The sequence below is a fragment of the Gordonia sp. HS-NH1 genome (genome assembly GCF_001418765.1).
GTDB lineage: Bacteria > Actinomycetota > Actinomycetes > Mycobacteriales > Mycobacteriaceae > Gordonia.
This window is the reverse complement of record NZ_LIYC01000017.1, coordinates 18,492-76,162: the sequence shown is the minus strand read 5'-3', so window position 1 is coordinate 76,162 and position 57,671 is coordinate 18,492. Positions and strand designations below refer to the sequence as shown.

Annotated in this window: 49 protein-coding genes and 1 pseudogene (1 of these 50 only partly in view); 26 read left to right on the top strand and 24 right to left on the bottom strand. The window is 67.9% G+C overall.

Going from position 1 to position 57,671, the window contains the following annotated elements; genetic code table 11:
- On the bottom strand, positions 1–796 hold the 5' portion of the coding sequence (locus AMD30_RS13575) for an Rv2629 family ribosome hibernation factor (protein ID WP_055475965.1). It extends 338 nt beyond the left edge of the window; the window shows 796 of its 1,134 coding nt (coding positions 1–796); it begins with the start codon at positions 794–796; the stop codon falls past the left edge of the window.
- Positions 797–883: 87 nt separating this feature from the next.
- Entirely contained in the window at positions 884–1,927 is a 1,044-nt protein-coding gene (locus tag AMD30_RS13570; RefSeq protein ID WP_010843178.1) for an NAD(P)-dependent alcohol dehydrogenase, read from the bottom strand.
- Positions 1,928–2,144: 217 nt separating this feature from the next.
- Between AMD30_RS13570 and AMD30_RS13565 the strand changes: the two genes are divergently transcribed.
- Positions 2,145–3,512 carry an ABC1 kinase family protein gene (locus tag AMD30_RS13565; RefSeq protein ID WP_014928539.1) on the top strand — a complete coding sequence of 456 codons (1,368 nt, stop codon included), beginning with the start codon at positions 2,145–2,147 and terminating at the stop codon, positions 3,510–3,512.
- 99 nt (positions 3,513–3,611) lie between these two features.
- Positions 3,612–4,964, top strand: a complete 1,353-nt coding sequence (locus tag AMD30_RS13560) for a DUF3068 domain-containing protein (protein ID WP_035717572.1) — start codon at positions 3,612–3,614, stop codon at positions 4,962–4,964.
- 432 nt (positions 4,965–5,396) lie between these two features.
- Here AMD30_RS13560 and AMD30_RS13555 read toward each other — a convergent pair whose 3' ends face one another.
- Positions 5,397–6,362 (bottom strand): alpha/beta hydrolase, encoded by a 966-nt coding sequence (locus AMD30_RS13555; RefSeq protein WP_010843181.1) that lies wholly within the window; start codon positions 6,360–6,362, stop codon positions 5,397–5,399.
- A gap of 437 nt (positions 6,363–6,799) precedes the next feature.
- Here AMD30_RS13555 and AMD30_RS13550 point away from each other — a divergent pair, with 437 nt between their 5' ends.
- The 6 genes from AMD30_RS13550 to AMD30_RS13525 all read left to right on the top strand — a co-directional run bounded on the left by AMD30_RS13550 (position 6,800) and on the right by AMD30_RS13525 (position 15,787).
- The gene (locus AMD30_RS13550) at positions 6,800–8,278 is read left to right on the top strand and encodes an amidase (protein WP_055475964.1); all 1,479 of its coding nucleotides are present in this window, start codon (positions 6,800–6,802) and stop codon (positions 8,276–8,278) included.
- Positions 8,279–8,351: 73 nt separating this feature from the next.
- The gene (locus AMD30_RS13545; RefSeq protein ID WP_055475963.1) at positions 8,352–10,025 is read left to right on the top strand and encodes an FAD-binding dehydrogenase; all 1,674 of its coding nucleotides are present in this window, start codon (positions 8,352–8,354) and stop codon (positions 10,023–10,025) included.
- A 105-nt stretch (positions 10,026–10,130) separates the two neighbouring features.
- Positions 10,131–11,135 (top strand): Dyp-type peroxidase, encoded by a 1,005-nt coding sequence (locus tag AMD30_RS13540; RefSeq protein ID WP_010843184.1) that lies wholly within the window; start codon positions 10,131–10,133, stop codon positions 11,133–11,135.
- A 60-nt stretch (positions 11,136–11,195) separates the two neighbouring features.
- Positions 11,196–12,005, top strand: coding sequence for a family 1 encapsulin nanocompartment shell protein (locus AMD30_RS13535; RefSeq protein ID WP_010843185.1), 810 nt, complete (start codon positions 11,196–11,198; stop codon positions 12,003–12,005).
- A 132-nt stretch (positions 12,006–12,137) separates the two neighbouring features.
- The gene (locus tag AMD30_RS13530; protein WP_010843186.1) at positions 12,138–13,871 is read left to right on the top strand and encodes an ABC transporter ATP-binding protein; all 1,734 of its coding nucleotides are present in this window, start codon (positions 12,138–12,140) and stop codon (positions 13,869–13,871) included.
- Positions 13,868–15,787, top strand: a complete 1,920-nt coding sequence (locus AMD30_RS13525; protein ID WP_010843187.1) for an ABC transporter ATP-binding protein — start codon at positions 13,868–13,870, stop codon at positions 15,785–15,787. The genes AMD30_RS13530 and AMD30_RS13525 overlap by 4 nt, the downstream gene beginning before the upstream one ends.
- A 377-nt stretch (positions 15,788–16,164) precedes the next feature.
- Here AMD30_RS13525 and AMD30_RS13520 read toward each other — a convergent pair whose 3' ends face one another.
- Complete coding sequence (locus AMD30_RS13520) at positions 16,165–16,737, bottom strand: YdeI/OmpD-associated family protein (RefSeq protein ID WP_014928548.1); 573 nt, start codon at positions 16,735–16,737, stop codon at positions 16,165–16,167.
- A 46-nt stretch (positions 16,738–16,783) separates the two neighbouring features.
- Between AMD30_RS13520 and AMD30_RS13515 the strand changes: the two genes are divergently transcribed.
- Positions 16,784–17,482: a hypothetical protein gene (locus AMD30_RS13515; RefSeq protein WP_035718154.1), complete on the top strand. Its 699-nt coding sequence runs from the start codon at positions 16,784–16,786 to the stop codon at positions 17,480–17,482.
- Here the strand turns inward: AMD30_RS13515 and AMD30_RS13510 are convergent, their stop codons facing one another.
- The 3 genes from AMD30_RS13510 to rnhA all read right to left on the bottom strand — a co-directional run bounded on the left by AMD30_RS13510 (position 17,483) and on the right by rnhA (position 19,753).
- Positions 17,483–18,274, bottom strand: coding sequence for an SDR family oxidoreductase (locus AMD30_RS13510; protein WP_010844453.1), 792 nt, complete (start codon positions 18,272–18,274; stop codon positions 17,483–17,485). It lies immediately after the preceding gene.
- Positions 18,275–18,350: 76 nt separating this feature from the next.
- Entirely contained in the window at positions 18,351–19,262 is a 912-nt protein-coding gene (locus tag AMD30_RS13505; RefSeq protein WP_010844454.1) for a D-isomer specific 2-hydroxyacid dehydrogenase family protein, read from the bottom strand.
- Entirely contained in the window at positions 19,259–19,753 is a 495-nt protein-coding gene (gene rnhA, locus AMD30_RS13500) for a ribonuclease HI (RefSeq protein WP_010844455.1), read from the bottom strand. The genes AMD30_RS13505 and rnhA overlap by 4 nt, the downstream gene beginning before the upstream one ends.
- Positions 19,754–19,867: 114 nt before the next feature.
- On the opposite strand from rnhA, the gene AMD30_RS13495 reads away from it, so the two are divergent.
- The 3 genes from AMD30_RS13495 (at position 19,868) to AMD30_RS13485 (ending at position 22,704) form a co-directional block, all read left to right on the top strand.
- Entirely contained in the window at positions 19,868–20,635 is a 768-nt protein-coding gene (locus tag AMD30_RS13495; protein ID WP_010844456.1) for a methyltransferase domain-containing protein, read from the top strand.
- A gap of 243 nt (positions 20,636–20,878) precedes the next feature.
- Positions 20,879–22,180, top strand: coding sequence for a DUF4185 domain-containing protein (locus AMD30_RS13490; protein ID WP_035718155.1), 1,302 nt, complete (start codon positions 20,879–20,881; stop codon positions 22,178–22,180).
- Entirely contained in the window at positions 22,177–22,704 is a 528-nt protein-coding gene (locus AMD30_RS13485; protein WP_010844458.1) for a DUF1697 domain-containing protein, read from the top strand. Before AMD30_RS13490 ends, AMD30_RS13485 begins: the two co-directional genes overlap by 4 nt.
- A 280-nt stretch (positions 22,705–22,984) precedes the next feature.
- Here AMD30_RS13485 and AMD30_RS13480 read toward each other — a convergent pair whose 3' ends face one another.
- The 4 genes from AMD30_RS13480 to AMD30_RS13465 form a co-directional block, all read right to left on the bottom strand.
- A complete protein-coding gene (locus AMD30_RS13480) occupies positions 22,985–23,461 on the bottom strand; it encodes a hypothetical protein (RefSeq protein WP_010844459.1) in 477 nt (158 codons plus the stop codon).
- Positions 23,462–23,474: 13 nt separating this feature from the next.
- Positions 23,475–24,746, bottom strand: a complete 1,272-nt coding sequence (locus tag AMD30_RS13475; protein ID WP_010844460.1) for an acyl-CoA dehydrogenase family protein — start codon at positions 24,744–24,746, stop codon at positions 23,475–23,477.
- Between the two features lie 37 nt (positions 24,747–24,783).
- On the bottom strand, positions 24,784–26,184 hold the full coding sequence (locus AMD30_RS13470) for a phosphotransferase family protein (RefSeq protein ID WP_010844461.1): 1,401 nt from the start codon (positions 26,182–26,184) through the stop codon (positions 24,784–24,786).
- A 104-nt stretch (positions 26,185–26,288) separates the two neighbouring features.
- Positions 26,289–26,657, bottom strand: coding sequence for a YybH family protein (locus AMD30_RS13465; RefSeq protein ID WP_010844462.1), 369 nt, complete (start codon positions 26,655–26,657; stop codon positions 26,289–26,291).
- A gap of 88 nt (positions 26,658–26,745) precedes the next feature.
- Between AMD30_RS13465 and AMD30_RS13460 the strand changes: the two are divergent.
- Positions 26,746–27,619: pseudogene (locus AMD30_RS13460) on the top strand (LysR family transcriptional regulator).
- 162 nt (positions 27,620–27,781) lie between these two features.
- Here AMD30_RS13460 and AMD30_RS13455 read toward each other — a convergent pair.
- From AMD30_RS13455 to AMD30_RS13440, 4 genes are read right to left on the bottom strand one after another with little or no spacing between them, the layout of a single operon-like run.
- Positions 27,782–28,330, bottom strand: a complete 549-nt coding sequence (locus AMD30_RS13455; RefSeq protein ID WP_197282779.1) for a molybdenum cofactor biosysynthesis protein — start codon at positions 28,328–28,330, stop codon at positions 27,782–27,784.
- Between the two features lie 16 nt (positions 28,331–28,346).
- Complete coding sequence (locus AMD30_RS13450; protein WP_010844465.1) at positions 28,347–29,129, bottom strand: hypothetical protein; 783 nt, start codon at positions 29,127–29,129, stop codon at positions 28,347–28,349.
- Positions 29,130–29,145: 16 nt separating this feature from the next.
- Entirely contained in the window at positions 29,146–29,574 is a 429-nt protein-coding gene (locus tag AMD30_RS13445; RefSeq protein ID WP_193748629.1) for a CoA-binding protein, read from the bottom strand.
- Positions 29,575–29,602: 28 nt separating this feature from the next.
- A complete protein-coding gene (locus tag AMD30_RS13440; protein ID WP_035718157.1) occupies positions 29,603–30,190 on the bottom strand; it encodes a TetR/AcrR family transcriptional regulator in 588 nt (195 codons plus the stop codon).
- Positions 30,191–30,304: 114 nt separating this feature from the next.
- Here AMD30_RS13440 and AMD30_RS13435 point away from each other — a divergent pair, with 114 nt between their 5' ends.
- From AMD30_RS13435 to AMD30_RS13425, 3 genes are read left to right on the top strand one after another with little or no spacing between them, the layout of a single operon-like run.
- Positions 30,305–31,438 carry a phosphotransferase family protein gene (locus AMD30_RS13435; RefSeq protein WP_010844468.1) on the top strand — a complete coding sequence of 378 codons (1,134 nt, stop codon included), beginning with the start codon at positions 30,305–30,307 and terminating at the stop codon, positions 31,436–31,438.
- A 4-nt stretch (positions 31,439–31,442) separates the two neighbouring features.
- Positions 31,443–32,591, top strand: coding sequence for a hypothetical protein (locus tag AMD30_RS13430; protein ID WP_010844469.1), 1,149 nt, complete (start codon positions 31,443–31,445; stop codon positions 32,589–32,591).
- A gap of 20 nt (positions 32,592–32,611) precedes the next feature.
- The gene (locus AMD30_RS13425; protein WP_010844470.1) at positions 32,612–33,187 is read left to right on the top strand and encodes a class I SAM-dependent methyltransferase; all 576 of its coding nucleotides are present in this window, start codon (positions 32,612–32,614) and stop codon (positions 33,185–33,187) included.
- 34 nt (positions 33,188–33,221) lie between these two features.
- On the opposite strand, the gene AMD30_RS13420 is transcribed toward AMD30_RS13425, so the two are convergent.
- The 4 genes from AMD30_RS13420 to AMD30_RS13405 form a co-directional block, all read right to left on the bottom strand.
- Positions 33,222–33,902 carry a response regulator transcription factor gene (locus AMD30_RS13420; RefSeq protein ID WP_010844471.1) on the bottom strand — a complete coding sequence of 227 codons (681 nt, stop codon included), beginning with the start codon at positions 33,900–33,902 and terminating at the stop codon, positions 33,222–33,224.
- Positions 33,899–35,338 (bottom strand): ATP-binding protein, encoded by a 1,440-nt coding sequence (locus AMD30_RS13415; protein WP_051129857.1) that lies wholly within the window; start codon positions 35,336–35,338, stop codon positions 33,899–33,901. Before AMD30_RS13415 ends, AMD30_RS13420 begins: the two co-directional genes overlap by 4 nt.
- Before the next feature lie 664 nt (positions 35,339–36,002).
- Positions 36,003–36,410 (bottom strand): hypothetical protein, encoded by a 408-nt coding sequence (locus AMD30_RS13410; protein ID WP_152467828.1) that lies wholly within the window; start codon positions 36,408–36,410, stop codon positions 36,003–36,005.
- Between the two features lie 61 nt (positions 36,411–36,471).
- The gene (locus AMD30_RS13405; protein WP_010844474.1) at positions 36,472–37,575 is read right to left on the bottom strand and encodes an alpha/beta hydrolase; all 1,104 of its coding nucleotides are present in this window, start codon (positions 37,573–37,575) and stop codon (positions 36,472–36,474) included.
- Positions 37,576–37,727: 152 nt separating this feature from the next.
- Between AMD30_RS13405 and AMD30_RS13400 the strand changes: the two genes are divergently transcribed.
- Complete coding sequence (locus AMD30_RS13400) at positions 37,728–38,297, top strand: type 1 glutamine amidotransferase domain-containing protein (RefSeq protein ID WP_010844475.1); 570 nt, start codon at positions 37,728–37,730, stop codon at positions 38,295–38,297.
- 19 nt (positions 38,298–38,316) lie between these two features.
- On the opposite strand, the gene AMD30_RS13395 is transcribed toward AMD30_RS13400, so the two are convergent.
- Together AMD30_RS13395 and AMD30_RS13390 are read right to left on the bottom strand one after the other, a co-directional pair.
- The gene (locus tag AMD30_RS13395) at positions 38,317–38,928 is read right to left on the bottom strand and encodes a maleylpyruvate isomerase family mycothiol-dependent enzyme (RefSeq protein WP_010844476.1); all 612 of its coding nucleotides are present in this window, start codon (positions 38,926–38,928) and stop codon (positions 38,317–38,319) included.
- Positions 38,929–38,931: 3 nt separating this feature from the next.
- Positions 38,932–40,926: an OPT family oligopeptide transporter gene (locus tag AMD30_RS13390; protein WP_035718162.1), complete on the bottom strand. Its 1,995-nt coding sequence runs from the start codon at positions 40,924–40,926 to the stop codon at positions 38,932–38,934.
- A gap of 253 nt (positions 40,927–41,179) precedes the next feature.
- Between AMD30_RS13390 and AMD30_RS13385 the strand changes: the two genes are divergently transcribed.
- On the top strand, positions 41,180–41,896 hold the full coding sequence (locus AMD30_RS13385) for a TetR/AcrR family transcriptional regulator (protein WP_055475962.1): 717 nt from the start codon (positions 41,180–41,182) through the stop codon (positions 41,894–41,896).
- Between the two features lie 34 nt (positions 41,897–41,930).
- Here the strand turns inward: AMD30_RS13385 and AMD30_RS13380 are convergent, their stop codons facing one another.
- On the bottom strand, positions 41,931–43,532 hold the full coding sequence (locus AMD30_RS13380; protein WP_055475961.1) for a GMC oxidoreductase: 1,602 nt from the start codon (positions 43,530–43,532) through the stop codon (positions 41,931–41,933).
- A 445-nt stretch (positions 43,533–43,977) separates the two neighbouring features.
- Between AMD30_RS13380 and AMD30_RS13370 the strand changes: the two genes are divergently transcribed.
- On the top strand, positions 43,978–44,814 hold the full coding sequence (locus tag AMD30_RS13370) for an SDR family oxidoreductase (RefSeq protein ID WP_055475960.1): 837 nt from the start codon (positions 43,978–43,980) through the stop codon (positions 44,812–44,814).
- Positions 44,815–44,835: 21 nt separating this feature from the next.
- Here AMD30_RS13370 and AMD30_RS13365 read toward each other — a convergent pair whose 3' ends face one another.
- Positions 44,836–45,264 (bottom strand): DUF5313 domain-containing protein, encoded by a 429-nt coding sequence (locus AMD30_RS13365; RefSeq protein ID WP_010844482.1) that lies wholly within the window; start codon positions 45,262–45,264, stop codon positions 44,836–44,838.
- A 55-nt stretch (positions 45,265–45,319) separates the two neighbouring features.
- Between AMD30_RS13365 and AMD30_RS13360 the strand changes: the two genes are divergently transcribed.
- From AMD30_RS13360 to AMD30_RS13335, 6 genes are all read left to right on the top strand, one after another.
- Positions 45,320–45,844: a MarR family winged helix-turn-helix transcriptional regulator gene (locus tag AMD30_RS13360; RefSeq protein ID WP_010844483.1), complete on the top strand. Its 525-nt coding sequence runs from the start codon at positions 45,320–45,322 to the stop codon at positions 45,842–45,844.
- Between the two features lie 31 nt (positions 45,845–45,875).
- Entirely contained in the window at positions 45,876–47,054 is a 1,179-nt protein-coding gene (locus AMD30_RS13355) for a CaiB/BaiF CoA transferase family protein (RefSeq protein WP_055475959.1), read from the top strand.
- 73 nt (positions 47,055–47,127) lie between these two features.
- Positions 47,128–48,660, top strand: coding sequence for a catalase (locus tag AMD30_RS13350; RefSeq protein WP_010844485.1), 1,533 nt, complete (start codon positions 47,128–47,130; stop codon positions 48,658–48,660).
- 96 nt (positions 48,661–48,756) lie between these two features.
- A complete protein-coding gene (locus AMD30_RS13345; RefSeq protein WP_010844486.1) occupies positions 48,757–50,046 on the top strand; it encodes a competence/damage-inducible protein A in 1,290 nt (429 codons plus the stop codon).
- Between the two features lie 681 nt (positions 50,047–50,727).
- On the top strand, positions 50,728–52,140 hold the full coding sequence (locus AMD30_RS13340; protein WP_055475958.1) for a 3' terminal RNA ribose 2'-O-methyltransferase Hen1: 1,413 nt from the start codon (positions 50,728–50,730) through the stop codon (positions 52,138–52,140).
- Entirely contained in the window at positions 52,137–54,629 is a 2,493-nt protein-coding gene (locus AMD30_RS13335) for a polynucleotide kinase-phosphatase (protein ID WP_055475957.1), read from the top strand. Before AMD30_RS13340 ends, AMD30_RS13335 begins: the two co-directional genes overlap by 4 nt.
- Position 54,630: 1 nt before the next feature.
- Here the strand turns inward: AMD30_RS13335 and AMD30_RS13330 are convergent, their stop codons facing one another.
- Positions 54,631–56,277: an acyl-CoA synthetase gene (locus AMD30_RS13330; RefSeq protein ID WP_055475972.1), complete on the bottom strand. Its 1,647-nt coding sequence runs from the start codon at positions 56,275–56,277 to the stop codon at positions 54,631–54,633.
- A gap of 435 nt (positions 56,278–56,712) precedes the next feature.
- On the opposite strand from AMD30_RS13330, the gene AMD30_RS13325 reads away from it, so the two are divergent.
- Positions 56,713–57,663: a DUF808 domain-containing protein gene (locus AMD30_RS13325; protein WP_010844927.1), complete on the top strand. Its 951-nt coding sequence runs from the start codon at positions 56,713–56,715 to the stop codon at positions 57,661–57,663.
- The last annotated feature ends 8 nt before the right edge of the window (positions 57,664–57,671 follow it).

Genomic DNA, 57,671 nt, shown 5'->3' with positions numbered 1-57,671 from the left:
GCCCCGCCTGCAGGCTCTCCGCCGCGTCGGCCATCGTGCGGTTCTGGCGGAGTTCGAGTTCGGAGGTCACCGCCTTGCGGATGTCCTCGTCGGCGATGCCGCTGTCCCGGGCTCCCAGTTGAAGATCGACCAACCGTTCGGCGAGCCGCTCGGGAGCCGCCGCCCGCAGGTCCGACAACGACGAGAGCTCGCCGATGACGAAGACGATCTCGGGTGTGTCCGCGTCGACGATCGCGGTCAGGCGATCGGCGATCTGCCGGATGTTCTTGCGGTTCTGTTCGTCGCTGCGCTGCTGCGGATCACCGTACCCCGGCGACTCGGCACCAGCCGCGTGGTGGATCGGATAACCCTCTCCCTCAACGCTTTCGCGCCTCATCGACGACCCGCCGGCCTCGAAGAGCTCGATGTCGGCGCCGGCGTGGTCGACCGCGGCGATCACATGCCGCGGGGCGCTCGTACCGTGTTCGATCAGCGGAACCAGGTACGGCACCGGCGAATACCGCGCCACGGGTGTGACCGGCGGACGGCTGAGGTGTTCGTCGAGCAGCACGCCGCCGGGACCCGCGATCAGCGCACGACCGCTGGGCCCGACCGCCGGAGTCCCGTCCAGCAGGGTGGTGCCGATCGACTCCACCACGGCGGGATCGGCACCCGCCGACTCCAGTTCCGCACGGAGAGCCCGCCAGCGGAGTTCCACCGTGTGGGCGGCGTCTTCGGTGTTGTGGGAGTCGTCGATGTAGATGGTCGCGAACGGACCGGTGGCGGTCGCCAGCTCGCGGAATCGGGTCGAATTCATGCGCGGCCTCCTTGCCTGATGTCGGGGCAGTCGACTCTCACGAGGGTGCCCACCGATTTCAGGCGGCAAACATGCCGAGATTCACCACTAGAGCGTCGACGTGTCGATCACGAAGCGGTAGCGCACATCCGAGGCCACGACGCGGTCGTAGGCCTCGTTGATCCGATCCGCGGAGATCACCTCGATCTCGGCGCCGATGCCGTGCTCCGCGCAGAAGTCGAGCATCTCCTGGGTCTGCGCTATACCGCCGATCATCGAACCGGCGAAGCTGCGCCGTTTTCCGACCAGCGCGCCCGCGGGGACGTCGATCGGATGTTCGGGGAGCCCGAGTTCCACCATCGTGCCGTCGAGGGCGAGCATGCCGAGGTACTTGGCGATCGGGAGATTGGCCGACACGGTGTTCAGGATGAGGTCGAAGGTGTTGCGCAGCTCCCGGAACGTCTGCGGGTCGCTGGTCGCGTGGTAGTGGTCGGCTCCGAGGCGCAGACCGTCCTCCATCTTCTTCAGCGACTGCGACAGCACCGTCACCTCCGCACCGAGCGCGTGCGCGATCTTCACCCCGACATGCCCGAGACCGCCGAGGCCGACGATCGCGACCTTCTTCCCGGGCCCGGCACCCCAGTGCCGCAGCGGTGAATAGAGCGTGATCCCGGCGCACAGCAGCGGGGCCGCCTCGTCGAGTGCGATGCCGTCGGGAATCCGGAGTACGTAGTTCTCGTCGACGACGATCGACGTGCTGTATCCGCCCTGTGTGGGTGTCCCATCGCGTCCGACGGCGTTGTAGGTGCCCACGTTGCCCCGCTCGCAGTACTGCTCCTCGCCGAGTCGGCACGGCTCGCACTCACGGCACGAGTCGACGAAGCAGCCCACGCCCACCCGGTCTCCCACGGCGTATCGGGTGACCTCGTCGCCGACGGCGGCGACCGTCCCGGCGATCTCGTGGCCGGGTACCACCGGGAACCTCGTCCCACCCCATTCGTCGCGTGCGGTGTGGATGTCGGAATGACAGATCCCGGCGAACGCGATGTCGATCGACACGTCGTTCGGGCCGAGGTCACGTCGTTCGATGGTGGTGGGTTCGAGCGGACGATCGGCTGCCGGGGCGGTGTAGGCGTTGACCGTGGTGGGCATGCGGACTCCTCGATGCACATTTCGGAGGTGGCAGATGTGGTGGTGCGCGACGCACCGACGACGCGAACAGATGCGGGCTGGTGCATGTGTCCGACGCTGCCAGTGTGCCCCGAGGCCGGCTTCATTGCCATAACGGCACGTCGCGGCGTCGCGGTCACCCTCCGCCGATGCGCTCCGACACTGGATTCGCCGTCGATGATCGTTACAATGACCGACGGTGACGATCAACAGCTCAGTCGACGACGGTCAGCGCACGCAGTTGCACCCGGTGTCCCCCATCGCCGAGCTCAGCCGATTCGGGACGACCACCGCCCATGCGGCCGCGGGCGTCGGACGCTTCGTCCTCCACACGGCAGGCGACGCCCTCCGGGGCCGCGCGCCGGGTTCGGCGAGGGTCGCCCACGAGATCCGCACGACCTTCGAACACCTCGGACCGACTTATGTGAAACTCGGTCAGCTCATCGCCTCGAGTCCCGGCGTGTTCTCCGAGTCCATGTCCGCCGAGTTCGAATCGCTGCTCGACCGGGTGAAGCCGGCCGACCCGGCACTCATGCGCGAACAGTTCATCGCCGAACTGGGTCGGGCTCCCGAAGAGGTGTTCGCGACCTTCGATCCGGTGCCGATCGCGTCGGCGTCGATCGCCCAGGTGCACACCGCCACCCTCCCCGGCGGCGAGGAGGTGGTGGTCAAGATCCAGCGCCCGGGCATCGCCGACCGGCTGGCCCCCGATGTCGCGATCCTCGAACGCCTCGCCGGCCTCGCCGAGATCTCCGAGTACGGGCGGATGCTCAGCGCACGCCACGTGGTCGAGGACTTCGCGGCCGGCCTCGACGCCGAACTGGACTTCCGCATCGAAGCCGACACCATGCGCGAGTGGTTCGCCTGTCTCCAGCCCGGGCCGTTCGGCGACCGCGTCCGCGTCCCGCACGTCTACGACGACTACACGACCCAGCGCGTGCTGACGATGGAGCGAATCCACGCGACCCGCATCGACGACGCCGCGGCCGTACGTGCCGCAGGCCACGACGGTGTCGCGCTCTGCCGCAACCTGCTGCTGTCCCTTCTCGAATCGGCGTTCCACGGCGGGCTGTTCCACGGCGACCTGCACGCCGGGAACGTCCTCGTCGACGACGCGGGCAAGCTGGTCCTCCTCGACTTCGGCATCGTCGGACGGTTCACCCCCCGCACCCGGCGCATCCTCCGCCAGCTCGTCGTCGATCTCGTGGTGCGCGGGGACTACGAGTCCGCGGGCCGTGCCATCTTCCTTCTCGGCGCCGTGCACAAGCCGGGGTCGACGTCCCAGGGTGCCGAGGACATCAAGAAGGTGACGACTCCGCTGTCGACCACCGACCTCGGTTCGATGTCCTACACCGACCTCGGGCGGCAACTCGCCGCGGTCGCCAAGGCCCACGATGCGCGACTGCCCCGGGAACTCGTCCTCGTCGGAAAGCAGCTGCTGTACGTCGAGAAGTACACCAAGCTTCTCGCACCCCGATGGAAGGCCATGTCCGACAAGGAGATCTACGGATACATGGCCGGCATCCTGAAGGAGGCCGAACGCGACCGGCGAGCCGACCGGCGCTGACCGGGCGCCGCGTATCCCGGCATGTCGGACCCACTGTGCCCTTCTGTGGCAAACGCGACAGTTAGGGTGGGAGCGATCAGCTGATTCCAGGAGTCACACATGAGACGTTTTGTGCCGGCAGTGCTGGCCTTCTTCGGCGCTGCGTGCATCGCGGCGGCCATCGCCATACCGCTTTATCTCGTGCCGCAGTTGAAGGTGGTTCCGCTCGATCTGGACATCACGTCCGACGCCACCACTGTCGCCGCGGACGGTTCGACCGGAGAACGCTTTCCAGCGGTGATCTTCGATCGTTGCTCGGTGTCGGAGAATCGTGCCCGCACTCTCGAGGCGCACCTCACGCAGCAGCGACGTTCGATCATCATCGAACCGTCGGACAGCCGCCAGGCCAGCCTGCAGTCGGCGCAGACCGTGCGCATCGACCGCCTGCGCGATGCCGAGGGAACCGAGACCGAACCCACCGTCGCCGCCGAGGGTGAGACCCGTACGTGCGAGGACGGTCTGCTGACCGCGACCATCGACCGGGTGTCGGTGAATCGCAAGACCTCGGCACCCAACGGTGCGGTCAGCTCGCTGCAACTCGAGGCGGTTCCCGAGGGCGGCAACGTCAACGACGTGTCGGTCGCCATCGACAACCGCACCGGCTACCAGTACAAGTTCGGTTTCGACGTGCAGCAGCGCGACTACCCGTACTACGACCTCAACACCCGCCAGGACTGCGCGGCGAAGTTCGAGGGCGAGGAGACCATCGACGGGGTGAACACGTACCACTTCGTGTGTGACGTCCCGGAGACCGACCTCTCCAACCTCCCGAACGCGCAGGGCGAGGCGGCACTCGGCACGATGCTGACGATGCCCGCCCGCTGGTGGGGCATCACCGGGCGCGGGGTGCGGGCGAACGATCCCATCACCATGCACCGGTACGCCGCCGCGACCCGCCACGTCTGGGTGGAGCCGGAGACCGGGACCATCGTCGACGGTCGTGAGGACCAGCACCAGTACTTCAAGTCCCCCGACCAGAGCGACGCCACGCCGGAAGCGGTGCGCGAGTTCCGCATGGACGCCCTGAAGGGCACGTTCAAGTGGACCGACGACACCGTCTCCAACCAGGCGGGCAAGGCCAGCGGTTACGTCGACCAGCTGAAGGTCGGCGGAGTGTGGGTGCCGATCATCCTCGGCATCGTGGGAGCGATCCTGTTGATCGCCGCCCTGCTCCTGTTCTTCCGCGGACGCCGTGACGACACCCGGGTCGACGACACCCCGCCGCCCACGACTCCCCCCGCCGACGAGCGCGACACCACGCTGATCAAGCGCGACGCTCCGCCGGCCGGAGCAGCTCCGGCGGGCGCGAATCCGTGGGAGCGACCGACCGAGCAGATCCCCAAGGTCGGCGACACACCGCCGGCCGACGACTCGGCCACGCGCACCTTCCGCAAGCAGCCCCCGCCCGAGTAGCGAGCGGCAGAGCACACACCGCGGGCGCATCCGGTATCCACCGGATGCGCCCGCGGTGTTTTTCGGTCCGGCACTTCTGCGGGTTGAGCCGCACCCCGCGGGTTGAGCCGCACCCCGCGGGTTGAGCCGCACCCCCGCGCGCTGAGCCGGGCCACACCCCCGCGGGTTGAGCCGGCCCCGAGCGGAGCGAGGCGCCGAGTCGAAGCCCCCTCCGCAACCAGCCCCCACAAGTGACCTCGACGGACGCGCGGGCACGCTACGCGTGCTCGAGCTGCTCGGCCAGCAGGGGCGCGCGGGCACGCTACGCGTGTACGAGCTGCTCACCCAGCAGTCGTGCACGAGCTGCTCACCCAGCAGATACAACAGGGGCCGGTGACCCGAAGGTCACCGGCCCTTGCCGACTGTCTTACGTGCGCGAGACCACCGCGGCCCTCAGAAGAAGGCGGGGCGGAAGGTCTTGGCCCACGACTCCTTGAAGGTGCTCTGCCAGTAGTCCCACCAGTGCGCACCGTCCGGGGTGATCCGGGTGGTGAGCTTGACGCCCGGCACGAGCGCGAGGCGACCGATGTAGAGCTGGCTGCTGGTCGACGCGGCGACCTCGAGCGGGATCATCTGCGCGAACTTGACGGGGTCGAAGTTGCTGCTGGCCGGGTTGACCGACGAGTCGTACTTGCTACCGACACCGCTACCGGACGAGACGTAGACGTTCTTGCCGGCGAGGTTGCCCGCGCTCAGGAACGGGTCGTTCTGGAACCAGGTCCCGGCGGGGAAGAAGCCCCACATGTTGAACGGGTTGCCACCGACCTCCGCGACCGAGGCCATGATGCCCTGGGTGAAGCCCGGCAGGGTGACCGTCGGGTAGCCGCTGTACGAGGCGACGGCCTTGTAGAAGTTCGGGTGACGCGACGCAAGGTTCAGCGCCGAGGTGCCCGACATGGACAGACCGGCGATGCCGTTGCGACGGTTGTCGCTGCCGTGACGCGCGGCCATGTAGCCCGGCAGTTCGCGGGTCAGGAACGTCTCCCACTTGTTGACGCCCAGCTTGGGATCGCGGGTCTGCCAGTCGGTGTAGAAACTGCCGGCACCGCCGAACGGGATGGCGACGTTGGTGCCCTTGCCGGCCATGTAGCGCGCGACGTCGGTGTTGATCAGCCAGCCGCTGTTGTTGTTGGGGGCACGGAGGCCGTCGAGCAGGTACAACGTCGGCTTCGGTCCGCCACCGCCGGCCGAGACGATGCACACGGGCACGGTCCGGTTCATGGCGTTCGAGCGGACGTACTCGACATTGCAGCCGTTGGCCGCGGAGGCCTCCGGCGGAGCTGCGACCAGCGTCGCACCCGACACGGCCACGAGAGCCACGAGTCCGGCGACGAGGCGCTTACGGGCGCGTGTCAGCATTCGTCAGTTTTCCTTTGGATCACCACGGCCGGAACCGGCCGCTTGCGGGTCTTGCCTACCGGGTACTGCTGCGGGCTTGTGTACGAAGTCGTACGAGGAGGGATTGTATTGGTCCCCCCGGGCAGTGGTACCCGTCCCGCTGAAGTGTAACGGCACGATAACGCCACGGCAAAGGTGAGAGCGGGTCTTGTGATGCCCATCGGTGGTGGTTCATGTCACACCCGCCGCGGCTGAACAGCCCATTTGGTACATAGACGACGCGTCGGCCGATATCTTCGTCTGTTCGGTCCACATGCCCGCGATGCGCCCGTTACCGGTTTGGGTGGGCAACGGTGACCGTGGTTTTCGGGACAGCGGGCCATGCCGGCCGCCTGTCCGGCGATCACCGCCAAGTCCGCTCGACCCGCCCCCGGAACCACTAGTGTCGGGACGTGCACATGGGCGAATACCTGTCCTGCGACGCGACCACCCTGGCCGGTCTCGTCGCCTCCGGCGAGGTGACGGCAGCCGAACTCCTCGACCTCGCGCGAACACGTGCGGACGCCGTCGATCCCTCCCTCAACGCCATCGTGATCCGCATGGACGCCGAAGCCGATGCGCGCGTCCGGGGAGACCTCACCGGGCCGTTCGCCGGCGTCCCGTTCCTCATCAAAGACCTCGCGCAGGACTACCGCGGGTACCCGACGACACGCGGCTCTCGCGCCCTCGCCTCGCACATCGCCCGCGAACACTCCTTCGGCGTCAGGCGTTTTCTCGACGCCGGCCTGGTGATCTTCGGCAAGACGAACACCCCGGAATTCGGCGCGAAGGCGATCACCGAGCCCACGTTCTGGGGTCCGGCGCGCAATCCCTGGGACCTGGATGCGACCCCGGGCGGGTCGTCGGGCGGCAGCGCCGCCGCGGTGGCTGCCGGGATCGTGCCGGCGGCCGGGGCCAGCGACGGCGGAGGTTCCATCCGCATCCCCGCCGCATGCACCGGATTGTTCGGGCTCAAGAGCTCTCGTGGCCTGATGCCGTTCGGTCCGCAGACCGGCGAGCCGCTCTTCGGGATGGGCGTCGAGGGCGTGGTGACCCGGACCGTCCGCGACGCCGCGGCCCTCTACGACGCGCTCATCGGGCCGACGCCGTCGTCGACCTACCCGACGCCCCTGCACACCGAGAGCTACACCGCCCGGATCGCCACCCCGCCCCGGTTGCTGCGGATCGGCTATACGACGACGTCGGCGATCAACGGGAACCCGCATCCAGAAGCCGTGGCCGCGGTCGAACACGCCGCGTCGGTGCTGACCGACCTCGGCCACAACGTCGAGGAGGTGGACCCGCCGCACGACGACGCCGCCCTCGCACGCGACTTCCTCGACATCTGGTTCGCCAAGTGCGCCGCGCAGGTCGACGAGGTCCGACGCCTCACCGGAGCTCCCGACTCGCATTTCGAAGCCGACACCCTGACCCTCGCCGAGCTTGGCCGAGCAGCCGGGGTCGTCCCGTTGTTCAGCGCGCTCGACCGGATCAACGACCACGTCCTGGCCCTCGACCGGTTCCATCAGACCCACGACCTGCTGCTCACGCCCACGCTCGCCGTGCCACCACCGCGGGTCGGTTCGATGACCACGCCGCCTGCCCTCCAGCGGGCGGCGCGGCTCGCTTCGCGCGCACGGTCAGGCCGCGCGATCTCCCGTCTCGGGATCATCGACAAACTCGTCTACGAGAGCCTCGGCTGGGTGCCGTACACCCAGCTCGCCAACCTCACCGGGCGGCCGGCCATGAGCGTGCCGCTGCACTGGACTGCGGCCGGCCTCCCCCTCGGCGTGCAGTTCGTCGGCCGTCTCGGTGCCGACGGCGATCTCCTCGCGCTCGCGGCCGGCCTCGAGGCGGCCGCACCGTGGTTCCACCGGTACGCCGACATCGTGCTCTAGTGCGGGGCTAGTCTCTTCTGCGAGTGCACATGCTCCGGAGCAACCCGGCATGGCTGCGGCGGGAGGAGATGCGGTGGCGGAGAACGAGGCCGACGCGGTGGTCGTCGGTGCGGGCCTGGCGGGACTCGTCGCGACATACGAGCTCACCAAGGCCGGGCGTCGCGTCGTCGTGGTCGATCAGGAGAACCGCAACAACCTTGGTGCGCAGGCATTCTGGTCCCTGGGCGGGTTGTTCATGGTGGACACACCCGAGCAGCGCCGCCTCGGCATCTCCGACTCCGCCGACCTCGCGCTGCAGGACTGGATGGGCTCGGCGGGTTTCGATCGTGAGGACGAGGACTACTGGCCACGCCAGTGGGCTCGCGCCTATGTGGACTTCGCCGCCACCGAGAAGCGGCAGTATCTGCACGACCTCGGGCTGCGTATCACCCCGATCGTCGGCTGGGCCGAACGCGGCGGCGGATTCGCCGACGGCCACGGCAACTCCGTGCCCCGCTTCCACCTCACGTGGGGAACCGGACCGGAGGTGGTCCGGGTCTTCGCCGAGCCGGTCCTGGATGCGGAGAAGCGCGGGCTCGTCGAGTTCCGGTTCCGGCATCGCGTCGACGAACTCGTCGTCGACGACGGCACCGCCGTGGGCGTGCGGGGTGTGACACTCGCCCCGACCGACGCCGAACGCGGCCGGGCGTCGAACCGGGATGTCGTGGGCGACTTCGAGATCCGTGCCGGATCGGTCATCGTCACCTCCGGCGGCATCGGGCACAACCACGATCTGATTCGCAAGAACTGGCCGGTCGATCGTCTCGGCCCCGCTCCGCAGACGATGATCTCCGGCGTCCCCGCGCACGTCGACGGCCGGATGCTGGAGATCACCGAGAGCGCCGGCGCCAACATCGTCAACCGCGACCGGATGTGGCACTACACCGAGGGCATCCACAACTGGGACCCGATCTGGCCCGATCACGCGATCCGGATCATCCCCGGCCCGTCGTCACTCTGGCTCGACGCCAACGGCAATCGTCTCGCACCGCCGAACTTCCCCGGCTTCGACACCAATTCGACGATGAAGGCGATCCTGTCGGCGGGCCACGACTACTCGTGGTTCATCCTCACGCAGACGATCGTGGAGAAGGAGTTCATGCTGTCGGGGTCGGAGCAGAACCCCGACATCACCGAGAAGGACCTCAAGCTCACCGCGAAGAGCCGGCTGGCGAAGGGTGCCTCGGGACCGGTGGACGCCTTCGTGCGCAACGGCGTCGACTTCGTGGTCGCCGACAACCTGCCCGAGCTGGTGGCCGGGATGAACAAGATCGCTCGCGGCCCCGAACTCGACCTCGCGGAGATCGAGCGCATCATCTCCGCGCGCGACGCCGAGATCGGCAACAAGTTCTCCAAGGACGCCCAGCTGATGGCCGTCACCAATGCGCGACAGTATCTCGGCGACAAGATCGTTCGCGTCGCCAAGCCCCACCGGCTGCTCGACCCGGAGCACGGCCCGCTGATCGCGGTCCGGCTCAACGTCCTCACCCGCAAGACCCTGGGCGGTCTCGAGACCAACCTCGACTCCCAGGTGCTGCGGCCGGACGGCAGCGCCTTCGACGGCCTGTTCGCCGCCGGTGAGGTCGCGGGCTTCGGCGGTGGCGGCGTACACGGGTACAACGCCCTGGAGGGGACGTTCCTCGGCGGATGCATCTTCTCGGGCCGCGCCGCCGGCCGCGCGGTGGCACGGGCCACACCGCGGAGCTGACTCCAGCTCGATCGCACCTCGTCGTCGAAAAGGGTTGCCTGCCCTATACATTCGCAGCATGATCTGCCACCCCACGCCGGGTGACGATCGGCTAGGGTGTTGGGCGTGCCGGTGCCCCAGACGATCCTGACCCGGAAGACGAAGTCGGCGATCTTCCTCGTCTTCACCATCGACGACGGCGGTGAAGACGCGGTTCGCGATGCGCTGGAGGAAATTCCCGGGCTGAACAACGCGGTGTCCTCGCGGGCACCGGAGGCCGCACTGGCCGGCATCGTGTCGATCGGGTCTGCGGCGTGGGACCGCCTGTTCGCCGGCCCGCGGCCCCGTTCGTTGCGTCCGTTCGTTCCCTACGAGGGCGAGGTCCACACCGCCCCGGCGACGCCCGGGGACCTGCTCGTGCACATCAAGTCCGACGACATGGGCCTGTGCTACGAACTCGGCGCCAAGATCACCGAGTCCTTCGGGGACGCGGTCACCGTGGTCGACGAGGTGCACGGCTTCCGCTACTTCGACCTACGCGACCTCATCGGGTTCGTCGACGGCACCGAGAACCCGACCGGACAGGCCGCGATCGACGCCATCACGGTCGGTGCGGAGGACCCGGACTTCGCGGGCGGCAGCTACGTCGCGATCCAGCGGTACGTGCACGACCTGTCGTCGTGGAACGGCCTGAGCACCGAGGAGCAAGAAGCCGCGATCGGACGCACCAAGCTCGACAACGTGGAGATGTCCGACGAGGTGAAGCCACCGAACTCCCACATCGCGCTGAACGTCGTCGAGGACGAGAACGGCGAGGAGATCGACGTGGTCCGCGACAACATGCCCTACGGCGACGTCTCCGGCACGGGCGTGAACGGCACCTTCTACATCGCCTACTCGGCAGCGCCCGACGTCACCGAGGAGATGCTGCGCAAGATGTTCATCGGCGACCCGCCCGGCACCTACGACCGCCTCCTCGACTTCACCACCGCGGTGACCGGGTCGCAGTTCTTCACCCCGACCCTCGACTTCCTCGAAGAGCTGCCGCCCGCGCCCGACGCCGCACCCGCCGCTCCCCCGTCCCCGACGACCCGTTCCGACGGTTCGCTGGGCATCGGGTCACTGCACTGACGACACGACACCCGACCACCGCACCCGGAAACCCCATCCCGGCCGCACCAGGAGGACACCATGAACAACCTGCATCGCGAACTCGCGCCGATCTCCGACGCGGCGTGGGCGGAGATCGAGGAGGAGGCCACCCGCTCGTTCAAGCGCAACGTCGCGGGCCGGCGCCTCGTCGACGTCACCGGGCCGCTCGGCTCCGACACCGCGTCGGTGACCCTGGGACATCGCACCAAGATCGACTCGCCCGCCCAGGGCATCACCGCGTTCCAGCGTCGCACCCAGTCGCTGGTCGAACTCAAAGTCCCGTTCACCGTGTCCCGGGAGGCCATCGACGACGTCGATCGCGGCGCGAAGGACTCCGACTGGGATCCGGTCGTGGACGCCGCGCGCGAACTCGCGCTCGCCGAGGACCGGGCCATCTTCGAGGGCTACACCGCGGCGTCGATCAGCGGGATCCGCGCCGAGGCCTCCGCCTCCCCGATCCCGCTGCCCACCGACGTCCGCGACTACCCGGAGGCGGTCAGTCAGGCGCTGAGCACACTACGACTCGCGTCGGTCGACGGTCCGTACGCGGTGGCCCTGTCGGCCGAGGCCTACACCCAGGTCAACGAGACGTCGAACCACGGCTACCCGATCCTCGAACACATCCAGCGGCTGTTCACCGGCGACATCGTGTGGGCGCCGGCGATCAGCGGCGCGTTCGTCATGAGCACCCGCGGCGGCGACTTCGAGCTGACCATCGGCCAGGACGTGTCGATCGGTTACGACTCACACGACGGCGATGTGGTGAACCTCTACTTCCAGGAGTCGTTCACCTTCCTCACCCACACCGCGGAGGCGGCCGTCGCGCTGACCGAACCGCCGACCGTCTGAGCGGCAGACCGTCGCCCTCGCCGGCCCCGCACACCGCCCGGGCGATACTCAGAGGCGTCCGTTGCGAGCGGCAACTAGTCTTGCGCAGGTGATCGCAGTAGAACACGGCCCGCTCTCGCTCCCGGCGGTCAGATGCTGACCCGCCTCATCCGCACGTACCTGGCGCGGTACCGGATCAACGTCGTACTCGTCATCGTGCTGCAGCTGCTCGCGACCACCGCGATGCTGTTCCTGCCGAGCCTGAACGCCGACATCATCGACAACGGCGTGGCCCGCGGTGACACCGGCTACATCCTGCGCATCGGCGGATGGATGCTGCTGGTGAGCGTCGCGCAGATCATCGTCACGGTCGCCGCCCAGTTCTTCGGGTCCCGCGCCGCGCTGGGGGTCGGGCGCGACATCCGCGGCGACCTGCTGCACCGGGTGAACTCCTTCTCCGCACGCGAGGTCGGCACCTTCGGTGCTCCGTCGCTGATCACCCGCACCACCAACGACGTCCAGCAGGTGCAGATGCTCATCGTCATGAGCAGCGCGATCCTGGTGATGGCTCCGATCATGTGCATCGGCGGCATCATCATGGGAGTCCGCGAGGCGCCCGCGTTGTCGTGGGTCATCGCCATCGCGGTACCCGTACTCGGGGTCTCGATGGGGGCCATCATCGCGAAGATGATCCCCGGCTTCCGCGCCATGCAGGAACGGATCGACAACGTCAACCGCGTCCTGCGCGAGCAGATCACCGGCATCCGGGTCGTCCGGGCGTTCGTGCGGGAGGACTACGAGCGCAAGCGGTTCGCCGTCGCCAACGACGATCTCGCCGATGCGACCCTGCACGTCGGACGGCTGATGGCCCTGATGTTCCCGGTCGTCATGGTGATCACCAATGTCACCATCGTCGCGGTCATCTGGTTCGGCGGTCACGCGGTCTCCGACGGTTCGCTCGAGATCGGCGCGCTGACCGCCGTGATGAGCTACGTCATGCAGATCCTGATGTCGGTGATGATGGCGTCGTTCCTGGCGATGATGGCACCGCGCGCGGCGGTCTGCGCCGAGCGCATCTCCGAGGTCCTGGCCACCGACACCTCGGTCCATCCGCCCAGTGAGCCGATCGGATTCGCCACCCATCCGGGCATGGTGGAGTTCGACGCCGCCGAGTTCCGCTACCCCGGCGCCGACGACCCGGTGTTGAGCGGCATCGACTTCCGCGTCGAGCCGGGCACGACGACCGCGATCGTCGGATCGACCGGCTCGGGCAAGACGACACTCGTCGGGCTGGTCCCGCGACTGATCGACACGACGTCCGGCGCGGTCCGGGTCGGCGGTACGGACGTGAAGCGGCTCGACCCCGATGAACTGCGATCGGTCGTCGGTCTGGTTCCGCAGCGGCCGTACCTCTTCTCGGGAACCGTCCGCTCGAACCTGCTGCACGGCAAGGCCGACGCGACCGACGACGAGATCTGGGAGGCCCTGCGGATCGCGCAGGCCGAGGACTTCGTGTCGGCGATGCCCGACGGGCTCGACACCAAGGTGTCCCAGGGCGGCACGACCGTCTCCGGCGGACAGCGCCAGCGCCTGGCGATCGCTCGGGCACTCATCCGCCGACCGGCCATCTACCTGTTCGACGACTCGTTCTCCGCGCTCGACCTCACCACGGATGCACGGTTGCGCGCCGCACTGCGTCCGGCCACACGCGAAGCGGCAGTGATCGTGGTGGCCCAACGTATCTCGACCATCATCGACGCCGAGCAGATCGTCGTCCTAGATCGCGGACGGATCGTCGGTCTCGGTACGCACGACGACCTGCGCCAGTCGTGTCCCACCTATGCCGAGATCGTCGAATCACAGATGGCGATGGAGGAGCGCGCATGACCCGGCCCGCAGGTTCGCCGATGGCGGCCGGACCCGAATCCAAACCCCGCTCGTTCTGGCCTTCGGTCAAACGCGTTGTCGCACAACTGGCCTCTTATCGCATGCTGATGACCGTGACGCTGGCCTCGCTGGTGGGCTCGGTCGTGCTGATCGCGATCGCGCCCCGCGTGCTCGGTTACGCCACCGACCTCGTCTTCGACGGCGTCATCGGACGCACCCTGCCCGAGGGGCTCACCAAGGAACAGGCGGTCGCCGGTCTCCGCGAGAGCGGGGACGACACCTTCGCCGACATGGTCTCCTCGATGGACGTGACACCCGGCGTCGGAGTGGATTTCGGCGAAGTCGGCCGCGTGCTGCTCATCACCCTGGCGCTCTACGTCGTCTCGTCACTGCTCGCGTGGCTGGCCGGCTACCTGCTGAACATCGTCGTCGTCGGCACCATCCGTCGGCTGCGCGACGACGTCGAGGCCAAAGTGCATCGCCTGCCGCTGCGCTACTACGACACCATGCCTCGTGGTGAGCTGCTGAGTCGGGTGACCAACGACCTCGACAATCTGTCACAGAGCATGCAGCAGACCATCTCCCAGTTCGCCAACTCGGTGCTGACGGTGATCGCGCTGCTGATCATGATGATCTGGATCTCGCCGCTGCTTGCCCTGATCGCCGTGGCCACGGTTCCGCTGGCGATCATCGCGACCGGCGTGATCGCCAAACGGTCGAAGCCGCACTTCTCGGCGCAGTGGTCCTCGACCGGCGCCCTCAACGCTCAGGTCGAGGAGGCCTTCACCGGCCACGAGCTGGTGACCGCCTTCGGCCGCCAGCGCGAGATCCAGTCGACCTTCGACGAACGCAACCAGAAGCTGTACGAGTCCAGTTGGCGGGCGCAGTTCATCTCGGGCGTCATCATGCCGACGATCATGTTCCTGGGGAACCTGAACTACGTCGCGGTCGCGGTTGTCGGCGGTCTGCGCGTGGCCTCGGGATCGCTGAGTCTCGGTGAGGTGCAGGCGTTCATCCAGTACTCGCGCCAGTTCACCCAACCGCTGACGCAGATCGGTTCGATGATCAACCTCATGCAGAGCGGCGTCGCATCCGCCGAGCGGATCTTCGACATCCTCGACGCCGACGAACAGTCGCCGGACGCCGCGAGCCCGAAGACCCCCACCGACGACAAGGGACTCATCGAGTTCGACGACGTGTCCTTCCGCTATGTCGAGGACAAACCGCTCATCGAGAACCTCAGCCTGGTGGCCCGCCCCGGACACATGGTCGCGATCGTCGGTCCGACCGGCGCGGGCAAGACCACCCTGGTTAACCTGATCATGCGGTTCTACGACGTCGATTCGGGCGTCATCTGCGTGGACGGAGTCGACTCGACCCAGATGACCCGCGACGACCTGCGCGAACGCACCGGCATGGTGTTGCAGGACTCGTGGCTCTTCGGCGGCACCATCTACGACAACATCGCCTACGGCGACCCCACCGCCTCGCGGGAAGAAGTGCTCGACGCGGCCCGGATGAGTCACGTCCACCACTTCGTGCGGACCCTTCCCGACGGTTACGACACCGTCCTCGACGACGAGGGCGGCGGGGTGAGTGCCGGTGAGCGGCAGCTCATCACGATCGCGCGGGCGTTCCTCGCCCGTCCCACGATCTTGATCCTCGACGAGGCGACCAGCTCCGTCGACACCCGCACCGAGCTGCTCATCCAGAAGGCGATGGCGAATCTGCGGTCGGACCGTACGAGTTTCGTCATCGCGCACCGGTTGTCCACGGTGCGCGACGCCGACGTCATCGTCGTCATGGAGGACGGTCACATCGTCGAGCAGGGCAGCCACGACGAACTGCTCGCCGCCCGCGGCGCTTACTGCCGGCTCTACGAGAGTCAGTTCACCGGAGCCATCGAGGCGACCTGAGCGACCCCCTCTGCTCCCTGAGGCGCGAGGAGCGCTAGCGACGAGCCACGATGGGCCTGGTGACGCGGGTTTCGGAGCCCGTCGTGGCTCGCTTCGCTCGCACCTTGGGGGGCAGTAAAGGCGTCCCCTCCGCTCCCGGAGGTGCGAGGAGCGTAAGCGACGAGCCCACCCCCGATCCCTGAGGCGCGAGGAGCGCTAGCGACGAGCCACGATGGGCCTGGGGCCGCGGGTTTCGGAGCCCGTCGTGGCTCGCTTCGCTCGCACCTTGGGGAGCAGTAAAGGCGTCCCCTCCGCTCCCTGAGGTGCGAGGAGCGTAAGCGACGAGCCCACCCCCGATCCCTGAGGTGCGAGGAGCGTGAGCGACGAGCCTCGAAGGGTCACGAAGGTCGCTCGTTGCGCGCCGCGCGTTCGACGAGGCCGGCGATGCGTTTGGTCTTGGTCTCGGGTCGTTTCGCCAGGGCGATCTGGGACAGTCCGAACTTGCGCGCGCTCGGCGGGAACGCATCCCAGTTGGCCCGGGCGGCGGGGTCGGCGTCGAGCGCGGCGGCCAGTTCCGGGGACTCGATCAGTGCCTCGGCATCGTCGAACAGGGTCCAGAGGCCGCGGGCCTGGGCGTCGTCGATGACGGCCTGACCGGCGGGCTGGATGCGGCCGGCGGCCGCGAGGTCGGCGACGCGCGCCTTGTTGGACGCCGACCACCCGCTGTTGCGCCCGCGCCGGGTGAACCACATGCCGCGGCGTTGTTCGTCGATGACACGGGTGTGACCGTCGATCCACCCCCAGCACAGCGCCTCGCGAACACACTCGTCGTAGTCGATCGGCTCCCGGCCCGAGCCCTTGCGCCAGAACACAAGCCACACTCCGGGCGACGTCTCGTGATTGTCGCGCAACCACTCTCGCCACGCATCGACGGTCTCGACGGTGAGCTTCGGGGCATCGGGATCGGCCATTCGTCAACCCTAATGACCTACGTCCAGGTCTCGGTACAGTTGAGCCGTGAACGAGATCGTCAACTTTGCCACGGACAACTGGTGGCTGATCTTCCCGATCGGCGCGGTCGTCGGCGGGTGGGCGGGTTCGATCGGCAAGTACAACGAGAAGCGGCGCAGGGACAAGATCGAGCTCGCTCGGATCAAGGCCACAGCACAGTCCGAGCAACTCAAGCTCACGACGACCTCGGCCGATCAGCTGCGCAGGGTGCACCGACAGCACGACGCACTCAACGAGAAGTGGTTCGCCTACGAACTCGATCTCGCGACCCTGATCGAGTACCCGCTGATGACCGACATGCGCGAGCCGCTGACCCTCGCCTTCCACCGGGCCCGGGTGCGCGCGGACGACCTACGACCAGATCCCGCCGCCGCGGACCTCTCCACAGCCGCGACATCGATGTCGCCGGCGGATTTCGCCGAGTACCGCGACGCGGTCGGCGACTACGCCGCCGCCTTCGACGCAGCCGAGCGAGAAGCCCGGCGTCGCAAGCAGTCCGGCTTCTCCCCGGTCGAGCGCGAGGCACTCGACCGGGCGCGCAAACTGATCAACGTCGCCGCCGACGCCGGGGCCACGCCGGCCGAGCGGCAGGCCGCCTACAAGAAGGTCCGCGCCGAGCTCGACGGCATCATCGACGTCCCGCAGGTGGCGGCCGCACATCTCGAACAGCAGATAGCCGGGGCGCTCGAGCGCGGCTCGGACTGATCAGAGATCCGGGATCGGAAGGTCGAGGTTGGGCGCGATGATGCCGCCGTCGACCTCCAGGATCTTGCCGGTGACGTAGGCGCCCGCCGGTGACGCCAGGTAGAGCGCGGCCGCGGCGATGTCCTCCGGATCGCCCAGCCGGTGCAGCGGCGTCGATGTCTCGACGGCGCTGCGCATCCCCTCGTCACCCGCGACGATCTCCAGCGCGGACGTCAGGATGGCGCCCGGCGCGATCCCGTTCACCCGGATCTTCGGATTCAGATCCATCGCCGCGATGCGGGTGTAGTGCGCGAGAGCGGCTTTCGCGGTGCCGTAGGCCGCGTAGGCACGCCCGGGCAGGCGGCCGACCGCGGAGGTGATGTTGATGATCGAACCCTGACCGCTGGTCGCGAGGATCTGCTTGGCACCGGCGACGACGAGCGCGTGTGCATTGCCGACGTTGAAGTCGAAGGCATCCCGCAGGTGCTTGGGACTCGTGTCGAACAGCGGCCGGGGCATCGCACCGCCGACATTGTTGACCACGGTGTCGAGTCGCCCGAACTCATCGACCGCGGTCTGCGCGAGCGCGGCCGCCGCGTCGGGGTCGGCGAGGTCCACTGCGACGGTGTGGGCGCGCCGGCCCGCGGCACGGACCCGTTCGGCGACCTGTTCGAGGTCGGACTCGCTGCGCGCCGCGATCACCACATCGCCGCCGGCCTCGGCGAAGGCGACCGCGATCGCCGCCCCGAGCCCCCGGCTCGCGCCGGTCACGATGGCCACCTGGTCGTCTATCCGGAATCTGTCGAGAATCACCCGTCGACCATGCCACGTCGCACCCGAAAACGAGAACGTGTTCTAGAAAATCGTTCGTAACCGGCCTGACGAGACCTCAGTAGTCGCTTCCGACGGTGACCACGGAGAGGAGATCCTCATCCGCGGCGAACCTGCGCAGATTCTCGGCGACCCACGGCGCGAGCTCACGCGTCAGTCCCGACGCCGGGTTGGCGACGTGCGGGGTGATGATCACGTTCGGCAGGGACCAGAGCGGATGGTCCTCGGCCGGCGGTTCCGGATCGGTCACATCGAGAGCAGCCCCGGCGATCTGACCGTCGGCCAACGCGCGGTACAGCGCTTCTTCGTCGACGAGGGGGCCGCGCGCGATGTTCACCACCCACGCGTGCGCGGGCAGCGCGGCGAGGCTGTCGGCGTTGATCATGTGCCGTGTCTCGGGGGTCGCCGGCGCGGCCAGCACGACGTGGTCGATCGTCGCCCACAGGTCGTCCAACTCGTCCGATCGGCGGACCTCGTGCGCGCCGGGGATCGCTCGGCCCGACCGGTTCACCGCGACGACGCGGGCACCGCATGCCCGGAGGCGCGGGGCGAGAGATGCGCCGATCCCGCCGGCTCCGACGATGGCCACGGTGGAACCGTGCAGTGACCGGACCGCGGTGTCGATCCGCTCCTTGTCCCAGTGGCGGAGGACGGCGGTGTTGATCTGCCGAAGTCCCGCGAGGAGAAGCGCCAGCGCATGCTCGGCGACGTTCTCGGCATAGAAGCCCGACGCGTTGGTCCAGATGCGGCGGTCGTCGAGGATGTCGGCGGCCACGAAGTCCTCGATCCCCGCGGTCTTGAGGGCCACCCACTCGACCGTGTCGGGCAGCTCCGGAAAGTCCGACGGCGGTCCGATCCACACCAGCACCCGCGCGTCGTCGAGGCCGACGATCCGTCCGCCCGCACCCTCGATCGCCTCGACCAGGTGCTCGTCGCGCACGGGTTCGAGGGCCACCGCCACCGGGGTCATCGGGCGACCGACCGGGCCGCGGTCGTCGCCAGTTCGTCGGCGATCTCGTTGAAGTGATCGCCGGCGTGCCCCTTCACCCAGCGCCACTCCACCTGATGCCGCTTCTCCTCCTCGACCAGACGGCGCCACAGATCCGCGTTCTTGACCGGCTTGCGGTCCTTGGTCTTCCAGCCGTTCGCCTGCCAGCCGTTGACCCACTTCATGATCCCGTTGCGGACGTACGTCGAGTCGGTGTAGATGATGACCTTCGACGGTCTGGTCAGTGCCGCGAGACCCTCGATGGCGGCCGTGAGTTCCATCTTGTTGTTCGTCGTATCGGGCTCGGAACCGGAGATCCGCTTCTCGGTGCCCTTGTAGCGGAGCACCGCACCCCATCCGCCCGGGCCCGGGTTGCCCAGGCAGGCACCGTCGGTCGAGATCTCGACGACGTCCGACCCCGCTCCCGGGTCTGCGGAGGAGCCGTCGGCTGTCGGGTTCGCAGAAGCTGTCACGCACGGAAGCCTACGGCAGGCGCGACGGCCGGCAGCACCCTCGTCGAGGGGGGCAAACCGGCGGCGTTCCCGACATCTCGGGCGCCGGGCACCAGTGGTGTCTAGGGTGGACCCATGGCTGTGTGGGACCCGACACGCTATCTGCAATTCGCCGACGATCGCGCGCGGCCGTTTCTCGACCTCATCGCGCAGATCCCGACCAACCCGCTGTCGGTGGTCGACCTGGGTTGCGGACCGGGCCATCTGACCAAGCACCTGCGTGCACTCTGGCCGGCGGCCGAGATCCTGGGCATCGACGACTCGGCGGAGATGGTCGACCAGGCCATCCGCGACAACACCGACCCGCGCGCCAACTACGACGCCGTCGACGTCTCGCAGTGGGCGCCGCACCGGCCGGTCGACCTGATGATCTCCAACGCGATGTTCCAGTGGGTCCCCGATCACCTCGAGGTGATCGACCGGCTGCTCGGTTATCTCACCGACGGCGGCGCGTTCGCGTTACAGGTCCCGAACAACACCGACTCGCCGACCCACGCGGCTCTCGCCGAGCTCGCCGTGACCGAACCGTATGTCGGGGCGTTCGGCGACCTACGCGGGCTGCCGCGTCTCGACGCCGAGGTCTACCTGGACTTCTTCGCCGAGCGCGGCTACCACGTCAACGCGTGGGAGACGACCTACTTCCACGTGCTCGACGGCCAGGATCCGGTGTTCGACTGGATGTCCGGAACGGGCGCGCGTCCCTACCTGCAGGCGCTCACCGACGACCTCCGGAAGCGCTTCATCGCCGACCTGAAGGAACGCTTCGCCGAGGCCTATCCGCGTCGGGAGTGGGGTACCGTTCTGCCCTTCCGCCGGACGTTCGCCGTGGCCACTCGCCGCTGATCCCGCCCGCCGTCGACCGGGCGTCGTTTCCCGTCGACGCACAGTCGACGGATAGAGGCGCCTCCTCGCGACCTCGTCCCCCCTCCGGAGAACAGCGCTCGCGTCGTTCATCGGAATCGGGGAACGACAATTCGGAGCGAGCGTCGAAGGGTCACGCACCGGCATCGGTTTGGCATCGGCGACGCTGCCCCGTGCCACTTCTGCAACACTGACGCCACTGTCGTTTCCTCAGGGGGTACGTCCATGCCTCGACGCAGCCGGACTCGTCTGCGCCCTGCCCACCATGTCCGACGCCGCGTCATCGCAACCGTTGCCGCCGTCGGCCTGGCCGGCAGCGTGCTCGCTGCTGTGCCGGCACCGGCGCGAGCCGCGGTCTGCAACGTCACCGGCATCACCGGAGGAGACGTCGGGAGCACCGGAAGTTCGGGGTCCAGCGAGCTCGGGTGGGGCAGTCTCGACTTCGGCAGCTATCGGGCGGGCGGCAAGAAGCCACAGGGGCCGCTCCCCAAACTCACCGGTGCCAGCAAGGCCGTCTCGTGGGTGACCGGTCCGCGAAGTCCCGCTCGCACCGACACCCGTTTCGGTATCACCGCCACCGACGTCGGCGTGCCGTGGGACAACGGCTCCGGTCAGATACTGATGGCCTTCGGCGACACATGGGGCAAGTGCGCGGGCCAGATGGCCTGGAAGCACAACACGATGCTGCGTAGTGACGCGAACTCCGATCTGGCCAAGGGAATCCGATTCCCGAACGCCGTACCGGGATCGGTCCGGTCAGGTGCCTCGGTGTCATCGGCACATCCGACATGGGCACAACCCATGTTCAACGCGGTCGGGGTGCGCAACATCGAGGTCGGTCGAATCCCCACCGGCGGGATCTCGGTCAACGGCACCCAGTTCGTCAGCTTCATGTCGATCCATCGTTGGCTCGGCCCCGGCCGGTGGAGCACGAATTACTCGGGAATCGCCCTGTCGCACAACAATGGTCAGACCTGGACCGTCGACAACAACACCCTCCGCTGGAACACCGACCTGACGATTCCCGGCGTTCCCCAGGTGGCGAGTGGCCACAACCGGTTTCAGATGGGCGCCTTCCTCCGAAGCGGTGAGTACATCTACCAATACGGCACGCCGAATGGGCGTTTCGGCTCGGCCCACGTGGCCCGGTTCCGTCCCGCCGACATCCTGAACCTCAACCGGTATCAGTACTTCCGGGGCGGCACGTCGTGGTCGTCGAATCCGGCCGAGGCCGCGCCGATCGTCGCCGGTCCGGTGGGCGAGATCTCGGTGGCCTACAACGCCTTTCTCGGCCGGTTCGTCATGCTGACCGAGCGCGCGGGGACGATCATGATGCGCACGTCGCCGTCACCCGTGGGACCGTGGAGCGGAGAGCGAGTGCTCATCTCCCAGAGGCAGTCCAGCGGCCTGTACACGCCCTACATCCACCCTCGGTCGTCGGGAGAGGACCTCTACTTCGTCGTCTCGCGATGGGACGACTACAACGTCATGCTGGTGCGGACCGACCTGTCGAAGGTGCGTCCGTGAGCCGGCGCATCGTACTGATCCGCGCCGTCAACGTCGGCGGGGCGAAACTCCCGATGGCCGAATTGCGCCAGATCGCAACCGACCTCGGTGCCGATGAGGTCACGACCTACATCGCGTCGGGCAATCTGATCTGTTCGCCACCTCCCGACCCGGACGAGTTCGACCGCGCTCTCGAGACCGCGATGGAGGAGCGCTACGGTTGGTTCCGCGAGGTCATCAGCCGCACGACCGACCAGGTCCGTGCCGCGCTGGACGCGCATCCGTTCGACATCGTCGACGACAAGTACTCCTACGTCTACTTCCTGACCGGCGAACCGGCGCCCGACAAGGTGACCGCCTTCGAGCGCAAGGACTTCGGCGAGGACGTCGTCCGGGTCATCGGGTCCGATCTGCACATCCGCTACGCCGACGGTGCGGGCCGCTCGACGTTGACCGCGCCGGTCATCGCTCGCGGTCTGGGTGTGCAGGGAACCGGACGTAATCTGCGGACCGTCCGGAAGCTGCTGGAGCTGGCCGGCTCCTAGCACCGACCAGGTGGCCCGTGCCCCGGCACGGGCGTAGCGTCGGTGGAGGCATCACGAGACAAACCAGACGAACCAGACGTTCGCGTCGAGAGGAGTCCGGACATGAGTCAACCGGTCCCGCCGCCACCGCCACCGCCCGAGCCCATTCCTGCGCCGGAGCCCATCCCGGAGCCGCCACCGGAACCGCCGATCCCCGTACCCACTCCGCCGCCGGCTCCCGACCCGCAGCCCGCACCCCCGCAGCCGGACCCGCCGCCTCGGCCCACGGTGATATGAGCGGTCAGCCGCGCGTCAGAACGCGCGCGACGCGGTCCAGATCGGCGAGCTGCTCCTCCCGCGGAGCCTCCCACAGCTTCTTCGGCAGCTTCTCGAGATCCTTGACAGCCGCCTCGGCGTGATCGAGCGCTTCGGTCGCCTCGTCCTCGCCGAGGTCCACCGACGCGATGAGCCGGTCGTCGAGTTCGAAGACCGCGTCGTCGAGGCGGTTGCGCGCCGCGACGAGTTCGTCGTCGTGCGGGATCGCCGGGTTCGCGTGCACGTCCGCGATGGCATACCGAATCCGCCGATGCAGCAGCGCTTCTCGGGTGTTGTCGGTGGCCCAGCTATCGGGCGCGCGGCCCGGTCGGCCGGGAATCAGGTCGGTGGATCGCGCGAAGGTGCGCACTCGTTTGTCCGAGTCGTACGCGAACCAGGCGGCGCCGCCGAGAATGAACAGTGCGACCACCACGGTGGCCACGATGATGATGACCGCGATCATGTGGTCAGCCTACTCAGGACGACTGCACTCCTTTGGGCGCCTTTCCCGACATGAAACCGAACAGGTATCCGGCGACGCGTCTCATCTGGATCTCGTCGGCACCCTCGGTGATCCGGTAGCGCCGATGGTGACGGTAGATGTGCTCGAACGGTTCGTGCCGCGAGTAACCGCGTCCGCCGAACACCTGCATCGCCTGGTCGGCAGCGTCGCAGCACAGCCGATTCGCCTGGTAGTTGCACATCGAGACCTCCGCAGACGCGGCGAACGGCCCGTGGGTGTCCATCTTCCAGGCGGTTTCGCGGATCAGGGCCCGGATCATCGCGCACCGGGTGTGCAGGTCGACGAGCGGGAACTGGATCGCCTGATTCGTCGACAGCTTCTTGCCGAAAGGGGCACGCTCGTTGGCGTATGCCACCGCACGGTCGACGCAGTACTGTGCGGCACCCAGACTGGACGCCGCCTGGCGGATGCGGTTCTCGTTGAAGAAGTGCTGCACGACCTGCAGGCCGGCGCCCTCGGCGCCGAACACCGCGGAGTCCGGCACCCGGACATCCCGCAGCGAGATGTGTGCATGGTCGGTCGGCATGTTGAACGTCCACAGGTACTCCTCGACAGCGAACCCGGGGTCCTGCGGGTCGACGAGGAAAGCGGTGATCCCGCGGGCATCGCCGGGTTCTCCGCTGGTGCGGGCGAACACGATGTCGCGGTGCGCGGCATGGATACCGGTGTTCCACGTCTTCTCACCGTTGATGATCCAGTCGTCGCCGTCGCGGACGGCGGTCGTCTCCATGTAGGTGGCGTCGGAGCCGTGGTCGGGTTCGGTGATGCCGAAGGCGAAGAACTTCGTCCCCGCGGCCAGTCCTTCGACCCATTCCTCCTGCTGCGCGGGCGTGCCGTATTCGAGCATGAGGAGCAGACCGATGTTGTTGCCGACGATGGCGTGCTCGTTCTGCAGATCGCAATGCAGCCCGAGCCCCTTCGACGCCAAGTGCTCGCGGATGATCGCCATCGCCAGGTTCGATCCGTCCCGGCCGCCGAACTCGGCCGGAAAAGGGTAGCGGAAATGACCGGCGGCATCGGCCCGCCGCCTTGCCTCACCGAGGAGCGCTTCCCACTCCTTGTTCGGCAGACCGCCTCGCTCCCAGTCTGTTCGGGAGTCCTCACGCCGGTGGTCGAAGAACCGGATGTTGTCGTCGGCCTGCTCGAGGGGGACGATCTCGGCTTCGATGAAGGCGTCGAGTTCGGCCAGGTAGTCTTTCAGCGACTCGGGCAGTGCGAAGTCCACGATGAACCCCTCTCGGTTGGGATCGGATGTCCGGCGGTCACGGATGAGGGACCGCGAAGTACTTGGGGTTGGCGACGAGGAGTCGGGCCCGCACGTCGGCGACGACGGCGGCGCGGACCTTCTCGTCGGTCCCGTCGAGTTCACCGGACCACAGCGCGTCACAGAGTGCGCGCTGGTCGGCGATTCCGAGGGCACTCAGGCGTTGCGCACTCGCGGTCGCGTCCTGTGCCGCCCGGAGTGTCTGCCGACGCACGACGTCGACGACGTTCCCCGCCACCCTCGTGTGGAAGCGGACCTGCGGTGACAACTCCGCCTGCACCGCATCGGACCGCAGGAACTCGGCGACCGCTTCGAGCAGTTCGACCGCGCTCGGCGAGCCGTAGACACCGTCGTTCGGGTCGGGCGTCGACGACCCGATCAGCGGATCGGGCACCACCTCGGGTGTCACGAGGCCCAGGTCGAGCAGGGCGTCGAATTCCTGTTCCGCACTTCGACGTCCGATGGCGGCCAGTTCCACCGACCGTTCGACCCCGTCGAGATGTCGCGCGGCCTGCACCGCGCAGATCAGTCCCCACTTCACGGTCGCGTAGAGCTCCCACCAGCGCAGCGCGGCTTCGGTGGGACGCCGGCCCGCCTCTCGCGCATACGCGTCCAGCAGCGCGTCGCGGCTTCCCATCCCGGCCACCGGCGACGACCCTCCGAAGCGCCACGCTTTCGCGCACAGCCAGCCGAGGTCCTCGACCGGGTCGCCGAGGTGGACGAGTTCCCAATCGAGCACCGCCGCAATACCTTCGGCGCCGACGAGGAGATTTCCCAGCCGAAAGTCACCGTGCACGAGGCATTGCCGCGGTGACGGTTGGGGGCGGTTGTCGGTGAGCCACTGGGTCGCCAGCACCAATCCCGCGGGCATGGACTCGAATTCGCGTGGGAACAGTTCCCGCAACCCGTCGATGGGATCGGCGAGTTCGGCGAGACTGGGCGTCTGGGCCACGTCGATCCGGTGGATCCGGGCGAGGATCTCGCCGCACTGATCCACGAAGCAGGCACGCGCACCGGCGTGAGCGTCGTCCCGCAGTATCCGACGGGGGATGGACTCTCCCTCGATGAAATTCATTGCCAGATAGGGAAACCCCAGGACATTGCCGTCTTCGTCGAAACCCGCGTCGAGGATCTCCGGCACCGGGACGCCGGCATCGGCTGCAGCGCGCAGGACCTGCGCCTCGGCCTGCAGTCCGCCGTCGTCGGTCGCTGCCGGGACGGCGCGGATGATGATCGGCTCGGACCGTCCGGAACTCTCGACGAGGGTGGCGGCGTATGTGGCGCGACTTGCGCCCGCGGGCAGCAGTCTCGCGGACTCGACCGAGATCGGGGTACCGCGCTTGCCGGCGAGTCGGGATGCGATCTTCGCGGCGACACCGCCTGCTTCCGGTACTGCCACGCCGATCCGTCCCTTCTTCGCCGTCGCCTGGGCGGGTGTAACCGCCACCACAGCGAAGCTAGCACGAGATCTGAATCCGGCCTCAGAAAATCGGTGCCGAAGTCTCAGTGGTCGGGCGTCTGGAACTCCGGCTGGTCGATGATCCGTACCCACGATCCGTCGGATCGCCGCGCCACCACCTGTGCGCGAGCACCGGCGCCGTCACGCGGCGGCGTCGAGGTGAGTGCGAGATCGTCCCGGAACATCAAGGTCGGCAACGGTGGCTCCGGCACGAACGTGGGCCGGTGCGCGAGAACCGAAGCCCAGAGGTCGCGGATAGCGGCCCGTCCGCGCGTGACCTCCCCGGGCGGATAAGCCATCACTGCATCGTCGTCGTAGAGCGAGGCCACGGCGTCCGCGTCCCCCGCATTGGAGTACTCGACGAACAGCCTGGTCAGATCCTCGGGCGTGCGTGCGATTTCGTAGTCGGTCATGACAGCTCCTCTCGGTGTTCCCCCAGCGTCTCCCCAGCGCCCGAATAAGTCCAAGTGATGCTGCAGATGCCGACTATCATTGACAGTTATGGAACTCCGGCAGCTCGAGTACTTCGCGGCCATCGCCGCGGAAGGCAGTTTCACCGCGGCTGCGGCGCGCGTGCACACCACCCAGCCGAACATCAGCGCGCAGATCCGCACCCTCGAACGGGAACTCGGTTCGGCCCTCTTCGACCGGTCCGCTCGTACGGTCCGCCTGACCGACGCCGGGCGGGCAGCACTCCCTGCAGCGCGGCGCGCGCTCGCCGCTGCCGACGACGTCGCCCGAACCGTCAGCGAGGTCGCCGGACTGGTCCGCGGGAGCCTGGCGGTCGGGATGGTCGAGGGGTGCACGATCGCCCCCCCTGTTCGCAGCCCTGGGCACCTTCCGGACGACTCACCCGCAGATCGAGCTGACCCTCCGCGAGTCGCCGTCGACCGAGTTGATCGCATCGATAGAGGACGGTCGCCTCGACGTCGCACTGGCCGGATACGGCGGCGAACTCCCGCCGGGAGTCGCCTCCATGACCATCATCGCCGAGCGCGTCGTTGCCGTGATGCCCGCGGACGGCCGTCTCCCAGGCCGAACCGTCGACCTCGCCGCCCTTCGCGACCGGTCACTCATCTGCCTGCCCACCGGAGCAGGAATCCGAAGCGTGTTCGACGAAGCGGCGTCGGACGGCGGCCCGATCCGGCCCGCAATCGAGGCATCCTCCCCGGACGCGATCATCGAATTGGTCACCAGCGGAATGGGAATCGGGATTCTGAGCGAATCGATCGCCGCAACCGACGAGCGCGTTGTCGGGGTCCCGATCCGAGACGTGGACGGCACGGCTCATCTCGGGTTGGTCTGGAAGACAAATCCGTCGGCCGCCGCGGCACGTTTCGTCGACGTCGCCCGAGGCGCGTTCGGGAGGGACTGATCCGCGAGGCCGTGGGCCCTACTTCCGCCCGAGCGACGTTCGTAACGCAAGCGACTGGAGTTCCTCACTGCCACGACGATCTACGCACAGTCAATGGAAATCGACGCACGGTCGACGAAATCTACTGCACAGTCGACGTTTGTGACTCTTTCTCAGCCCGCGCTACAACGGTTGTGCCCGACGCACCTGGTCGGCGGCGCGGGTGGCGTCGAGTTCGACATCGCTGACGAGTACCGCTGAACCGACACTCAGGGTTCCTGACGTGAGCGGCTGCGCCCGCAATCCACCCCGGCCGATCAGGGCATTGCGCACGCCGTCGCCGGCGACGGTGTCCATCCACGAACACGGATGCGCAGGACGCCCCCCGCGGAATCGAATCGGGCCCGCCCCCGAGTCCAGCTCGAACTCCCGGCCACGCAGCGGATCGAGTTCGACCCCGCGCACCACGACGTTGCGCCGCGCCAGAACCGGGTCGGCGTCCCCGGCGGCAGCGGACCACGCTTCGAGCGCGAGAAACGTCACCGCAGCCTCGGTATGGGCGCGGACCCCGAAGAAGCGGTCTCCGCGAATCCCCTTGTCGGCGACGACCTCCACGAACTCTGGTGTGCGGGTCTCGACCTCGCCGGCCGGGCCGTCCTTGGGCCGGCCGAAGTAGGCATGCTTCGACGAGACGACGAACATCACTATCTCGCAGGAGTACTCGTAGGTCACCGCACCTCCCGTCGGATCACGAGGCCGGGGGTGAGGGACGAGCATCGGCGGCCGTCGCATCGTCCGGCGTCTTCACCACCACGCTCACGGGATCGGTGGGCTTCCCGGCGATGAGGTCGCCGATACTCAGTCCCCAACGGCCCCAGCGGTCGTCGAAGCGCTTCGCGCGGGCCCGGGCCTTGTCCGTCTTGGCCGGTGAGTATCGACGGCGGGCCCAGGCCGAATGTGGCCGGGCGAGCCGGATCGCACCGGCCCAGGCGAACACCGGGATGAAGACACCGACGATGGCCGTGGAGAACTTGCCCTTCAACACGCACAGGAACGCGCACGCGACGTTGATCGGGACAGTGGCCACCAGAGCGACGGGACCGAGCTCCACATCCGCGTCGTCGAGGGGGTTGAATCCGAGTACCGCCATCCCCAGCGCGGCGACCGTCAAGGCGACCACCTGAACCGAGAGTTGGCCCTCCGGTGACCAATACACGTCCTGCAGACGGAGGATCAGCGCGAACTCGTCGAGGACCAGAGAGGCGCCGACGCCGATCAGCACCGCACTGATCTCCGCGCCCGGTGACGCCCCGTTGACACCCACCGAGACGAAGGCGCCGACGATCGTCAGGATCAGGCCCGGCACCATGTGGTGCACGTGGACACCGTCCGACACGTTGTTGCGGAAGGGGCCTTTGCCCGCCCGGATGAGTCGCGTGATCACCCGCGTGACGATGAACGTGACGACGAACGACGCGAACAGCAGGAACAGCGGAAGTCGTTGGTGCGTGAGCTCGTCCAGGAAGTTCACCGGGCCACCGCTGCCGTCAGCCGGGGACGATGCCGGTGCGGCGCTGCTCGATGATCAGGCAGCGGTCCTCTACGTACAGGAGGCCGGCCTCCTCGGCGATCGCCCGCGCCTCCGCCGAACGGATTCCGAGTTGCAGCCACAGGGCGGTCGCACCCGACGCGACGGCCGCCCGTGCGACATCGGCGCACTCGGGACCCGGGCGGAAGACGTCGACGAGGCCGACCTGTTCGGGGACGTCGGCAAGAGTTCGGTACACCTTCTCGCCGACGATCTCGTCGGCCGCAGGGTTCACCGGGATGATCCGCCAGCCCCGGCTCTTCATGTAGGCCGGGACCTCGTTGGCGGCTTTCGACGGATTCGCGCTGGCGCCGACCACGGTGATCGCGTCGTAGGTGGACAGGATCTGCTCGACGACATCGTCGGTGTTGATGCTCGGTGTGGTCATCCCACGAGTGTAGGTGGGTTCGGAGTTCTCATCGGAGAACTCCGTGCACGACCAGTGCACTGAGCTGATCGGCCCACGCGGTGTCGAATTCGCGGTCGTCGAGCAACAGTGCGTGCAACATCGCCGCCCCGCCGACGGCCTCGATGAGCCGGTCCGGGTCCACATCCGGGTGCACCTCGCCGCGCCCCACCGCGACCACCAGCCGGTCACGCAACGCGCCGAACACGTCCGCGAAGCCGGCGTGCACGCGCGCCGCGAGCTCGGGTTCGGCAGCCATGTCCGAGATGAGCCCGGGCAGTGCGGCGCGGGTCACCGGGCTGGCGAACAGATCGCGCGCCGCCGCCACCATGATCCGGAGATCGGCCTCGACCGCACCCCTGGACGGCGGTAGCCGCGCCATCCGGGAGAACGCCACATCGTGCACCAGCTCCGCCTTGCCCGACCAGCGGCGGTAGAGCGCGGTCTTCGTCGTCCCCGCGCGATCAGCGATCGCGGCCATCGTCAGCTTCCGGTATCCGACGTCGACGAGTAGCTCCGCCGCGGCGTCGAGCACCGCCGAGTCGATACGGAGGTCACGCGGACGCCCCGAGGCAGCTCCTGTCGTCTCAGCGCTCATCGCCCACCTTCCCGTCGGAGATTTCCCGAAGTCGCTGCGAACCGCGCGACCGTTCTGATGTCATAACGCTACTCACCGTAGCGAATCTGTCGTTAATGATCTCTGGGGGTGCCCATGGCCACCGAACCCGCCGTCGAGCAGGTCGACCACCTGCAACGCTCCAGCCGGGACAACACCTCGGTCCCGGACACGCTCGCACGCTGGCTGGCCGAGCAGGACGACACTCCCGACGCCGCGCCCGAGGTCACGGTGGCCGCCGGCGTCGACAGCAACGGCATGTCGTCGGAGACCATCCCCGTGTCGGTGTCCTGGCCCGGGGAGCCCACCCGGCACTGGGTGATGCGGATGGCCCCGTCGAGCGCCGACGTCCCCGTCTTCCGCTCCTACCGGATGGATCACCAGTACGAGACGATGCGGTTGATCGCACGGTTCAGCGACGTCCCGGTCCCCGCGGTCCACCACCTCGAGCCCAGCGGCTCACTGCTGGGTGCGCCGTTCTTCCTGATGGACCGATGTGAGGGCGAGGTCCCGCCCGACGTGATGCCGTACACGTTCGGCGACAACTGGTTCGGGAACGCCGCCGAGTCCGACCGCCGCCGCGCCCAGGAGTCGGTCGTCGGGGTGATCGCCGACCTCCACTCCATCCCCGACGCGGCGCGGCACTTCGGCTTCCTCGCCGACGACCTCCCCGCCGGCGACACCCTCCTCGCCCGTCTGCTCGCCTGGCTTCGGGATTGGTACGACTTCTCGGTGGACGGAATCGGTCGGTCGCCTCTGGTCGAACGGGCACTCGCCTGGCTGGCCGACAACTTCCCCGACGATGTCTCGAGGACCGAACCTGTTCTGTCCTGGGGTGATTCACGTATCGGGAACGTGATGTTCGTCGATTTCACCCCCACGGCGGTCCTCGACTGGGAGATGGCGCGTACCGGTCCGCGCGAACTCGACATCGCCTGGGTGGTGTTCGCGCATCGCGTCTTTCAGGAACTGGCGACGATGGCGGGCCTCCCGGGTCTGCCGGACCTGCTGCGTGAGAACGACGTCCGCGACACCTACCGGCAGCGGACCGGCGTCGAACTGGGCGACCTGCGCTGGTTCTACGTGCACGCCGCGGTGCAGTGGTGCTGCGTCTTCATGCGCACCGGCGCCCGCCGCGTGCACTTCGGCGAACTCGAACGCCCCGACGACGTCGACGGCACCCTGTTCTACCACCGACCATTGCTCGAACGACTCCTCGAGGAGGACTGACCGCATGAGCCGATCCGGCCTGGGACCGATGGACGAATATCCCATTCATCAACTACCGCAGCCGATCGCGTGGCCGGGCAACAGCGACCGGAACTTCTACGACCGCGCCTATCTGAACGCGCACGACCGCAGCGGCACCATCTTCCTCATCACCGGCATCGGGTACTACCCCAACCTCGGCGTCAAGGACGCCTTCGTCCTGATCCGGCGGCGGAGGCCCGACGGCACCGACACCCAGACCGCTGTGCACTTCGGTGACGCCATCGACGACAACCGGCTCGAACAGCGCGTCGGCAACTATCGATTGGCCGTCGACGATCCGCTGCGCACCCTCCACCTGACGGTCGCCGAGACCGAGGGCATCGCCCTGGATCTGCACTGGGAGGGCCTGTTCGACGCCCTGCTCGAGCAGCCGCACGTGATGCGGCAGGGCTCGAAGGTCACCCTCGACGCGCAACGGTTCGCGCAGGTCGGCAGCTGGCGCGGATCGATCACCGTCGACGGTGAACACATCGACGTGGACCCGTCGACCTGGGTCGGGACCCGCGACCGCTCGTGGGGAATCCGGCCGGTCGGTGAGCCCGAACCGGCCGGACGGCCGTCGGACCCGCCGTTCGAAGGCATGTGGTGGCTGTACGTCCCGATGGCCTTCGACGACTTCCAGCTCGTCGTCATCATCCAGGAAGACCCCGACGGTTACCGCACGCTCAACGACTGTTCGCGCGTCTGGAAGGACGGGCGCGTGGAGCAACTCGGGTGGCCCCGGGTCTCGGTCGACTACGCACCCGGCACCCGGGTCCCCACCGGCGCCACGATCTCCACAACCGGCGCGGGCGGCTCAGAAGTGACGCTGACGGTCCACTCGCTGCTCCCCGTCCCGATCCACGTGGGCGGCGGATACGGCGGCGACCCCGACTGGGCCCACGGCGTCTGGCGTGGAGCGGACTTCACCGAACGCCACACCTACGACATGACCAGCGCCGAGATCGTCGGGCGCATGGCGTTCGGGGTGATCGACCACGTCGGACGCGCCGAATGCCGTGAGGCCGACGGCACCACCCGCACCGGATGGGGACTCTTCGAACACGGGGCACTGGGCCGGCACGACCCGTCGGGATTCGCCGACTGGCTCAGCGTCGCGCCGGGACCCTGAATTAGGGTATCCTAACTCGCATGGCGATGAACCTGCTGCACCGTTGGGGCTGTCGTTCTCGTCCATGGGCCCTCGTCAGCCGACGCTTTCTCCTGCCCTTCGCACTCGACGACGCGCTCCTCGGGGACTCGGTGCTCGAAATGGGTCCCGGTTTCGGCGCCAACACCTCGTATCTCGGTTCACACGCGAAGACGGTGACCGCGGTGGAGATCGATCATGCGTTGGTCGAGCATCTGCGCCGGCGCTATGCCGCCCACGAGCGAGTCCTGATCGTCGAGGGTGACGCCACGGGTACCGACCTGGATGCCGGCGACTACTCGTCGGTCGTCTCCATGGCCATGCTCCACCATGTTCCGACGGCGGACTTGCAGGACGCCTTGTTCGTCGAGGCCCGCCGCCTCCTAGCTCCGGGCGGGGTGTTCGTGGGCGGAGACGGAAGCCCGACAACGCCGTTCGCCCTGATGCACATCAACGACACCTACAACCCCATTCCGCCGGCGTCCCTTCACGATCGACTGGTGCACGCCGGCTTCGTCGACGTGCGGGTCGACACGTCACCCGTTGCGTTCAGGTTCCGCGCACGAACGCCACGCTGAAGTCCGCACACCGAGAACGCAGACCTCCCGGCAACTACCGGCTTTGATCGGTGGTGGCGCGAAGTCGATATCCCATGCCACGAACCGTCTCCAGTCGATGCGAGCCGATCTTGTTCCGGAGCGCCCGCACATAGACGTCGACGACGTTCGAGGCCGGGTCGAAGTCGTAACCCCAGACGTGGCCGAGGATCTGCTCGCGGGACAGCACCTGATCGGGGTGCCGGAGAAACACCTCCAGCAGTGCGAATTCGCGCGCGGTGAGATCGATCGTGTCCGTGCCCACCCGCGCCCGCCGCGACTTCAGATCCAACCGCAGATCACCGGCGGCCAACAGGTTCTCCGACGCGACGGCCGAGTCGTCGACGAGCCGGAGCCGGATGCGGGCGAGCAGTTCGGCGAACTGGAAGGGCTTGGTCATGTAGTCGTTGGCCCCGCCTTCGAGCCCACTCACCGTGTCGCTCACGCTGTCTCGGGCGGTGAGCACGACCACCGGCGTCGTGATCCCCTCGCCTCGCATGCAGTACAGCACGTCGAACCCGTCCATCGACGGCAGACCGATGTCGAGGACGACCATGTCGAAACCGCCGCCGCGCACGGCTTCGAGCGCCGACAGTCCGTCGGACACGTGCTCGGTGCTGTACCCCGCCGCACGCAAGCCGTTGCCGATGAACGAGGCGATCCTCGCGTCGTCCTCGGCGATCAGAACACGGCTCATCGCCGTTCTCCTTCTCCTGGCGCCGACTGCGCGGCGCCGGCGTACGAGTTGTCGGGGGCCGGGACGTCGATGCCGAACGTCGCACCGTGACCCGGGATGCTTCGCACCCAGGCAACGCCATGATGGGCGTCGGCGATGGCACGCACGATCGCCAGACCCAGGCCGGCGCCGGCCGAGTGCTCCGGTGCCGACGCGCTCCGGCCGCGCTGGAAACGTTCGAAGATCCGCGCCGCGTCCTCCTGCTCGATGCCCGGACCGTCATCGGTGATCCAGATCGACAGGTGGCGTTGCGTGCCCGCACCGGCGAACCGTGACCCCAGCTGGATCACGGAGCCGTCGTGCGTGTGGCGGACCGCGTTCGACGCGTACTGCAGCATCGCCTGGGTGATCCGCTCGTGATCGACGGTGCACGTCCCCTCGGCAACCTCCATGAGCAACCACTGCCGATCACCGAGCGGCTGCACCTTCGACTCGATGTCGAGCATCAGCTGAGCCGCATCAGCCGTCCTGGCCACCACGAAGTCGGGTTGCTCGGATTTCGCCAACAGCAGCAGGTCCCCGACGATGCGCCCCATGCGACCCAGCTCGCTGTCGACGAGGTCGAGCGTCTTGCGTCGTTCCTCCGGATCATCGGGCAACAGCTCGAGATGACCGCGCACGACCGTGATGGGTGTGCGCAGTTCGTGGCCGGCGTCGTCGACGAACTGACGCTGCGTCGTGTAGGCGTCCTCGATGCGGTCGAGCATCGCGTTGAACGTCTGCGCCAGCGCGGCCACGTCATCACGTCCGATGACCGGCACGCGTGCGGTGAGGTCGTTCTCACTGATCTCCGCGGCGACCACCCGCACGCTGCGCACCGGCGCCAGAATCCGGCCGGCGACCAGGTAGGCGACACCCGTGGTGACAATCATGCCGGCCAGGCCGACGATCGCGAGGACCCGCATCGTGCGGTCCACCAACTCCCTCCCGGGATCGGTGTAGATGCCGACGATGAACGTCCCCGGCTGCGCCGCCGCCGGGTCGGCCGGGGACGCACCGACCGGCTCCAGATCGACCTTCCCCCAGCGGATCTCACCGTGGTCGGTCATCAGCACACCGGCCGGACCGGTCTGAGCTCGCAGCTCGTCGAGCACCCGGGGTCCCTCGCCCGCAGCGGGCCATGCATTACCCGGCAGTTCCAGGATCTCGGTGTCACCGACGACACCGGCCATGACCTCGCCCTGCCCGGCAGACTGCCGGGACAGGAACACCTCCAGCAGCCGTGACACCGAGGTGAACGGTTCGGTGGTCGTCGGGTCGACCCCCTCGGCCGCGAACGTCCGGAACTCGCTGGCCTCCTGCGCGACGTCATGATTGGCCCGGCTGTCGACGTCGCGGAGCAGCAGGTTGCGGGTCACCACGAACACCACCGCCAGCAACAGGAACGTGGTGAGCATGATCCAGGCCGTGATACGCCAGCGCGCCGAGAGCGCGGGGCGCTGTCGCACACCCACGCTCTCGGCTGGCCTCGGCCCGCTCGCTCCGCTCCCGGCGCCGGCTGGCCTCGGCCCGCTCGCTCCGCTCCCGGCGCCGGCTGGCCTCGGCCCGCTCGCTCCGCTCCCGGCGCCGGCTGGCCTCGGCCCGCTCGCTCCGCTCCCGGCGCCGGCTGGCCTCGGCCCGCTCGCTCCGCTCCCGGCGCCGGCTGGCCTCGGCCCGCTCGCTCCGCTCCCGGCGCCGGCTGGCCTCGGCCCGCTCGCTCCGCTCCCGGCGCCGGCTGGCCTCGGCCCGCTCGCTCCGCTCCCGGCGCCGGCTGGCCTCGGCCCGCTCGCTCCGCTCCCGGCGCCGGCTGGCCTCGGCCCGCTCGCTCCGCTCCCGGCGCCGGCTGGCCTCGGCCCGCTCGCTCCGCTCCCGGCGCCGGCTGGCCTCGGCCCGCTCGCTCCGCTCCCGGCGCCGGCTGGCCTCGGCCCGCTCGCTCCGCTCCCGGCGCCGGCTGGCCTCGGCCCGCTCGCTCCGCTCCCGGCGCCGGCTGGCCTCGGCCCGCTCGCTCCGCTCCCGGCGCCGGCTGGCCTCGGCCCGCTCGCTCCGCTCCCGGCGCCGGCTGTTCTCGGCCCGTCGGCGTCGTCAGTCGTCCTGGTCGTCATCGATGCCATCGTCCCAGTCGTCGCCCTGGTCGTCGCCCTGGTCATCCCGGTTGTCGTCCTGATCGTCCCAGCCGCCGCGATCGTCGTCGCAGTCGTCGTCGCGGTCGACCGCCCGGACGTCGCACCAGTCATCGTCGTCGGAGTTCAGATTCGGCGGGACTGCCCGCTGGACCGGCGCACCGGCCGGGATCTGCGGAACCGGCGCCGGGGCCGGCGGGGTCTGGGCCTTGGGCGCCGCGGTCTGGGCCGTCTGCGACGCGACATCGACCGGCACCGCGTCGGACGCCAGGTCGGGCTCGGGCGAACGGATGAGGAAGAAGCTGGCGGTCACGACAGCGATCGCAAGTGCACCGAGAGCGAGGGTGGCGAGTACTCGTGAGATCTTCATGCCGACGACTCTGTCGGACTCCGGTGAGCCGCCCATGAGTCGTAGATGAAGGTTTTTTCATCTACGGGTCGCGGCGGTCCAGTCCGTTCAGGAACTCGTCGATCCGCGGCCAGGTGTACTCGACCGCGGCGGACCCGGCGATCAGCCCGAGATGACTGGTCTCGACGGTGGTGAAGTCCACGTGCGGCGACCCCGCCAGAAGTTCGACCCCGTGATGGGCCGCCGCCCAGCTGACGATCGCGTCCCGGTGACTGCCGAACAGCGCGACCGGTACCGCGACCTCGGCGAGATCGACGACGCGGCCGTCGAAGTCGAGCACGCCCTCGGCCAGCTCGCCGCGCATGATGAAGTTCTCCCACATCTGCTCGGACACCTTGCCCGGGTAGCCGGGCATCGTCTCCTGGAACCGGTCGATGGCCTTCATCCGCGCGAGGGCGTCGGGGTCGTCGGCGTTGCGCAGGATGTACCCGGGCTTCTTCAGTTCGCGCTGCCACGCCGTGCCTCGGTAGGCGAGGCGCACCAGCGGCGCGGGAATCCCGCCGAGTGCGCGCAGGACCAGCTTCACCGGTGTCGCGCCGACGGGCCGCATCACGTTCTTCACCAGCGAATAGGGCGGGACCTTGGCGTAATCGAGCGGAGTCCCGACCGCGACCACCGAGGCCAGCGGCAGATCCGGGTTCGCGGCCGCGGTCAGCAGGGCGATGGTCCCGCCGATGCTCCAGGCCAGCACGTCGACGTCGGCGGTACCCGACTTCGAGCCGGACTCACGCCGGTCGTCGGTGCCGTAGAAGTCCGCGACCGTCGCGGCGACGGCCCCGGGGACGATGTCGTCGAAGAAGTCGGCGAACCCCAGGTGACGGTCGGCGCGGGTCATGTCGCCGAAGTCGAGCACGTAGGGGACCCGGCCGGTCGACAGCAGGAACTGCACCACGGACAGTCCCTCGGCGAGGTCGTAGCACGCCGTCGACACCGCGAGCGGCGGGATCAGCAGCACCGGCCGGCGTCCGGTGCCGACGGCCGCGACCACCTCGTCGTCGCTGCCGTACCGCCGCAGTGTGCGATGCGGTCCGTCGGCGATGAGCGTGTGCGGGGTCTCGTGCGACTCACCGATCTGTCCGCCGCGCGCCAGATGAACCAGCGTCGCGACGCCGTCGAAGCCTCCCACCACTACCTCCCAGTCGTCACCCGGGGACATTCAACACACCCCGGTCGGGCCGGGTCCGGGCGGGGTACGACCGTTTGGTGCGGCACACCTGCGGGTATCGCACCTGACGAGGCACCGCTGCCCTAGGCGGTGCGCATAGGAGGTACACGAGCATGGCCGAAGAACTCAACGGCACCACGATCGCCTTCCTGGTCGCCTCGGAGGGCGCCGAGCAGGTCGAACTCACCGAGCCCTGGAAATCGGTCGAGGCGTGCGGCGGAAAGCCCGTCCTGGTGTCCACCGACTCGGGGACCGTCCAGGCGTTCAACCACCTCGACAAGGCCGACACCTTTCCGGTCGACCTCACCCTCGAGGACGCTCGGGTGATGGATTTCGACGCGCTGGTCCTGCCCGGCGGTGTCGCGAACCCCGACTTCCTGCGTACTTCGGAACCCGCCGTGCGATTCGTGCGCAGCTTCTTCGACGCGGGCAAGCCGGTCGCGGCCATCTGCCATGCGCCCTGGACCCTCATCGAGGCCGACGTGGTCCGCGGGCGGACGCTCACGTCCTTCCCGAGCGTGCGGACCGACGTGATCAATGCCGGCGGCACCTGGGTCGACGAGGAGGTCGTGACGTGTCGAGACGGTGACAACGTTCTGATCACCAGTCGCAAACCCGACGACCTGGCAGCGTTCAACGCCGCGATCGTCGCCGAAGTCGCCCACAGCAACGTGGCGAGCTGACTTCCCGCGCGGAGGAGCCTCAGACCACGGACACCGGCGCCGACTCCCGGCCGGTCAGGGTGAGCAGCACCTGCTCCCCCTGGCCGGTGAGTGCTGCCGTCGCCACTGCGGTCGACAGGGCCGAGGCGAGCACCGACGCCGGTAGCGGGATATCCGCTCCGATCGCGCGGGAGATGTCGAGGCCGTGCACCGCGAGTTCGAAGGTCCGGGTCGGTAGATAGTCCGACAGCATGATCCCGCCGAACGGTGTCGTCAGCGGACGATCATCCGCTCCCGCAAGGACTTCGACGGCCTGCGCCCGACGTTCCCGCACCCTGGTTCGCGGATCGCCTCCCAGTGCCAGGCCGGCGTCGACTCCGCGCCGGCGGACCTCGGCGGGGTCGCCGTAGCCGCGGATGGAAGCGAAATACTCTGCGGTGGAATGCAACTCGACATCCGAGCTCGGCTCGGCAAGGTAGCTGACGACGGTGGTCAGCGATCGACTCGCGTGCCCCACCAGCGATCGCAGCGACCACTCGCCGAGTCCGGGACCGTCCCACATGTCGTCGCCGATCAGGTCGACCACTTGCGTCAGATGCTCGGCGCCGGCCGTGAAGTCGTCGATCGCGCGCGGCAGTGCCCCCTCGCTCATCCCTCAGTCCTTCGTGCCGGTGGTCGTCGGCGACTCTGCTGCGCTCGCGATCGCGATCTTGCGGACCCGGTCGTACAGGAAGGCGATCGTCGCGGCGAAGACGATGACGCCGAGGATCTGTGCCCATCGCTCGAACCCGTCTCCGACGATCGCCAGTGCCGAGTCGTCGCCGGTCGCCGCGACGATCCCGGCGAAGACCACGCCGAAGAGCGCCTCGCCGACGATCAGACCGGTGGCCAGCAGAACGCCCATTCGCTTCTTGTGTTCGACTGCGCCACCGCTGCGTTCGGCCCACCGGTTGTAGAAGTGGCCGATGAACGCACCGATCGGGATGACCAGGACCACCGACATCGGCAGGTACATGCCCATGCCGACGGCCAGCGGCGGCAAGCGGAATCGCCCTGCGCGGCCGAGAAATTCGTCGATCACGATCACCACGGCGCCGATCAGCGCCCCGATACCGATGAGTCCCCAGTTCAGGTCCGCCCCCAGCACGCCCTGCGCGAGGGTCGTCAGCAGGCCGGCCTGCGGTGCCGCGAGCGCGTCCTCGGTCGCTCCCGGCGCACCGACGAACCCGAAGGCCTCGTACATCAGCTGCAGGATCGGCGGGATCACGGCGGACCCGAACAGCACACCGATGATCAGGGCCACCTGCTGTTTCCACGGGGTCGCCCCGACGAGCTGACCGGTCTTGAGGTCCTGCAGGTTGTCGTTGGAGATGGTCGCGACACCGAAGACGACCGCGGCGGTGAACAGCGTGTAGGCGATGAGCGCGTCGGTCTGCGAGGCGTCCGCGGGCCCGAAGGTCAGCTTGACGAGCAGCGCGGCGATGAGGACCACCAGGATGCCGACACCGGAGATCGGGCTGTTCGACGACCCGATGAGGCCCGCCATGTAACCGCACACCGAGGCGACGGCAAGTCCGATGACGAACACGAACACGATGCTGACCGCGATGATCCCGGTCGCATTGCCCTCCAGGACGGTGTCGTGGACGAAGTCCCACAGCAGGAACCCGATCGGGACGAGCAGCACGAGGATGCTGCCGCCGACGATGTTGATCGGCATGTCCCGCTCGGTGATGTCCACCGTCACCCCCTCACGGCGCGATCGGGAGGAGACCATGGCCGCCCTGATCCCACGCACGATCGGACCGATGACCTTGATCAGGGTCCAGATGGCCGCGATGGCGATCGCCCCGGCACCGATGAGCCGCACGTCATTGGCGAAGATCTCGCCGACCGCATCGCCGAGATCCTCTCCCGCCGTGCGCCCCTGGGTCTCGATTGGCAGCAGCACGACGTAGGAGATCACCACCCCGACGAGCATGGCGATGCCCACGGTCACCCCGACGAGGTGGCCGATGCCGATCAGCGACATCGACAGACCGGCACTGAACAGCGTTCCGCCCGTGCCGATCTTGATCGTCGTCGAGATCGAGTCGGAGAGCAGCTTCAGTTTGGTGAGCAACGCGAAGGCGGCCGACGCGACCGAGCCGAGAACGATCGTGCGCAGGCCCGCCTTGTTCTCGGTGGCACCGCCCGCGGAGTCGCCGACCTTCAGGACCTCGGCCGCCGCAACACCTTCGGGATAGGGCAGGTCGGATCCGGTGACCAGCGCGCGACGCAGCGGGATGGAGTACATGACGCCCAGGATTCCGCCGATCGCGCAGACCGCCATCGTGATCCAGTACGGGAAGCCCGTCCACCACCCGATGATGACCAGACCGGGGATGACGAAGATGATCGCCGACAGCGTCCCCGCCGCGGACGCGATGGTCTGGACGATGTTGTTCTCCACCACCGAGTGGTTCGCGAAGTACCGGAGGATGCTCATCGAGATGACGGCCGCCGGGATCGCGGTGGCGAAGGTGAGGCCGACCTTGAGTCCGAGATAGACGTTGGCTGCGGTGAAGACCAGCGTGATGATCCCGCCGAGGACGGCTCCTCGAAGCGTCAGTTCCCTCAGGTTCGCCGTGGCCGGAGGCGCAGTGGCCATCGTGTCCCTCCCAACAGTCGGGTCCTGCGACCGATGGTCGTTCGGACGGTGGATCATCATCCGGGCGTTCGTCGATTCACCTTAGGTCCGGGTGTCCACTCGCGCAGGGGCTTCCCATGTAGGCGGAGGTCGGTTCGCGCGTCGAGCCGAGGCACGATCCGGCCGGCCTGTCCGCAATGCCTGTTTCCCGCGCTCGACCGGACGGCCGGGCCTCCCGCCGTTTCATCGTGCTCCGGTAGGGCATCATCTAGTCATGGGCGAAGGCAAGACCGAGCAGTCTGCCCGCACTCGTGCGCTGCTGATCGGCTCGGCCGAGAAGCTGATCGCCCTCAACGGCGTGGCAGCCGTCTCGAACCGCCAGATCAGCAAGGCGGCCGGTCAGGGCAACAACTATGCCGTCGGCCACCACTTCGGTTCCAAGGACGATCTTCTCCGCGCCACGCTCACCTCGCACAACGTCCCGATCGAACGCCACCGCCGCAAGTGTCTGGCGGAGGTCGGACCCGACCCGGGGGTCCGCGACTGGCTCGGCTGCCTCGTCGGGCCGGAGGTCGAGTATCTGGCGCAACTCGGTGCACCCAGTTACTTCGCGCGGTTCTTCGCCCAGGTGTCGAGTGACCCGTCCGCGACAGTCCTGCTCTACGAGGAGACGGCGAGATCGGAAGCCCTCTTGACGATTCTCGACCGCTTCTACGGCAGCTTGCCGACCTTCCCCGACGACGTGCTCGCGGTACGCAACAACCTGACGCGCCACATGATCGTCAACGCGCTGGCCGACATCGAGCGGGCAGCTGAGATACCGGCGCCGGGAGCGGAGCGAGCGGGCCGAACAGACCCGGCGGCGGGAGCGGAGCGAGCGGGCCGAACAGACCCGGCGGCGGGAGCGGCACCCCAGACCTGGCAACATCAGCGCGATCTCGTCGTCGACGCGCTCACCGGCATGTGGCTCGCGCCGGTCACCCCACCGTGATCGACGGGTTCGTCCGCCCTCCCGTCGTCACGGCTCAGATCACCGTGCCGACGTCCTCGGCGACGATCCGGTCGAGTGCACGCTCGGCCACCGCGGCGATGGTCATCGAGGGATTGCACGCCGCGGTGTTGCCGGGCATCAGTGCGCCGTCGATCACGTAGAGCCCGCGCTGGCCCTCGACCCGTCCCTCGAGGTCGCAGACCGTGCCCATGTTGGCCCCGCCCAGTGCGTGCCAGGTCGACGGGAACACCGCGTTGGTGTCGGTGAGGATGGCGTCCGGCCCGGCGATCCGCCGAACCATTCGGTCGATGTGCTTGGTCTGGATCTCCGAGTCACCCTCGTGCGGCCAGCGGATCAACGCATCCCCGATCGTCGAGTCGTAGGAGATGACACCGCGACCCGAGCTCACTCCGAAGCCGACCATCATCGTCGTGCCGGTGTAGACGGGCAGCGGCGGAAGGGATGCCTGGATGACGGTGAACGCACTTTTCGGGTCACTCCAGTTGGGACTGCCGAAGACGACCGGACCGCCCTGCACCGTCCCGAAGTCGATGCTGGGGCTGGTCCAGGTGTAGATCCGGTCGGCGTTGGTGCCCCACCCGTGCCCCAGACCATCCGGCAGGTCCGGCACGGTGCCCGTCGCGCGTGCCTTCACCAGCAACTTGGTGGTGTTCACACTTCCCGCGGACATGATGAGGGTCCGTGTGATCAATTCCTTGTGTTCCACCACTTTTCCGGACTCGTCGGTGCGTTCGACCTCGAGGGACCACCGGCCGTCGGGTCGGCGGGAGACCTGCCGAACCGTGTGCAGGGTGCGGACCTGCACGCGCCCGGTCGCCTCGGCCTGACGGATGTAGGTGACGTCGACGCTGTGCTTGCCACCGTTGTTCACGCCGATGGCGCCGTCGCCGTTGGTGTACGCGGGCTTCATCTCGCCGCGCAGTTCGGCTGCGGCATAACCCCAGTCGATCGGCATCGGGATCTTCTGCAGCGGAAGGCCCTCGGCCCTGACCCTCTTGGCGAACTGTCGCGGTGCCAGATATTGGGGAGAACGGACCACCGAGTCGGGCGCCACCGCGACCTTCAGCATCCGCGCGACCCTCGGGTAATGCACCCGGTTCAGCAGTTGCCAGTCGAGCGCGTCGGGAAAGTGCTCGTTGAACACCGCTTCGCTCGGTTGCAGGGTCATGCCCTGGTAGACAAGCGAACCGCCGCCGAGTCCGGCCGGGCACAGTGCGGTCATGTTGGCGCCGGCGACCGACTCGAACAGTCCCACATAGGGTTCGACGCTCAGCGGCTTGCCGAAGAGATTCGGGGTCGACTCGTGCCACAACATCCGCTTGTCCGGACTGGACGCACGCGGGAACGTCTCCGAGTTCGGACCCGTCGACCACCGTCGGCCCCGCTCGAGCAGCAGGACCGGCACACCGGCCTGCGCGAGGCGAAGCGCCGCGACGCCACCGCCGAAACCCGAGCCGACGATCACCACCCGATGCTCCTCGCCTGTCCGCCGAATTCGCCGCGACGGATCAGCCGACGCCGGACCGGCGCCGGCGACGACGGTTGTCGCCGCTCCCGCCGCGGTCATCGCCGCCGCTCGAAGGAAGGTACGTCTCGTCGGTGACACCCCGGTCATGGTTCTCCTGTCGTCGGTGCGCGAGAAAGCCCTCGCCGCATGGCATTTCGTTGATCTCGAGAGACGGGGAGACCGGTTGCGGGTCGGGGACTCCACGGAGGACGTGCCGGGGCGTGGCCGTCGGGACACAGGATTTGCCATGACCGTCCGCTGTGTCAAGCGCAACTTCGGTGAGCAGCAGTGATCTGGGCCATGGCCGGCGTAACCCTTGACAACCCCATCAGTCATGTGACTGAATCGTCCCCGGGCGTGGATGGAGCGGCGATCGGATGTCGCAGATGATTCGCGGGCATGGTTGCGGCGGAGTACTTCTCGCGTGGACCGGGGTCAGGACCGCTTGCACGGTACCGACGAGCAAGGGAGAGGAACAGGGTATTCGCCGAGCGGGCGGCGAGGACCAGCGTTGTTAGGATGGCGCGACCATTTGTCGCGGCCGGGGAGCTCCATGTCTGATCATCTGCAGGGCAAGACCATCATCATCACCGGCGCCGGAGGCGGTTTCGGCAAGGTCATCGCGGAGATGTGCGCGGCGCAGGGCGCCAACATCGTCGGTGTCGACATCGACGATGCCGGACTCACCGGAGCCGTCGAGGGCATCGTTGCCGCGGGCGGATCGGCTGTCGCACACCTCGCCGATGTCACCGACATGGACCAGATGAAGGGCGCCGCGGCGGTGGCGGTGGATCGCTTCGGCGCGATCGACGTGCTCGTCAACAATGCCGGCGTCATGCCGCTGGCGTTCTTCGCCGACCACGCACGGGCCTGGGAGAAGTGGCACAAGGCCATCGACATCGACATCAAGGGCGTCGTGAACGGCATCTCCGCCGTGTACGACCAGATGATCGCGCAGGGTCGCGGTCAGGTGGTGAACATCGCGTCGATCTACGGCAACGGCGGCTTCGAGGGCTCGGGGGTCTACAGCGCGACCAAGGCGGCGGTGACGATGCTGTCGGACTCGTTGCGCATCGAGGCGAAGGGCAAGATCAAGGTCACGACGGTCAAACCCACCGGCGTCGCCGGCACCAACCTGGCGAGCTGGATCGTCAACGACCGCGCGATCCGCGGAATCGTCGGACAGCGCGCCGCGTCGTATCGCGAGCACATCACCGAGTTGATGCAGGGCACGCTGCCCGCGGAACTCACCGACGTCGACTCGGTGAAGTACTGGCTCATCACCCCCGAGGATCTCGCACGGGCGGTCGTGCACGTCATCGACCAGCCGTGGGGGATCAGCCTGTCGGACGTGACGGTGCGGGCCAGTGGCGAGGACTACCTGTACTGAGTCCGGAACCGGGCGGGACGGTCAGCCTGTCGGGCCGGGTCGCCGGCGCTCGCCCCGGTACTTGCGGTGGTACTCGTCGTAGAGGTCGGAGTTCTTCTCCCGCTCGAGCTTGTTGACCAGATCGGGATCGAGGCCGTGCTGGACCAGCCGGTGACGGCGGTACACCCGGTTCAGCGCGATCGAGAAGAACAGGTAGGCCAGCAGGATCGGCATGGTCATCGTGATCCGGACACCCCAGTCGGCGGGGACGAAGAGCATCGGGATCAGCACGACGATGCAGGGCACCGCCCAGCGGACCACCATCCGGACCGAGGCACCGGGACCGGCCAGATCGTGGGCCACCCAGTCGAGCATCGACTTCGGCAGACGCGCCCAATAGGCGTACTTCACGTACTCCCAGGGGTTCGGCTTGGTGCGCTGTGAGGTGGCCACCTCTCGATCGTGCACCACGTGCGGTCGTCGTCCGACGTCGCCTCCCCCACATCCGCTGGGTAATCTGACCCGCATGGGTTCGGAGATGACCGCGTCGGCCGACGACCCCGCCGGTCCGGATCCCGTCAGTCCGGGTCCCATCAGCCCGGATCCGATCAGCGGTCTCGAGGCCGAACTCGCCGACTTCTGGCGGCGAGGCCGGGTCCGCACCCGCCTGCGCGCCCGCGCCATCGATCCGCGGCTCGACCCGTCGTGCTACCCCCTCATCACCGTGCTGGCCCGGCACAATTCCATGCCGATGTCGGAGCTGGTCACTGCCGTCGGCATGGAGAAGTCGACGGTCACGCGTCAGATCGACGCGATCGTGCGGCTCGGACTGGCCGAGCGGCACCCGGACCCGCGCGACGCGCGCGCCCGCGTGGTCACCCTCACCGACCACGGTCGCGAGCGCATCGACGCGGTACTCGCCTCCGCGGTCACCGACTGGCGCGCGCGACTCGCCCAGTGGGACCCCGACGACATCCGGACGCTCACCCACCTGCTGCACCGTCTCACCGAGGCCACCAACGACCTCGAGGACCGCGAGGGTTCTCGTTGACGCGCGTCACACCGTCGGCGATCCTTGGCCGGTGACCCCGGACGAAGGACCGCTGCCCCTCGAGGGCATCACCGTGGTGGCGCTCGAACAGGCCGTCGCCGCACCGCTGGCCACCCGGCATCTCGCCGACCTCGGCGCCCGGGTCATCAAGGTGGAACGGGTCGGCGACGGCGACTTCGCCAGGCATTACGACGCGGCGGTGCGCGGCGGAGTCGGTTCGCACTTCGTATGGCTCAACCGCGGCAAGGAGTCGGTCGCACTCGACCTCAAGACCGAGGCCGGACGCGACGCCATCCGAACCCTGATCGCTGGCGCAGACGTCTTCGTCCAGAATCTCGCCCCCGGCGCGGCCGGCCGGCTCGGTCTGAGCGCCGACGATCTGCGCGCGGACCATCCCGAACTCGTCGTCGTCGACATGTCCGGGTACGGCGACGCGGGACCGTATCGCGACCGCAAGGCCTACGACATGCTGGTCCAGGCCGAGGCCGGGCTCATCTCGGTGACCGGGACACCGGAGGAGATGGCGAAGACCGGCATCCCGTCCTCGGACATCGCCGCCGGAATGTACGCCCTCACCTCCGTGCTGTCGGCGCTGCTGCGACGGGCCACCACCGGACTCGGCGCCCGGGTCTCGGTGGCGATGTTCGACGCCACGGTCGAATGGATGGGCCACCCGATGTACCTGCGTCTCTACGGCGGCAGGCAGATCGCCCGCGCCGGTCTCGGACACGCGGCGATCGTGCCCTACGACAAGTACCCGACCCAGGACGGCGACATCCTGATCGGCGTGCAGAACGACCGTGGCTGGGACGCATTGACCCGCGTCGCCCTCGACCGCCCGGATCTCGCCGACGACCCCCGCTACCGCACCAACATCGACCGGGTCTCGCGACGAGCCGAGGTGGACGCGGTGATCAGCGCGGAGACCAAACGGTTCACCACCGACGAACTCGACCGACGTCTCGCCGAGGCGGGCATACCCGCCGCCGAGATCCGCGACCTCGAGGGTGTCGTCGACCATCCGCAGCTGAGCGAGCGCGGCCGCTGGCGCGAGGTGGACACCGAGGTCGGCCCGGTACGGGCGCTCCTGCCGCCGCTGACCTTCGACGACGTGGAACTGGCGATGGGCCCTGTCCCGGCACTCGGGCAGCACACCGAGGAGGTCTTGCGGGAATTCGGGATCGACGTCCCGCAGACCCCGTCAGCGTAGGATCGGCGGAACGGACCTGCAGCCCTCGGGTCCCGTTGTTCATGCACGGATACGACGACCTCTCGGAGGCGATATGTCCGACGATTCACTGTTCACCACCCGGGATTCGGGAGCACCGGCGGGGAGCGACGAACACTCCTTGACCGTCGGCGCCGGCGGCCCGATCGTCCTGCACGATCACTATCTGATCGAGCAGATGGCGCAGTTCAACCGCGAGCGGATCCCCGAGCGCCAGCCACATGCCAAGGGCAGCGGCGCCTTCGGCACATTCGAGACCACGCAGGACATTTCGGCATACACGTGTGCCGCCTTGTTCCAGCCGGGCGTGAAAACCGAGATGGTGGCGCGATTCTCGACGGTCGCAGGCGAGCGCGGAAGTCCGGACACCTGGCGTGACCCGCGCGGTTTCGCGCTGAAGTTCTACACGTCCGAAGGTATCTACGACATGGTCGGCAACAACACGCCGGTCTTCTTCGTCAAGGATCCGATGAAGTTCCAGCACTTCATCCGGTCGCAGAAACGCCGGCAGGACAACAACCTTCGCGACCACGACATGCAGTGGGACTTCTGGACGCTCTCACCGGAGTCCGCACATCAGGTCACCTGGCTGATGGGTGACCGGGGAATCCCCAAGACCTGGCGCCACATGAACGGCTACACCTCCCACACCTACCTGTGGGTGAACGCCGAAGGCGTGAAGCACTGGGTGAAGTACCATTTCAAGTCCGATCAGGGCGTCGAGCATCTCACGCAGCACGAAGCCGACCAGATGGCCGCGGCCGACACCGATTTCCACACTCGGGACCTCTTCGAGAACATCGCCGCCGGCAACCATCCGAGCTGGACCCTCAAGGTGCAGCTCATGCCGTTCGACGACGCGGTGAGTTACCGGTTCAACCCGTTCGACCTGACCAAGGTCTGGCCCCACGGCGACTACCCGCTCGTCGAGGTCGGCAAGATGACCCTCCACACGAATCCGGTGGATCACCACACACAGATCGAGCAGGCGGCGTTCGAGCCCAACAACGTCGTGCCGGGTATCGGCTTCAGCCCCGACCGCATGCTGCTGGCGCGCGTGTTCTCCTACGCCGATGCCCACCGCCACCGGATCGGCGGCAACTACAAGCAGATCCCGGTGAACGCGCCGACCAACGAGGTCCACTCGTACTCCAAGGACGGCGCCATGCGGATCCACAACGTCACGGACCCGGTGTACGCCCCGAACTCGAAGGGCGGGCCGTCCGCGCTCTATCCCGGACAGGGCGAGCCGCAGTGGGCGGCCAACGGTGAGATCCTCCGCAGCGCCTACGTCGACCACCCCGAGGACGACGACTGGGGTCAGGCGGGCACGCTGGTCCGCGAGGTCTTCGACGACGAGCAGCGTGAACGCTTCGTGGACAACGTTGTCGGACACCTCCTCAACGGCGTCTCCGAACCGATCCTCCAGCGGGCCTTCGAGTACTGGCATCGCGTCGACCCCGACATCGGCGCGCGCATCAAGTCCGGGGTGACCGAGAAGCAGGACGAATCCGACCCCAAGAAGGACGACCAGGCCAACCCGGCCCGCTCGTCGATGCAGGAGAAGGCGAAGGCCGAGAAGGCCTGATCGTCACATCCTGTCCTCTCCGAACGCCGTGGAACGCGCCCTCTCGCCGAGGGCGCGTTCTGCGTCGGCGGCAGACACACCACTAGGCTCGAATCCGTGAGTGTGCGCGCAGGCATCGTGGTGACCGGAACCGAGGTCCTGACCGGCCGGATCGCCGACCAGAACGGACCCTGGCTGTCCGCGGAACTCCTCGAACTCGGGGTCGACGTCGCCCACATCACGATCTGCGGCGACCGACCCGACGACCTCACCGCTCAGTTGCGCTTTCTCGCCGAGCAACAAGTTGACCTCATCGTCACCAGCGGCGGGCTCGGTCCCACCGCCGACGACCTGACCGTCGCCACCGTCGCCGCGTTCTGCGGTCGCGAACTGCTCCTCGATCCCGGACTCGAGGAACACATCGCCGCGATCATCCAGCGCTGGCGCGGGGTCGGATTCGACGTCGATTCCGGTCCGACGCGCGCCGGTATCCGCAAACAGGCCCTGGTACCGGTCGGGGCTGCTCCGGTACCACCCACCGGCACCGCGCCGGGTGTCGTCATCCCCGCTGCCGCCGGTGTGCCGACGATCGTCGTCCTGCCCGGTCCTCCCAGCGAGCTCCAGGCGATGTGGCCGACGGCGATCGCCTCCGCGGCCGTCGCCGATGTCTTGTCCCGCGCCGACGATCTCCGTCAGGCGACCATCCGCGCCTACGGACTCCTCGAAGCCGAACTCGCCGAGACGCTCCGATCGGCGGAGACCTCGATCTCCTCGTTCGATCGACTCGAGATCACCACCTGCCTACGACGAGGCGAACTCGACATGGTGACCCGATTCGCCGCCGGGGACACCCCGGTCTACGACGCCCTGCTGGGTTTCCTCACCGAACACCATGGGCGGCAGATCTTCTCGACCGACGGTTCCACGATCGACGACCAGCTGGTGGCAGCGCTGGACGGGAAGCTGATCTCGACCGCGGAGTCCTGCACCGGCGGACTCGTCGCCGCCCGGCTGACCGATCGGCCCGGCTCCTCTGCCTATGTGATGGGCGGCGTGGTCTCGTACTCCAACGACGCCAAATCCGACCTGCTCGACGTACCGACCGAGCTGATCGCCACGCATGGCGCCGTCAGCGTGGAGGTCGCGGCGGCGATGGCCGAAGGGGCTCTCACGCGATTCGGCACCGATGTCGCCGTGTCGACCACCGGCGTTGCCGGACCCGGTGGCGGCACCGAGGCCAAGCCCGTCGGGACCGTGTGTTTCGGCGTGGCCCTCCGCGGCCGGCCCACCCTCACGGTCACCCGCAGGTTTCCCGGAGACCGCGAGCGTGTCCGGTCGCTGACCACCACCGCCGCACTGCATCTCGTCGTGCGTGCGCTCAAAGACACCGCGGGCTCCGCCCCCTGAGGTGCGAGGAGCGAAAGCGACGAGCCCCCTGCCCCCTGAGGTGCGAGGAGCGAAACACACAGCCCCCCTGCCCCCTGAGGTGCGAGGAGCGAAAGCAACCAGACCCCCTGCCCCCTGAGGTGCGAGGAGCGAAACACACAGCCCCCCTGCCCCCTGAGGTGCGAGGAGCGAAAGCAACCAAACCCCCTGCCCCCTGAGGTGCGAGGAGCGAAACACACAGCCCCCCTGCCCCCTGAGGTGCGAGGAGCGAAAGCAACCAGACCCCCTGCCCCCTGAGGTGCGAGGAGCGAAACACACAGCCCCCCTGCCCCCTGAGGTGCGAGGAGCGAAAGCAACCAAACCCCCTGCCCCCTGAGGTGCGAGGAGCGAAACACACAGCCCCCCTGCCCCCTGAGGTGCGAGGAGCGAAAGCAACCAGACCCCCTGCCCCCTGAGGTGCGAGGAGCGAAACACACAAACCCCCTGCCCCCTGAGGTGCGAGGAGCGAAACACACAGCCCCCCTGCCCCCTGAGGTGCGAGGAGCGAAAGCAACCAGACCCCCTGCCCCCTGAGGTGCGAGGAGCGAAACACACAGCCCCCCTGCCCCCTGAGGTGCGAGGAGCGAAAGCGACGAGCCTCGAAGGGCCCGCCGAGTCGAGAAACCTGTTTCCCGGCCACAGTCGGTCAGTCAGACTGTCCGAATGCTGTTGACCATCTCCGCCGAACGTTCGTCGATCCTCGAAACACCGAGCGATCTGGGCTTCCTGCTGCACAAGCATCCGGAGAGGGTTCAGGCGTTCGATGTGTACGGAGGCACGGCGCATGTCTTCTACCCCGAGGTCGACGACGACAGGTGCACGGCCGCGATGGTGATCGAGGTCGATCCGGTTGCGTTGGTGCGGGGACGTTCTGGTGCGCGCGACGGGTACGCGCTGGGCCAGTACGTCAACGACCGTCCCTACGTCGCGTCGTCGTTGCTCGCGGTGGCGATGGGGAAGGTGTTCCGGTCGGCGCTCCAGGGCCGCTGCGCCTCTCGGGCTCGACTCGCGGAGTCGGAGCTGGATCTGACCATCGCCCTCCCCGCGGTCCCGGGTGATCCTGATCTGGTGTGCCGCTTGTTCGAACCCATGGGGTGGGACGTCACAGCCGACGCGATCGACTTGGATGCCACCAGACCCGAATGGGGAGCTGCACCGCTGGTGTCACTGACCCTCGTCGGGTCGCTTCGTCTGGCCGACGCGCTGAATCACCTCTACGTCTTGCTGCCCGTGTTGGACGACGCGAAGCACTACTGGGTCGGCGACGACGAGGTCGACAAGCTGGTCCGCGCAGGATCGGGGTGGCTGGCCGCCCACCCGGAGAGGGAGCTGATCACTCATCGTTATCTGGCCCATCAGCGCGGACTGAAAGAGGCTGCCACGCAGCGGCTGATCGAGCTGGACGACCGGCCGGTCGACGACGCGGCGGACGACGCCGAGCCCGATGTCTCGCGTCCCCTGGTGCGGTGGAGGCACGACGCGGTCCTCGACGTCGTGCGTGAGTTCCGGCCGGCGACGATCGTCGACCTCGGGTGTGGACCGGGCGCGCTGCTCGGTTCGTTGCTCGAGCTGCACGGGGTGACACGTGTCATCGGAACGGACGTGTCCGACTCGTCCCTGTCGAAGGCAGCCAAGCGGTTGCATGTCGACCGGATGACCGAGCGCCAGTCCGGGCGCCTGACGTTGCTGCTGTCGTCGCTGCAGTACGAGGACGATCGCCTCGACGGCCTGGATCTGGCGATCCTCGTGGAAGTCATCGAACACATGGACCCGGAACGGCTTCCGGCGGTCGTCGACAACGTCTTCGGGACGATGCGGCCACGCCGGGTCGTCGTCACGACACCCAACAGCGAGTACAACGTGCGGTATCCGGCTCTGGCCGAGGGCGGCTTCCGACACCCCGATCACCGTTTCGAGTGGACCCGCCGGGAGTTCGGAACGTGGGCCCGCCAGGTAGGCGAACGCTACGGATACGACGTCGATCTGCGGCCCGTCGGCGAATGTGACGAGGAGGTCGGGTCGCCGACACAGATGGCCGTGTTTGCCCAATCGACCACGACAGGGGGATCAGCATGACCGAACTGAGCATCCCGGAACTGTCCCTGGTCGTCCTCGTCGGGACCAGCGGTTCCGGCAAGTCGGTGTTCGCGGGCACCCACTTCCTGCCGACGGAGGTCGTGTCCAGTGACGACTGCCGCGCGCTGGTCTCGGATGACCCGAATGACCAAGGGGCGACCACAGATGCGTTCGACCTGCTCGAATACATCGTCGGCAAGCGGCTCGATCGCGGCCGGCTGACCGTCGTCGACGCCACCAACGTGCAGGCCTCCGCGCGCAAGTCGCTGGTGGTACTGGCGAAGGATCACGATGTGCTCCCGGTGGCGATCGTCCTCGATCTTCCGGTCGCACTGGCGCTGGAGCGCAATGCTTCTCGGCCGGACCGCGACTTCGGCGCGCACGTTGTCAAGCGTCAGCACGACCAGCTACGGCGGTCGTTGCGCGGCCTCAAGCGCGAGGGATTCCGCACGATCCATGTCCTGGACTCCCCCGAGGCCGTCGCGTCGGCCTCGATCGTGCGGACACGCCTGCTCAACGACCGTCGGGACGAACACGGTCCATTCGATGTCATCGGGGATGTGCATGGTTGTCGCGAAGAGCTCGAGATCCTCCTCCGGCGACTGGGTTACGCGATCGTCGGCGAGGAGGGCCACTCCGTGGACGCCGCACACCCAGATGGTCGCCGAGCGGTCTTCGTCGGCGATCTGATCGATCGCGGTCCGGACTCTCCCGGCACCCTCCGTCTGGTGATGGGTATGGTCGCGAGTGGCAACGCCCTCTGTGTATCGGGCAATCACGAGGCGAAACTCGTTCGCGCACTGGGCCGGAAGGATGTCAGGGCGACCCACGGTCTGCAGGAGACCTTGGATCAGCTGGCAACCGAGGACGATGCGTTCGTCGCCGAGGTCCGTCGGTTCTGCGACAGCATCGTCGCCCATTACGTGTTCGACGACGGCAGACTGGTCGTCGCCCATGCGGGCCTGGCCGAGAAGTATCACGGCCGGGCCTCCGGCCGGGTGCGGGCGTTCGCCCTGTACGGCGACACGAGCGGTGAGACCGACGAGTTCGGCCTACCGATCCGCTACCCGTGGGCTGATGAGTATCGCGGTGCGGCAACCGTTTTGTACGGGCACACGCCGGTACCCGAGACCGAGTGGATCAACAACACGATGTGCCTGGACACGGGATGCGTCTTCGGGGGTAGCCTCACCGCGCTGCGATATCCCGAGCGAGAGGTCGTGTCGGTACCGGCGCGGGCGACGTACTACCAGCCCGTCCGCCCCCTGGTCCCGCCGTCTCGCCGCCCGGAGGTGTTGAGGCTGACCGATGTCCTCGGGCACCGCGTCATCTCCACCGAGTACATGGGACGGATCTCCGTACGAGATGAGACAGCCGCGGGCGCACTGGAAGTGATGAGCAGGTTCGCGATTCCGCCGGCCGGGTTGTTCTACCTGCCGCCGACGATGTCGCCGGTGGACAGCTCGTCGCGCGACGAATTCCTGGAGCACCCGGATGAGGCATTCGACCACTACGCGAAGCACTCGATCGGTCGGGTCGTCTGCGAAGAGAAGCACATGGGGTCTCGCGCCGTCGTCAGTGTGGCGCGCGACGGGTCCGGTTCCGTCCATTCCCGCACCGGGCGGGCGTTCTTCTCCGACGAACGGCAGGCGGCGGTGCTGTCGCGGATTGCCGACGCCGTCACCGAGGCGGGCTTGTGGACCGAGCTCGACACCACCCGCCTACTGGTGGACGCCGAGGTGCTGCCGTGGACAGCGAAGGCGGAGCCGATGATTCGCAGTCGATACGCACGGGTCGGGGCCGCGGCGACAACCGCGATACCGGCCACGATCGACGTGCTGACGGCCGCGGCCGCGCGAGGGGCTGACGTCGGCGACCTACTCGACAGGACCCGAACGCGCGGCGTCAACGCCGGCCTCTTCGTCGATTCCTATCGCCATCACGTCCAACCGATCGCCTCCCCGTTGGGTATCCAGGTTGCACCTTTCCAGATCCTCGCCGGGGATGCCGCGACGTACGAGAACCGTGATCACCAATGGCATCTCGACATCGCCGACCGCCTGGCCGTCGCCGACCCGGAACTGTTCCGGCCCACCCGCCGCCTCGTCGTGGAGACCACCGCAGAATCCTCTCGCGCGGCGGGTGTGACCTGGTGGGAGGACCTGACCGCGAACGGCGGTGAAGGTATGGTCGTCAAGCCGCTAGCCAATCTCGTGCGCGGCCCCAAGGGCCTCGTACAGCCCGGACTCAAAGTCCGTGGGCGCGAGTACCTGCGGATCATCTACGGCCCCGACTACACCGACCCGACGACGCTCGCTCGGCTCAAGAACCGCAATCTCCGGCTGAAACGGTCGATGGCGCTTCGGGAGTACGCGCTGGGCCTCGAAGCCCTTCGTCGAGCGGTGGCCGGAGAGCCGCTGTGGCGCGTTCACCAGTGCGTGTTCGGCGTCCTCGCGATGGAGTCGGAGGCCGTCGACCCGCGGTTGTAGGTCAGAGCGGCCCGGTCGGCAGGTGCCGGCGGACGAGCTTGCCGGTGGGGTTGCGTGGCAGTTCGTCGACGAAGACGACGTCGCGCGGCACCTTGTAGCGAGCCAGGTGACCCTTGACGTGCGCCTTGATGTCCTCGGGCGTCGGATTGGCGTGTTCGGCCGTGACGATGAAGGCGCGCAACCGCTTTCCGTATTCGTCGTCGTCGACGCCGATCACCGCGACGTCGTCGATGTCGGGATGTCGGCCGAGGAGGTTCTCCACCTCGAGCGGATAGACGTTCTCGCCGCCGGAGACGATCATGTCGTCGTCGCGGCCGTCGATGTGGAGGAGTCCGTGCTCGTCGAACCGGGCCATGTCGCCGGTGGACATGTACCCGTCGATGACCTCCTTGTTGCGGCCGTCGGTGTACCCCTCGAACGGGGCACCGTTGCGCACGAACAGCCTTCCGCGCACGTTGGTTCCGGAGATCCGCTTGCCGTCGTCGTCGAAGAGCGCCAGTCGGCTGGTGACCGGCGCACGACCCACCGTGCCCGGCGCCAGGCGCAGCTCTTTCGGCTGGGCGACCGTGGCGATCGCCACCTCGGTCGAACCGTACAGGTTGTAGAGCACGTCACCGAAGGTGTCCTGCACCGCCTCCGAAAGGGTCGGCGACAGTGCGGAACCCGCAAGCACGATGATCTTCAGCGACGACACGTCGTATTTGCCGATGACCTCGGGTCCGAGAGCGACCATGCGGTGCAGCATGGTCGGGACCGCCACCAACACCTCCGCCTTGTGCTCGGAGATCGCTGCCAGCGTCTTCTCGGCGTCGAACCGGCGCATCACCACGGTCTTGTTGCCCAGCGCGGTCCCCACACCCCAGAGCGCGAAGCCGGTCGAGTGGAAGATCGGTGAGACGATCACCATGGCACTGCGTTGGGGCAACGGAATGCGGTCCAGGAGAAGGGCACTGGCGAACGGAGACATCTTGGAACGCTGGGCGCCCTTGGGCAGCCCCGTGGTACCGCTGGTGAGGATGACGAGCCCACCCCACTCCGCCGGCTCGGGCGGGGTGGACGAGTCGCCGCTGCCGACGATGTCGTCGAGGGTCCGGACGCCGTCGCCGGTCGGGCGGTTGCCGTCGACCCACGTGACGATGCGCAGGGTGTCGGCGGGCAGGGTGTCGGCGAGGTCCGTGAACTCCTCGTCGTAGAGCATCGCGACGATCTTCTCGCGCTCGGCGACCTCGGCGAACTGCGTCTTGCCGAAGCCGGTGTTCATCATCGCGAGGCGGAATCCGGCCTTGCCCGCGGCACTCATGGTGGTCAACAGGCCTCGATGGTCCCGCGCGATCACGCCGATGACCGACCCCGGTTTGATCCCGGACGACAGCAAGAAATTGGCGAGTGCGTTCGCGTGTGCGTTCAGTTCACCGAAGGTCAGCTCGCCGTGTTCGTCGGCGACCGCCCCGGCCTCGGGGTACTCGTCGGCTCCGTGCGCCACCGCCGCTGCGCACGGACCGATGATCTTGGCGCGCTTGATCGTGGTCAGCAGTTCCTTGGGCCGCGTCGGATCCACCAGGCCCGACCGCCGCTGGACCTTGAACGCGCCGAACGCGTCCTGCGCCGATTCGACCACCGTGCCGACTGCACCGGTCACCGAGACCATGTCCACCCCACCTTTCGCGGCTGAGCCGCGTTGTCATCCTGTTCGGGTCGGCTGCGCGCTCGACGCACCTCTGGTCACCCTCGTCACCAGTCGCGATACAGGTGCACAGGATATTGCCGACCCTGCCGGTCGATGTCCGTTTCACCCGAAACGATTGTCGCGCTGCACTGTTCACCGCATCTCGCGCACGGCCGCCGTTCGCCGGCCCCTACGGGGTCGGACGGCGAACTCGTGGCGACAGGCTACCAAGTCTGACAACCCCCGTCTTCAGATTGACGGTGGCGCCGAACCTGAGCCGCCGCGTAGGCGGCATGGACCTCGCCCTGCGTGCTGGGAAACCTGGCGAAACGGACGCGGTCGGTCACCGAACTCTCTGGCTCGCGTCCGTTTCGGCATACTGTTCGAGTACTCAGTACTTCGAAACCGGAGGTTCCCGTGGCCAGTGGTCTCGTCGCCTTGCTCGATGACATCGTGACCCTCACCCGGGCTGCCGCCGCATCTCTCGACGACATCGGCGCCGCGGCCGGCAAGGCCAGCGTCAAGGCGGCGGGCGTGGTGGTCGACGACACCGCGGTCACGCCGCGCTACGTCCACGGGTTCAGTCCGGACCGTGAACTCCCGATCGTCCGGAAGATCGCCATCGGATCGATCCGCAACAAGCTGCTCATCATCCTGCCGGTTGCGATGATCCTGAGTCAGTTCCTTCCCGGCGCGCTGCCCTACCTGCTGATCGCGGGCGGGTTGTTCCTGTGCTTCGAAGGCGCCGAAAAGGTGTGGGAGGCGATCGGCGGCGGCCACCACGAGGAGGAACAGACCGCCGGTCAGGCCGGTCCCGAGTTCGAGAAGACGATGGTCAGCGGCGCGATCCGCACCGATCTGATCCTGTCGGCGGAGATCATGGTCATCTCGCTGTCCTCGGTGGAGTCCGAACCCTTCTGGACGCGCCTGGCCGTACTCGTGGTCGTGGCCTTCTTGATCACCGCCCTCGTCTACGGCGTCGTCGCGATCATCGTGAAGATGGACGACGTCGGCCTGTCGTTGGCCCAGCGCGACTCGACAGCGCTGCAGAAGATCGGCCGCGGTCTGGTCCGCGCGATGCCCAAGATCATGTCGACGCTGACCGTCGTCGGTATCGCCGCCATGCTCTGGGTGGGCGGCCACATCCTGATCGTGAACGTGGGCGAAGCCGGTTTCCACTGGCCGGCGGACCGGCTCCACGACGTCGAGCACTGGTTCGGCGAGCTGGTTCACGGCGGCTTCGGCGCCGTGCTCTCCTGGACCGCCGGCACGGTGCTCTCCGCCGTCGTCGGCCTGGTGGTCGGTGCGATCATCGTGGCGATCCTGCACGTCATCCCGCGTCGGAAGAAGGACGCGACCGCGCACTGAGCCCCGTC

Bases quoted from the DNA above. Each gene is read 5' to 3' on its own strand.
- AMD30_RS13530 (WP_010843186.1), top strand. From the start codon at position 12,138: ATGCTGACCCGCCTCATCCGCACGTACCTGGCGCGGTACCGGATCAAC.
- AMD30_RS13350 (WP_010844485.1), top strand. From the start codon at position 47,128: ATGTCCGACGATTCACTGTTCACCACCCGGGATTCGGGAGCACCGGCG.
- AMD30_RS13395 (WP_010844476.1), bottom strand. From the start codon at position 38,928: ATGAGCGAGGGGGCACTGCCGCGCGCGATCGACGACTTCACGGCCGGC.
- AMD30_RS13340 (WP_055475958.1), top strand. From the start codon at position 50,728: ATGCTGTTGACCATCTCCGCCGAACGTTCGTCGATCCTCGAAACACCG.
- AMD30_RS13400 (WP_010844475.1), top strand. From the start codon at position 37,728: ATGGCCGAAGAACTCAACGGCACCACGATCGCCTTCCTGGTCGCCTCG.
- AMD30_RS13505 (WP_010844454.1), bottom strand. From the start codon at position 19,262: ATGACCCCGGTGGCGGTGGCCCTCGAACCCGTGCGCGACGAGCACCTG.
- AMD30_RS13370 (WP_055475960.1), top strand. From the start codon at position 43,978: ATGTCTGATCATCTGCAGGGCAAGACCATCATCATCACCGGCGCCGGA.
- AMD30_RS13445 (WP_193748629.1), bottom strand. From the start codon at position 29,574: ATGACCACACCGAGCATCAACACCGACGATGTCGTCGAGCAGATCCTG.
- AMD30_RS13555 (WP_010843181.1), bottom strand. From the start codon at position 6,362: ATGCTGACACGCGCCCGTAAGCGCCTCGTCGCCGGACTCGTGGCTCTC.
- AMD30_RS13440 (WP_035718157.1), bottom strand. From the start codon at position 30,190: ATGAGCGCTGAGACGACAGGAGCTGCCTCGGGGCGTCCGCGTGACCTC.
- AMD30_RS13330 (WP_055475972.1), bottom strand. From the start codon at position 56,277: ATGGTCTCGGTGACCGGTGCAGTCGGCACGGTGGTCGAATCGGCGCAG.
- AMD30_RS13435 (WP_010844468.1), top strand. From the start codon at position 30,305: ATGGCCACCGAACCCGCCGTCGAGCAGGTCGACCACCTGCAACGCTCC.
- AMD30_RS13480 (WP_010844459.1), bottom strand. From the start codon at position 23,461: ATGATCGCGGTCATCATCATCGTGGCCACCGTGGTGGTCGCACTGTTC.
- AMD30_RS13420 (WP_010844471.1), bottom strand. From the start codon at position 33,902: ATGAGCCGTGTTCTGATCGCCGAGGACGACGCGAGGATCGCCTCGTTC.
- AMD30_RS13535 (WP_010843185.1), top strand. From the start codon at position 11,196: ATGAACAACCTGCATCGCGAACTCGCGCCGATCTCCGACGCGGCGTGG.
- AMD30_RS13415 (WP_051129857.1), bottom strand. From the start codon at position 35,338: ATGCTCACCACGTTCCTGTTGCTGGCGGTGGTGTTCGTGGTGACCCGC.
- AMD30_RS13430 (WP_010844469.1), top strand. From the start codon at position 31,443: ATGAGCCGATCCGGCCTGGGACCGATGGACGAATATCCCATTCATCAA.
- AMD30_RS13570 (WP_010843178.1), bottom strand. From the start codon at position 1,927: ATGCCCACCACGGTCAACGCCTACACCGCCCCGGCAGCCGATCGTCCG.
- AMD30_RS13495 (WP_010844456.1), top strand. From the start codon at position 19,868: ATGGCTGTGTGGGACCCGACACGCTATCTGCAATTCGCCGACGATCGC.
- AMD30_RS13390 (WP_035718162.1), bottom strand. From the start codon at position 40,926: ATGGCCACTGCGCCTCCGGCCACGGCGAACCTGAGGGAACTGACGCTT.
- AMD30_RS13525 (WP_010843187.1), top strand. From the start codon at position 13,868: ATGACCCGGCCCGCAGGTTCGCCGATGGCGGCCGGACCCGAATCCAAA.
- AMD30_RS13380 (WP_055475961.1), bottom strand. From the start codon at position 43,532: ATGACCGGGGTGTCACCGACGAGACGTACCTTCCTTCGAGCGGCGGCG.
- AMD30_RS13550 (WP_055475964.1), top strand. From the start codon at position 6,800: ATGGGCGAATACCTGTCCTGCGACGCGACCACCCTGGCCGGTCTCGTC.
- AMD30_RS13360 (WP_010844483.1), top strand. From the start codon at position 45,320: ATGGGTTCGGAGATGACCGCGTCGGCCGACGACCCCGCCGGTCCGGAT.
- AMD30_RS13560 (WP_035717572.1), top strand. From the start codon at position 3,612: ATGAGACGTTTTGTGCCGGCAGTGCTGGCCTTCTTCGGCGCTGCGTGC.
- AMD30_RS13520 (WP_014928548.1), bottom strand. From the start codon at position 16,737: ATGGCCGATCCCGATGCCCCGAAGCTCACCGTCGAGACCGTCGATGCG.
- AMD30_RS13465 (WP_010844462.1), bottom strand. From the start codon at position 26,657: ATGACCGACTACGAAATCGCACGCACGCCCGAGGATCTGACCAGGCTG.
- AMD30_RS13425 (WP_010844470.1), top strand. From the start codon at position 32,612: ATGGCGATGAACCTGCTGCACCGTTGGGGCTGTCGTTCTCGTCCATGG.
- AMD30_RS13335 (WP_055475957.1), top strand. From the start codon at position 52,137: ATGACCGAACTGAGCATCCCGGAACTGTCCCTGGTCGTCCTCGTCGGG.
- AMD30_RS13490 (WP_035718155.1), top strand. From the start codon at position 20,879: ATGCCTCGACGCAGCCGGACTCGTCTGCGCCCTGCCCACCATGTCCGA.
- AMD30_RS13385 (WP_055475962.1), top strand. From the start codon at position 41,180: ATGGGCGAAGGCAAGACCGAGCAGTCTGCCCGCACTCGTGCGCTGCTG.
- AMD30_RS13410 (WP_152467828.1), bottom strand. From the start codon at position 36,410: ATGAAGATCTCACGAGTACTCGCCACCCTCGCTCTCGGTGCACTTGCG.